The sequence below is a fragment of the Alloalcanivorax gelatiniphagus genome, from assembly GCF_005938655.1.
GTDB classification, from domain to species: Bacteria; Pseudomonadota; Gammaproteobacteria; order Pseudomonadales; family Alcanivoracaceae; genus Alloalcanivorax; species Alloalcanivorax gelatiniphagus.
This window is the reverse complement of sequence record NZ_VCQT01000040.1, coordinates 1-54,319: the sequence shown is the minus strand read 5'-3', so window position 1 is coordinate 54,319 and position 54,319 is coordinate 1. Positions and strand designations below refer to the sequence as shown.

Annotated in this window: 55 protein-coding genes (1 of these 55 cut by a window edge); 25 read left to right on the top strand and 30 right to left on the bottom strand. The window is 66.8% G+C overall.

Annotated features, from left to right (window positions below; genetic code table 11):
* On the top strand, positions 1 to 580 hold the 3' portion of the coding sequence (locus FGS76_RS13870) for an outer membrane beta-barrel protein (RefSeq protein WP_138773258.1). It extends 17 nt beyond the left edge of the window; only the last 580 of its 597 coding nucleotides appear in the window; the start codon falls outside the window, past its left edge; it ends in the stop codon at positions 578 to 580.
* A gap of 479 nt (positions 581 to 1,059) precedes the next feature.
* Here the strand turns inward: FGS76_RS13870 and FGS76_RS13865 are convergent, their stop codons facing one another.
* Positions 1,060 to 1,968, bottom strand: coding sequence for a LysR substrate-binding domain-containing protein (locus FGS76_RS13865; protein ID WP_138773257.1), 909 nt, complete (start codon positions 1,966 to 1,968; stop codon positions 1,060 to 1,062).
* A gap of 160 nt (positions 1,969 to 2,128) precedes the next feature.
* On the opposite strand from FGS76_RS13865, the gene FGS76_RS13860 reads away from it, so the two are divergent.
* Together FGS76_RS13860 and FGS76_RS13855 are read left to right on the top strand one after the other, a co-directional pair.
* The gene (locus tag FGS76_RS13860; protein WP_138773256.1) at positions 2,129 to 3,313 is read left to right on the top strand and encodes an acyl-CoA dehydrogenase; all 1,185 of its coding nucleotides are present in this window, start codon (positions 2,129 to 2,131) and stop codon (positions 3,311 to 3,313) included.
* The gene (locus tag FGS76_RS13855; protein WP_138773255.1) at positions 3,313 to 4,539 is read left to right on the top strand and encodes a CaiB/BaiF CoA transferase family protein; all 1,227 of its coding nucleotides are present in this window, start codon (positions 3,313 to 3,315) and stop codon (positions 4,537 to 4,539) included. The genes FGS76_RS13860 and FGS76_RS13855 overlap by 1 nt, the downstream gene beginning before the upstream one ends.
* Positions 4,540 to 4,683: 144 nt before the next feature.
* Here the strand turns inward: FGS76_RS13855 and FGS76_RS13850 are convergent, their stop codons facing one another.
* From FGS76_RS13850 to FGS76_RS13840, 3 genes are read right to left on the bottom strand one after another with little or no spacing between them, the layout of a single operon-like run.
* The gene (locus FGS76_RS13850; RefSeq protein ID WP_138773254.1) at positions 4,684 to 5,403 is read right to left on the bottom strand and encodes an ABC transporter ATP-binding protein; all 720 of its coding nucleotides are present in this window, start codon (positions 5,401 to 5,403) and stop codon (positions 4,684 to 4,686) included.
* A 2-nt stretch (positions 5,404 to 5,405) separates the two neighbouring features.
* A complete protein-coding gene (locus FGS76_RS13845) occupies positions 5,406 to 6,206 on the bottom strand; it encodes an ABC transporter ATP-binding protein (protein ID WP_138773253.1) in 801 nt (266 codons plus the stop codon).
* Positions 6,203 to 8,161: an ABC transporter permease gene (locus tag FGS76_RS13840; RefSeq protein WP_138773252.1), complete on the bottom strand. Its 1,959-nt coding sequence runs from the start codon at positions 8,159 to 8,161 to the stop codon at positions 6,203 to 6,205. Before FGS76_RS13840 ends, FGS76_RS13845 begins: the two co-directional genes overlap by 4 nt.
* Positions 8,162 to 8,636: 475 nt before the next feature.
* Here FGS76_RS13840 and FGS76_RS13835 point away from each other — a divergent pair, with 475 nt between their 5' ends.
* From FGS76_RS13835 to FGS76_RS13820, 4 genes are all read left to right on the top strand, one after another.
* Positions 8,637 to 9,620 carry an NAD(P)/FAD-dependent oxidoreductase gene (locus FGS76_RS13835; RefSeq protein ID WP_240692546.1) on the top strand — a complete coding sequence of 328 codons (984 nt, stop codon included), beginning with the start codon at positions 8,637 to 8,639 and terminating at the stop codon, positions 9,618 to 9,620.
* A 2-nt stretch (positions 9,621 to 9,622) separates the two neighbouring features.
* Positions 9,623 to 9,943, top strand: a complete 321-nt coding sequence (locus tag FGS76_RS13830) for a 2Fe-2S iron-sulfur cluster-binding protein (protein ID WP_138773250.1) — start codon at positions 9,623 to 9,625, stop codon at positions 9,941 to 9,943.
* A 15-nt stretch (positions 9,944 to 9,958) separates the two neighbouring features.
* The gene (locus tag FGS76_RS13825) at positions 9,959 to 10,978 is read left to right on the top strand and encodes an aromatic ring-hydroxylating dioxygenase subunit alpha (RefSeq protein WP_138773249.1); all 1,020 of its coding nucleotides are present in this window, start codon (positions 9,959 to 9,961) and stop codon (positions 10,976 to 10,978) included.
* A 61-nt stretch (positions 10,979 to 11,039) separates the two neighbouring features.
* A complete protein-coding gene (locus FGS76_RS13820; RefSeq protein WP_205717267.1) occupies positions 11,040 to 12,215 on the top strand; it encodes an ABC transporter substrate-binding protein in 1,176 nt (391 codons plus the stop codon).
* Positions 12,216 to 12,290: 75 nt separating this feature from the next.
* On the opposite strand, the gene FGS76_RS13815 is transcribed toward FGS76_RS13820, so the two are convergent.
* On the bottom strand, positions 12,291 to 12,983 hold the full coding sequence (locus FGS76_RS13815) for a TetR/AcrR family transcriptional regulator (protein ID WP_170214479.1): 693 nt from the start codon (positions 12,981 to 12,983) through the stop codon (positions 12,291 to 12,293).
* A gap of 429 nt (positions 12,984 to 13,412) precedes the next feature.
* Between FGS76_RS13815 and FGS76_RS13810 the strand changes: the two genes are divergently transcribed.
* Positions 13,413 to 14,462 carry an AraC family transcriptional regulator gene (locus tag FGS76_RS13810; protein WP_138773246.1) on the top strand — a complete coding sequence of 350 codons (1,050 nt, stop codon included), beginning with the start codon at positions 13,413 to 13,415 and terminating at the stop codon, positions 14,460 to 14,462.
* A 52-nt stretch (positions 14,463 to 14,514) separates the two neighbouring features.
* On the top strand, positions 14,515 to 15,096 hold the full coding sequence (locus FGS76_RS13805; protein ID WP_138773245.1) for a sterol desaturase family protein: 582 nt from the start codon (positions 14,515 to 14,517) through the stop codon (positions 15,094 to 15,096).
* On the opposite strand, the gene FGS76_RS13800 is transcribed toward FGS76_RS13805, so the two are convergent.
* Positions 15,093 to 16,175: an imelysin family protein gene (locus FGS76_RS13800; RefSeq protein WP_138773244.1), complete on the bottom strand. Its 1,083-nt coding sequence runs from the start codon at positions 16,173 to 16,175 to the stop codon at positions 15,093 to 15,095. The genes FGS76_RS13805 and FGS76_RS13800 overlap by 4 nt on opposite strands.
* Positions 16,172 to 16,852 (bottom strand): histidinol-phosphatase, encoded by a 681-nt coding sequence (locus FGS76_RS13795; RefSeq protein WP_138773243.1) that lies wholly within the window; start codon positions 16,850 to 16,852, stop codon positions 16,172 to 16,174. Before FGS76_RS13795 ends, FGS76_RS13800 begins: the two co-directional genes overlap by 4 nt.
* Before the next feature lie 196 nt (positions 16,853 to 17,048).
* On the opposite strand from FGS76_RS13795, the gene FGS76_RS13790 reads away from it, so the two are divergent.
* Together FGS76_RS13790 and ptsP are read left to right on the top strand one after the other, a co-directional pair.
* Positions 17,049 to 17,552 (top strand): RNA pyrophosphohydrolase, encoded by a 504-nt coding sequence (locus FGS76_RS13790; RefSeq protein ID WP_138773242.1) that lies wholly within the window; start codon positions 17,049 to 17,051, stop codon positions 17,550 to 17,552.
* 38 nt (positions 17,553 to 17,590) lie between these two features.
* Positions 17,591 to 19,858: a phosphoenolpyruvate--protein phosphotransferase gene (gene ptsP, locus FGS76_RS13785; protein ID WP_138773241.1), complete on the top strand. Its 2,268-nt coding sequence runs from the start codon at positions 17,591 to 17,593 to the stop codon at positions 19,856 to 19,858.
* Positions 19,859 to 19,949: 91 nt separating this feature from the next.
* Here ptsP and FGS76_RS13780 read toward each other — a convergent pair whose 3' ends face one another.
* Positions 19,950 to 20,705: an NRDE family protein gene (locus tag FGS76_RS13780; RefSeq protein ID WP_138773240.1), complete on the bottom strand. Its 756-nt coding sequence runs from the start codon at positions 20,703 to 20,705 to the stop codon at positions 19,950 to 19,952.
* A gap of 74 nt (positions 20,706 to 20,779) precedes the next feature.
* Here FGS76_RS13780 and FGS76_RS13775 point away from each other — a divergent pair, with 74 nt between their 5' ends.
* From FGS76_RS13775 to FGS76_RS13760, 4 genes are read left to right on the top strand one after another with little or no spacing between them, the layout of a single operon-like run.
* Positions 20,780 to 21,577, top strand: coding sequence for a sulfite exporter TauE/SafE family protein (locus FGS76_RS13775; RefSeq protein WP_138773239.1), 798 nt, complete (start codon positions 20,780 to 20,782; stop codon positions 21,575 to 21,577).
* A gap of 41 nt (positions 21,578 to 21,618) precedes the next feature.
* Positions 21,619 to 22,422: a prolipoprotein diacylglyceryl transferase gene (gene lgt, locus FGS76_RS13770; RefSeq protein ID WP_138773238.1), complete on the top strand. Its 804-nt coding sequence runs from the start codon at positions 21,619 to 21,621 to the stop codon at positions 22,420 to 22,422.
* Between the two features lie 4 nt (positions 22,423 to 22,426).
* Entirely contained in the window at positions 22,427 to 23,260 is an 834-nt protein-coding gene (locus FGS76_RS13765) for a thymidylate synthase (RefSeq protein ID WP_138773237.1), read from the top strand.
* A gap of 23 nt (positions 23,261 to 23,283) precedes the next feature.
* Positions 23,284 to 23,793: a dihydrofolate reductase gene (locus FGS76_RS13760; RefSeq protein WP_138773236.1), complete on the top strand. Its 510-nt coding sequence runs from the start codon at positions 23,284 to 23,286 to the stop codon at positions 23,791 to 23,793.
* A 36-nt stretch (positions 23,794 to 23,829) separates the two neighbouring features.
* On the opposite strand, the gene FGS76_RS13755 is transcribed toward FGS76_RS13760, so the two are convergent.
* Entirely contained in the window at positions 23,830 to 24,189 is a 360-nt protein-coding gene (locus FGS76_RS13755; protein WP_138773235.1) for a helix-turn-helix domain-containing protein, read from the bottom strand.
* Between the two features lie 115 nt (positions 24,190 to 24,304).
* Positions 24,305 to 24,652, bottom strand: coding sequence for a helix-turn-helix domain-containing protein (locus FGS76_RS13750; protein ID WP_240692545.1), 348 nt, complete (start codon positions 24,650 to 24,652; stop codon positions 24,305 to 24,307).
* Positions 24,653 to 24,829: 177 nt separating this feature from the next.
* On the opposite strand from FGS76_RS13750, the gene FGS76_RS13745 reads away from it, so the two are divergent.
* Entirely contained in the window at positions 24,830 to 26,455 is a 1,626-nt protein-coding gene (locus FGS76_RS13745; RefSeq protein WP_170214478.1) for a site-specific DNA-methyltransferase, read from the top strand.
* A gap of 113 nt (positions 26,456 to 26,568) precedes the next feature.
* Here FGS76_RS13745 and FGS76_RS13740 read toward each other — a convergent pair whose 3' ends face one another.
* Both FGS76_RS13740 and FGS76_RS13735 read right to left on the bottom strand, forming a co-directional pair.
* Complete coding sequence (locus FGS76_RS13740; RefSeq protein ID WP_138773233.1) at positions 26,569 to 27,252, bottom strand: hypothetical protein; 684 nt, start codon at positions 27,250 to 27,252, stop codon at positions 26,569 to 26,571.
* Positions 27,253 to 27,351: 99 nt separating this feature from the next.
* On the bottom strand, positions 27,352 to 27,870 hold the full coding sequence (locus FGS76_RS13735; RefSeq protein WP_138773232.1) for a DUF6231 family protein: 519 nt from the start codon (positions 27,868 to 27,870) through the stop codon (positions 27,352 to 27,354).
* Positions 27,871 to 28,077: 207 nt separating this feature from the next.
* Between FGS76_RS13735 and FGS76_RS13730 the strand changes: the two genes are divergently transcribed.
* On the top strand, positions 28,078 to 28,293 hold the full coding sequence (locus tag FGS76_RS13730) for a hemin uptake protein HemP (RefSeq protein WP_240692544.1): 216 nt from the start codon (positions 28,078 to 28,080) through the stop codon (positions 28,291 to 28,293).
* Between the two features lie 111 nt (positions 28,294 to 28,404).
* On the top strand, positions 28,405 to 29,403 hold the full coding sequence (locus FGS76_RS13725; RefSeq protein WP_240692543.1) for a ChuX/HutX family heme-like substrate-binding protein: 999 nt from the start codon (positions 28,405 to 28,407) through the stop codon (positions 29,401 to 29,403).
* A gap of 70 nt (positions 29,404 to 29,473) precedes the next feature.
* Here the strand turns inward: FGS76_RS13725 and FGS76_RS13720 are convergent, their stop codons facing one another.
* The 5 genes from FGS76_RS13720 to dapF form a co-directional block, all read right to left on the bottom strand.
* Positions 29,474 to 29,794, bottom strand: coding sequence for a YqcC family protein (locus tag FGS76_RS13720; RefSeq protein ID WP_138773231.1), 321 nt, complete (start codon positions 29,792 to 29,794; stop codon positions 29,474 to 29,476).
* Positions 29,794 to 30,501: an HAD family hydrolase gene (locus tag FGS76_RS13715; RefSeq protein ID WP_138773230.1), complete on the bottom strand. Its 708-nt coding sequence runs from the start codon at positions 30,499 to 30,501 to the stop codon at positions 29,794 to 29,796. Before FGS76_RS13715 ends, FGS76_RS13720 begins: the two co-directional genes overlap by 1 nt.
* Positions 30,502 to 30,585: 84 nt before the next feature.
* Positions 30,586 to 31,500, bottom strand: coding sequence for a tyrosine recombinase XerC (gene xerC / locus FGS76_RS13710; protein ID WP_138773229.1), 915 nt, complete (start codon positions 31,498 to 31,500; stop codon positions 30,586 to 30,588).
* Positions 31,501 to 31,507: 7 nt separating this feature from the next.
* Positions 31,508 to 32,236 (bottom strand): DUF484 family protein, encoded by a 729-nt coding sequence (locus FGS76_RS13705; protein WP_138773228.1) that lies wholly within the window; start codon positions 32,234 to 32,236, stop codon positions 31,508 to 31,510.
* Positions 32,233 to 33,084, bottom strand: coding sequence for a diaminopimelate epimerase (gene dapF / locus FGS76_RS13700; RefSeq protein WP_138773227.1), 852 nt, complete (start codon positions 33,082 to 33,084; stop codon positions 32,233 to 32,235). The genes FGS76_RS13705 and dapF overlap by 4 nt, the downstream gene beginning before the upstream one ends.
* A 308-nt stretch (positions 33,085 to 33,392) precedes the next feature.
* Between dapF and FGS76_RS13695 the strand changes: the two genes are divergently transcribed.
* Positions 33,393 to 34,223 (top strand): 23S rRNA (adenine(2030)-N(6))-methyltransferase RlmJ, encoded by an 831-nt coding sequence (locus FGS76_RS13695; protein ID WP_138773226.1) that lies wholly within the window; start codon positions 33,393 to 33,395, stop codon positions 34,221 to 34,223.
* Positions 34,224 to 34,786: 563 nt separating this feature from the next.
* Here FGS76_RS13695 and FGS76_RS13690 read toward each other — a convergent pair.
* The 6 genes from FGS76_RS13690 to argH all read right to left on the bottom strand — a co-directional run bounded on the left by FGS76_RS13690 (position 34,787) and on the right by argH (position 41,266).
* A complete protein-coding gene (locus tag FGS76_RS13690) occupies positions 34,787 to 36,004 on the bottom strand; it encodes a glycosyltransferase family protein (protein ID WP_138773225.1) in 1,218 nt (405 codons plus the stop codon).
* Positions 35,997 to 36,839, bottom strand: coding sequence for an HAD-IIB family hydrolase (locus tag FGS76_RS13685; protein WP_138773224.1), 843 nt, complete (start codon positions 36,837 to 36,839; stop codon positions 35,997 to 35,999). The genes FGS76_RS13690 and FGS76_RS13685 overlap by 8 nt, the downstream gene beginning before the upstream one ends.
* Before the next feature lie 20 nt (positions 36,840 to 36,859).
* A complete protein-coding gene (gene lysA, locus FGS76_RS13680; RefSeq protein WP_138773289.1) occupies positions 36,860 to 38,101 on the bottom strand; it encodes a diaminopimelate decarboxylase in 1,242 nt (413 codons plus the stop codon).
* Between the two features lie 2 nt (positions 38,102 to 38,103).
* Positions 38,104 to 38,283: an LPS translocon maturation chaperone LptM gene (gene lptM, locus FGS76_RS13675; RefSeq protein ID WP_138773223.1), complete on the bottom strand. Its 180-nt coding sequence runs from the start codon at positions 38,281 to 38,283 to the stop codon at positions 38,104 to 38,106.
* A gap of 85 nt (positions 38,284 to 38,368) precedes the next feature.
* Positions 38,369 to 39,658, bottom strand: a complete 1,290-nt coding sequence (locus FGS76_RS13670) for a glycerate kinase type-2 family protein (protein WP_138773222.1) — start codon at positions 39,656 to 39,658, stop codon at positions 38,369 to 38,371.
* Positions 39,659 to 39,874: 216 nt separating this feature from the next.
* The gene (gene argH, locus FGS76_RS13665) at positions 39,875 to 41,266 is read right to left on the bottom strand and encodes an argininosuccinate lyase (protein WP_138773221.1); all 1,392 of its coding nucleotides are present in this window, start codon (positions 41,264 to 41,266) and stop codon (positions 39,875 to 39,877) included.
* Between the two features lie 213 nt (positions 41,267 to 41,479).
* On the opposite strand from argH, the gene FGS76_RS13660 reads away from it, so the two are divergent.
* The 6 genes from FGS76_RS13660 to FGS76_RS13635 all read left to right on the top strand — a co-directional run bounded on the left by FGS76_RS13660 (position 41,480) and on the right by FGS76_RS13635 (position 47,330).
* A complete protein-coding gene (locus tag FGS76_RS13660; protein ID WP_138773220.1) occupies positions 41,480 to 42,508 on the top strand; it encodes a sensor histidine kinase in 1,029 nt (342 codons plus the stop codon).
* A 21-nt stretch (positions 42,509 to 42,529) separates the two neighbouring features.
* Positions 42,530 to 43,288, top strand: a complete 759-nt coding sequence (locus FGS76_RS13655) for a LytR/AlgR family response regulator transcription factor (protein WP_138773219.1) — start codon at positions 42,530 to 42,532, stop codon at positions 43,286 to 43,288.
* A 66-nt stretch (positions 43,289 to 43,354) separates the two neighbouring features.
* Entirely contained in the window at positions 43,355 to 44,290 is a 936-nt protein-coding gene (gene hemC / locus FGS76_RS13650) for a hydroxymethylbilane synthase (protein WP_138773218.1), read from the top strand.
* Positions 44,287 to 44,985, top strand: a complete 699-nt coding sequence (locus tag FGS76_RS13645) for a uroporphyrinogen-III synthase (protein ID WP_170214477.1) — start codon at positions 44,287 to 44,289, stop codon at positions 44,983 to 44,985. The genes hemC and FGS76_RS13645 overlap by 4 nt, the downstream gene beginning before the upstream one ends.
* 126 nt (positions 44,986 to 45,111) lie before the next feature.
* Positions 45,112 to 46,095 carry a uroporphyrinogen-III C-methyltransferase gene (locus FGS76_RS19800; RefSeq protein WP_138773217.1) on the top strand — a complete coding sequence of 328 codons (984 nt, stop codon included), beginning with the start codon at positions 45,112 to 45,114 and terminating at the stop codon, positions 46,093 to 46,095.
* On the top strand, positions 46,092 to 47,330 hold the full coding sequence (locus FGS76_RS13635) for a heme biosynthesis HemY N-terminal domain-containing protein (protein WP_138773216.1): 1,239 nt from the start codon (positions 46,092 to 46,094) through the stop codon (positions 47,328 to 47,330). Before FGS76_RS19800 ends, FGS76_RS13635 begins: the two co-directional genes overlap by 4 nt.
* A 69-nt stretch (positions 47,331 to 47,399) precedes the next feature.
* Here FGS76_RS13635 and FGS76_RS13630 read toward each other — a convergent pair whose 3' ends face one another.
* The 7 genes from FGS76_RS13630 to FGS76_RS13600 all read right to left on the bottom strand — a co-directional run.
* Positions 47,400 to 47,921, bottom strand: coding sequence for a PqiC family protein (locus tag FGS76_RS13630; protein WP_170214476.1), 522 nt, complete (start codon positions 47,919 to 47,921; stop codon positions 47,400 to 47,402).
* 114 nt (positions 47,922 to 48,035) lie between these two features.
* Positions 48,036 to 49,673, bottom strand: a complete 1,638-nt coding sequence (gene pqiB / locus FGS76_RS13625; RefSeq protein WP_138773214.1) for an intermembrane transport protein PqiB — start codon at positions 49,671 to 49,673, stop codon at positions 48,036 to 48,038.
* Positions 49,642 to 50,973 carry a paraquat-inducible protein A gene (locus tag FGS76_RS13620; protein WP_138773213.1) on the bottom strand — a complete coding sequence of 444 codons (1,332 nt, stop codon included), beginning with the start codon at positions 50,971 to 50,973 and terminating at the stop codon, positions 49,642 to 49,644. The genes pqiB and FGS76_RS13620 overlap by 32 nt, the downstream gene beginning before the upstream one ends.
* Before the next feature lie 121 nt (positions 50,974 to 51,094).
* A complete protein-coding gene (locus FGS76_RS13615) occupies positions 51,095 to 52,099 on the bottom strand; it encodes a 2Fe-2S iron-sulfur cluster-binding protein (RefSeq protein ID WP_138773212.1) in 1,005 nt (334 codons plus the stop codon).
* A gap of 7 nt (positions 52,100 to 52,106) precedes the next feature.
* Positions 52,107 to 52,811 carry a class I SAM-dependent methyltransferase gene (locus tag FGS76_RS13610; RefSeq protein WP_138773211.1) on the bottom strand — a complete coding sequence of 235 codons (705 nt, stop codon included), beginning with the start codon at positions 52,809 to 52,811 and terminating at the stop codon, positions 52,107 to 52,109.
* A 3-nt stretch (positions 52,812 to 52,814) separates the two neighbouring features.
* Positions 52,815 to 53,201 (bottom strand): MAPEG family protein, encoded by a 387-nt coding sequence (locus tag FGS76_RS13605; RefSeq protein ID WP_138773210.1) that lies wholly within the window; start codon positions 53,199 to 53,201, stop codon positions 52,815 to 52,817.
* Positions 53,202 to 53,363: 162 nt separating this feature from the next.
* Positions 53,364 to 54,319: 2-hydroxychromene-2-carboxylate isomerase (locus FGS76_RS13600; RefSeq protein WP_138773209.1), on the bottom strand; the 956-nt coding region annotated here is incomplete at its 5' end.

Here is a 54,319-nt window from a genome sequence, read left to right as displayed (position 1 = left end):
GATTGCTTCCGCGATTGCCGCCGGCACCCTGGCCAGCCTGGGCGCCCAGGCGCAGAGCACTTCCCCGGTACGGGACAATGGGTTCTCCTACACCTACGGTCAGTTCGGTTATGACCGCTGGGATTACGATCATGGGCCGGATGTGGATGTGATCACCGGCGAAGGTTCCTTCGCGCTGGACGAGCACCTGTTTCTGCGTGGTGGCCTGAGCTTCTACGACGGCGACTACGACAGCCCGGGCAGCGATGACGTGGACGGTAACCGCCTTTATGTCGGCGCCGGGTTCCACACCCCGCTGCAGCGCGGCCTGGACCTGGTGGGCACCGCGGACGTGATCCGCGACGACAACGACTTCAACGACGACGAGTGGGGCTTTGCCCTGCGCGGTGGCCTGCGCCACCAGACCACCGACAACCTGCAGCTTTCCGGTGGCGTGTTGTACGAAGATCTGTACGACGACAACTTCGGCCTCTATGGCCAGGGTCTGGTGCAACTGAACCGGGCCTGGGACGTGGGCGCCCGGGTCAGCTTCACCGACGACACCGACACCATTGGCCTGTTCGGTCGCTACAACTTCTAAGCTTCCACGCTCCAAACCCACGGATTTTCGAATCCCTCCCCCACCGGCGCGGCCCCAGGCCCGCCGGTTTTTTTATGCTTCATGGCGCTTTTGGCGGGAAATTTCGATCCAGTCGCGGCGCGGCTCAGGGCGCTATGCCTTCCCAGCCCCTTTTGTAGGAGCGACTTCAGTCGCGATCAGCCCCGGCGCCACCGCTATCGCGACTGAAGTCGCTCCTACATGTCGGGCACCCACACAGGCTCCGCTTCGAGGTGGCGGTTCCGTAGAGCCCGTGGCGCCGAAGACCACTGCTAAGCGGCGCAGGGCACGACGCCCTTCCGCCCCCCTTTGTAGGAGCGACTTCAGTCGCGATCAAGCCCGGCGGCGCCGCTATCGCGACTGAAGTCGCTCCTACATGTTGCTCCTACAATAACGGAGCGGCACAGCTTCGCAGGCGTGCTACTTCGATTTCCCGCCAAGGCTCGATGAACCTTCTTTTTTTATTGGCCGGCTTCGGCGGTCTGGAAGCGGCGGGCTTCTTCCACCAGCCACTCTTGGAAGCGCGCCACCGTCTCGTTGCCGCGCTGGCTGTCCGGCACCACGAATTGATAGGCGTCGGTGCTGCGGAAGCTGTGCCGGAACGGAATCACCAGCTGGCCGCTTTCCAGCTCCTTGGTAATCAGGAAGGGCGGAATCAGCGCCACGCCGATCTTCTGGATGGCCGCCTCGGCCAGCATGGTGAACAGCTCATAGCGGGGCCCGGCCATGTCCCGGTCCACCTTCAGCCCCAGGGAATCGAACCAGGCCCGCCACATATAAGGCCGGGTGGTCTGTTGCAGCAGCGGCAGGCGGGCGATGGCCTCGCCATCCAGCGGGCCATCGCCGGCCAGATCCGGGTGACACACCGGCACCGGTTCCTCGTGCATCAGCGGGGTGGCGGTGGTGCCCGGCCACTGGCCGTCGCCGAAGTAGATGGCGGCGTCGAAGCGGGTGTCGGCGAACAGAAACGGGCGGGTGCGGTTGGTCAGGTTCACGGTCACGTCCGGGTGCTGCTCGCGGAACGACGACAGCCGTGGCAGCAGCCAGCGGGTGCCGAAGGTGGGCACCAGCGCCAGTTCCAAAATGTTATTCGTGCCGTGTTTGCCCATGGCCGCCAGGGTGTCCCTTTCCAGTTCGTTGAGACGGGCGCTGACCTGGCGGCTGTAGTGCTGGCCGGCGGGCGTCAACTGCACCCCCTGGCGGCCCCGGCGAAACAGCTTAACGCCGAGAAATTCCTCCAGACCGCCGATTTGCCGGCAGATCGCGCTCTGCGTCAGCGACAACTCCTCGGCGGCCTTGGTGAAGCTTTGATGGCGGGCGGCGGCCTCGAAACCCACCAGGGCGGTGGTGCTGGGGATCTTGCGGCGCATGGATTCTCCGGGGTAGGGCGATGAAGTGATGAAAACGCACAATGGGATGAATAATAATCGCTTGCCGGGTGGGATAACAGGTCCATAGGATGGACGCCCTCAACGAGTTCACCCCGCCAGGGGTGTCTCTATATCAACAAATGCATAGGTGGTGAAAACCATGGCGAATCAGGCTTCGTTCAACTGGGAAAGCCCTCTGCTGCTGGACCAGCAGCTCACTGAAGACGAACGCATGGTGGCGGACGCCGCCCGCCAATACTGCCAGGACAAGCTGGCCCCCCGTGTGCTGGAAGCCTTCCGCCACGAGAAGACCGATCCGGCCATCTTCCGCGAAATGGGCGAGCTGGGCCTGCTCGGCGCCACCATTCCGGAAGCCTATGGCGGCGCCGGCATGAACTACGTTTGCTACGGCCTGATCGCCCGCGAAGTAGAGCGCGTGGACTCCGGCTACCGCTCCATGATGAGTGTTCAGTCCTCCCTGGTAATGGTGCCGATCAACGAATTCGGCAGCGAAGAGCAGAAACAGAAGTACCTGCCCAAGCTGGCCAGCGGCGAGTGGATCGGCTGCTTCGGCCTGACCGAGCCGGACCACGGTTCCGACCCGGGCAGCATGGCCACCCGCGCCAAGAAAGTGGACGGTGGCTACAGCCTCACCGGCGCCAAGATGTGGATCACCAACAGCCCGATCGCCGACGTATTCGTGGTATGGGGCAAAACCGAAGACGGCAAGATCCGTGGCTTTATCCTGGAGAAAGGCTGGGAAGGTCTGTCCGCGCCGGCGATCCACGGCAAGGTGGGCCTGCGCGCCTCCATCACCGGTGAAATCGTGATGGACAACGTGTTCGTGCCGGAAGAGAACATGCTGCCCAACGTGACCGGCCTGAAAGGCCCGTTCACCTGCCTGAACTCCGCCCGCTACGGCATCGCCTGGGGCGCCCTGGGCGCCGCCGAGTTCTGCTGGCACACCGCCCGCCAGTACACCCTGGACCGCAAGCAGTTTGGCCGCCCGCTGGCCGCCAACCAGCTGATCCAGAAGAAACTGGCCGACATGCAGACCGAAATCACCCTGGGCCTGCAAGGCTGCCTGCGTCTGGGCCGCATGAAGGACGAAGGCACCGCGGCGGTGGAAATCACCTCCATCATGAAGCGCAACTCCTGCGGCAAGTCCCTGGACATCGCCCGTCTGGCCCGCGACATGATGGGCGGCAACGGCATCTCCGATGAATTCGGCGTGGCCCGTCACCTGGTGAACCTGGAAGTGGTCAACACCTACGAAGGCACCCACGACGTGCACGCGCTGATCCTGGGCCGCGCCCAGACCGGTCTGCAAGCGTTCGCTAACTGATGTCCGGCGCACTGTCCCACCTGCGCGTCCTGGATCTTTCCCGGGTTCTGGCCGGCCCCTGGGCCGGTCAGATCCTGGGTGACCTGGGCGCCCGGGTGATCAAGGTGGAACGTCCGGGCCGCGGGGACGATACCCGTGGCTGGGGCCCGCCCTACCTGAAGGACGGTGACGGTCAGGACACCGACCAGGCCGCTTACTACCTGAGCGCCAACCGCAACAAGGAATCCGTGGCCATCGACATCACCCGCCCGGAAGGGCAGGCGTTGGTGCGCAAGCTGGCGGCGGAATGCGACGTGGTGCTGGAGAACTTCAAGGTCGGTGGCCTGAAACGCTACGGCCTGGATTACGACAGCCTGAAGGCGGTGAACCCGAAGCTGATTTACTGCTCGATCACCGGCTTCGGCCAGGACGGCCCCTACGCCCGTCGCGCCGGCTACGATTTCATGATCCAGGCGCTGGGCGGTTTGATGAGCCTCACCGGCCGCCCGGATGGCGAGGAGGGCGCCGGGCCGATGAAAGTGGGCGTGGCGCTCACCGATATCACCACCGGCCTGTACGCCACCATCGCGGTGCTGGCGGCCCTGGCCCACCGGGACCGCAGCGGCGAAGGTCAGCATCTGGACATGGCTCTGTTCGACGTGCAGGTGGCTTGTCTGGCCAACCAGGCGATGAACTTCCTGACCACCGGCCGCTCACCGCAGCGGGCCGGCAACGCGCACCCGAACATTGTGCCGTACCAGGATTTTCCCACCGCCGACGGCGACCTGATCCTGACCGTGGGCAACGACGACCAGTTCGCCCGCTTCTGTGAGGTGGCCGGTCATCCGGAATGGGCCGAGGACCCGCGCTTCGCCACCAACCGCTCGCGGGTGGAGCACCGCGAGGTGCTGGTGCCGCTGCTGCGCCAGACCACGGTGATGAAAACCACCCGGGAATGGCTGGACGACCTGGAAGCGGTGGGCGTGCCCTGCGGGCCGGTGAACACCCTGGAACAGGTGTTCGAGGACCCCCAGGCCCAGGCCCGTGGCCTGCGCCGGGAGATGGAACACCCCTCCGCCGGGGCCGTGCCCACCGTGGCCAGCCCGCTGCGGTTGTCCGCCACTCCGGCGCAATACCGCCGGCCGCCGCCGCTGCTCGGTGAACACACCCGTGAGGTACTGGGTGATTTGCTGGGCATCGACGAAGCCGGTTTGCAAACCCTGTTCGCCGAGGGCGTGGTCGCCTGAAGCAGAATCCGCGCGGCCCCGGATCTCGGGTCGCGCTGCGCTGATAGAGAGATCTGCCTTGACTGGCCGCTCCGTTCCCTCGGAGCGGCCTTTTTTTTGCGGCTGAAACCGCCGCTACGGCAATCCCAACCGCCAAGCCGGGTTTTATACCGACAGATATTTTTGCTGGGTGACTTCGTCGGCGGCCAGGTCTCTCATTGACCCCTGATAACGTACCTGCCCGTTTTCGAGAATGTAGGCGCGGTCCGATACCAGCTTGGCGAAATGGATGTTCTGCTCAGACAGCAGTACCGACAGGCCTTGCTTCTTGAGCTCCACGATCATTTCCGCCATCTGCTCGACGATCAAGGGCGCCACCCCTTCCGAAGGCTCATCGAGCAGTACCAGATAGGGGTTGCCCATCAGTGTGCGGGAGATGGTCAGCATCTGCTGCTCGCCGCCGCTCATCTGACCGCCCGGCCGATTGGGCATCTCGCCGAGATTGGGGAACAGCTTAAAAAGCTTGTTCTCATCCCAGTATGGGGCATCGAGTCGTTCGGAAAGCCGGCCGACCTCCAGATTTTCCATCACGGAGAGATCGGTGAAGATGCGCCGGTCTTCCGGCACGAAGCCCAGGCCCCGCTGGCATATGCGGAAGGGAGCCAGGCGTTCGATCGCTTCCTTGCGGAAGCGCACCGTGCCGGTCCGTCGCTCCACCAGTCCCATGATGGTCTTCATGGTGGTGGATTTGCCCGCGCCGTTGCGGCCCATCAGCGCCACCACCTCGCCGCGTCCGACTTTCAGGCTGACATCGAAAAGAATCTGCGCACGCCCGTAGAAGGCGTTCAGGTCATTCACCTCAAGCAAAGTCTGTATGGGTTTCATGTTCAATGCTCCGTGGATACCGGGGCGCCGGTGTTGGGTTCGCGGGCGTCCTCCTCGAAGGTCTTACCGCTACCGAAATAGACCTCCTTTACTTTGGGGTGATGGCGGATGTGATTGCCGTCACCGGCGGCGATCAATTTGCCGCGGGCCAGCACCAGCATCGAATCCGCGAATGAGAACACCACGTCCATGCTGTGCTCGGTGAACAGCACGGAAATACCCTGCTCGTCCACCAGGCGCCGGGTCAGTGCCATCAACCCGTTTCGTTCGTGGGGCGCCATCCCCGCGCAGGGCTCGTCCATCAACAGCAGGCGCGGGCCATGGGCCATGGCGATGGCCAGCTCCACGCGCTTCACATCGCCATAGGCGAGGGTACTGCAGGGTTTGTCGGCGTACTGCTCGATGCCAACAAGCCGCAACAGTTCCAGCGCCGGTTCACGGTCATAGCGATGCAGTGGCTTGAAAAAACGCAGCAACCGCCGCTGGTGCGAGAACAGGGCCATCTGTACGTTTTCCACCACCGACATGGAATTAAACACGGCGGCAATCTGGAAGGTCCGGCCAACCCCCAGCCGCCAGATGTCACGAGGGCGTTTGCCGATCAGCTCCTCACCTTCCATGCGGATGGAGCCGGAAGAAGGTACAAGCTGACCGTTGAGCATATTGAAGCAGGTCGACTTGCCGGCCCCATTGGGACCCAGCAACGCCATCATGTGGCCTTTGGGGAGTTCGAAGGAGACGTCGTCCACCGCGCGCACGCCACCGAAGGATTTATTGAGACTCTCTACCGTCAGCAGGCTCATCGCGGGTCGCCTCCGGATTGTTGTGCATTGCCGGCGCCGTTGAGTTGGCCGCCGCGTTGTCTGTTCAGAAGGTGGCTCTTGATCCGCTCGCCGATGGCCTGGGCCGAGCCGACGATGCCGGTGGGGAACAGAATCACCAGCGTCAGCACGGCGAGGCCCAGCACCGCGCGCCAATAGGTGGTCTCTCGCATCACCGTGTCGTGCAGCAATGTGAAAATCGAGGCGCCGGCGATGGGGCCGGACAAGGTGTTGATGCCGCCCAGCAGTACCATCACCAGACCATCCACCGAGCGCGACACGCTGATCACTTCCGGAGAGATGCTGCCCTTGGAGAACGCGAACAGGGTGCCCGCCACGCCACCGAACAGGCCGGCGATGGTGAACGCGTACCACTGAATGCGTTTCACATTGATGCCAATGGCCTCCGCTCGCAGGGCCGAGTCACGGCCGGCGCGCAGGGCGAAGCCAAACGGCGCGAACAAGCCGAACCGCAATAAAAGTACCGAGATGATCACCGAGGCCAGTGTCAGGTAGTAGAACGCGGTGGGGGAGGCCAGCCAGTCCGAAGGCCAGATGCCGATGAGGCCGTTGCTGCCGCCGGTGAAGCCGTTCCATTGATAAATAACGGACCAGACGATTTGCGCGAATGCCAGTGTCAGCATGGCCAGGTAAACGCCGGAAAGGCGCACCGAAAACCACCCGAAAACCAGCGCGCCCAAGGCGGCCACCAGCGGACCGAGGATCATCGCCAGCTCCATGGGCAGGCCCAGCATCAGCACCAGCAAACCGGCACCATAGGCGCCCAGGCCGAAGTAGGCCGCATGGCCGAAGGAGTGCAAGCCACCGGGGCCCATGATGAAGTGCAGGCTGGCGGCGAACAGCACGGCGATCAGCATGTCCACCGACAGCGTAATCAGATACGGAAAGCTCTCGGAGAAAGTCGGCACCATCATCAGCACCAGCGCGATCAGGGCGCCGAACCAGCGTACCCCCTTGCTCGCCGGCGTCAGCATCGGCTCGGATTGGGGCGCCTGTCGGGACGGCGGCAGGGCGCGCCCGAGCAGGCCCCAGGGTCGGACCACCAGCACAATCGCCATCACCAGGAACTCGATGACCAGGGTCATCTGGTTAAGAGGAATAACGACGTCAAAGAAAGTGAGTGTGCCGATGCCATAGCACAGGGCTTTGATCTGAGCGATCAGCAGGGAGGCCACGAAGGCGCCGGTGATCGACCCCATGCCACCAATCACCACGATCACGAAGGCGGTGCCGATGGCTTCGATATCGAGCAACAGGTTGGCGGGCACCCGTGGACCTTGCAGGGCACCGCCGAGGCCGGCGAGGAAGCAGCCCAGGGCGAACACCCCGGTGAACAGCCAGTGCTGATTGATGCCCAGGGCGCCGACCATCTCCCGGTCCTGAGTGGCGGCGCGGATCAAGGTTCCCCAGCGGGTGAGATTAAGCATCAGGTATAGCCCCACCAGTATCAGCGGGCCTATGGCCATAAGCACCAGATCGTATTGAGGAATGCGGTGCCCGAGCAAGGATATGGAACCACTGAGTCCGGGCGCCCTTGGCCCAAGCAGTTCCTCCGGCCCCCATAGATACAAGGTGGCGTCGGAGATCACCAGCACCAGGGCGAAGGTGGCGAGTAGCTGAAACAGCTCCGGCACATGGTAGATGCGACGCAGCACGGTCATCTCGATGAGCGCGCCGATCACCGCCACGGTCAATGCCGATAGCAACGTCGCCAACCAGAAGCCGGAAGCCGTGTCTCCAAACCGGGAGACCAGGGTGTAGGAAAGATAGATGCCCAGCATATAGAAGGAGCCGTGGGCGAAATTCACGATCCGCGTGACGCCGAAGATCAGCGAAAGCCCCACGGAAATCAAAAACAGGGTGGAGGCTTCCGACAGCCCGGAGATCATCTGAATCAGGAGGCTGGACAGGGACATAGGCTTGTCCTTTCTGGCTTTTTTGTCTTGTGAATGGCGTATGCCGCGCAATTGCCCAGGCTGTTATGCAGGTGGCGTGCCACCGAAGTCGCCGTTCGGGCCATGATTAAAGAAGTGACTACACTAATTAAGAATTCACTCCAATAAATGCAATGGTTTGGGATGTGAAGTCAAGGGTGGGTAGAACAAAAAATGGGTAGGCGCCGCGAGACCGAAAAATGAAAGAACTTTTATATAGTGAGTTTTTTCAGCTTTTTCCTGCTCTAAATGGGTGCGAATTCGAGTGATTTGCTCGAAAAAGGTGCGATTGATCAGCATAAAAAAGCACTTTACATTCCTGAATAGAAAAATGTAGTGTTTACTCCATTAATGGTTAAAACACTCCATAAATGTGATTCGGGACGTGGTGATGTCGCACACAGAATCTCAAACCTCCAGGCCGCCAGGCGAGGTTTCGGAAATCGAGACGGATGTATTGATTGTCGGCGCGGGCCCCTGTGGCCTGTTCGCCACGTTCGAGCTGGGCATGCTTGGTATGCGCTGCGATGTGGTCGATGTACTGGATCGGCCGGGCGGGCAATGCGCGGAGCTCTATCCGGAAAAGCCAATCTACGATATCCCCGCCTTGCCGGACTGTAGTGGCGAGCAGCTGATCGACAATCTGCTGCTGCAGGCCCGGCCGTTCGAGCCGCGTTTTCATTTCGGCCTGATGGTGGAAGCCTTGAACCGCATGGACGATGGGCGCTGGCGGGTTCGTACCAACGATGGTCAGTGCTTTATCGCCGGGGCCGTGGTGATCGCGGCGGGGTCCGGGTGTTTCTCGCCGAGAAAGCTGCCAGCGGCGGGAGCGGAAATGCACGAAGGCGAAGGGCTTCTTTATGCGGTGCGAGAGAGAGAACGTTTGCGCGGAAAGCACCTGGTGGTGGTCGGTGGCGGCGACTCCGCGCTGGACTGGGCTCTGAACTTACACGACATCGCTGAGCGCCTGACTCTGGTACACCGCCGGGACCGCTTCCGTGCCGCCCCGGACACGGTGAATAAGGTGCGCGCCTTGATCGATACCGGCGCCATGGATTTCCGCGCCGGCGCGGTGGCCGAGCTGGTCGACGACAGCGGGCAGCTCAGCGGCGTGCGGCTGCAGGGCGGTGATCAGGTGGTGTGTGATCACGTGCTGGCCTTCTTCGGCCTGTCCGCCCGGCTCGGGCCGCTGACGTCCTTCGGCCTGGACATGCATGGCGACCACATCCGCGTCGATACCGAACGCTTCGCCACCAGCCTGGACGGCGTCTACGCCATCGGTGATGTGTGCTGGTACCCGGGAAAACTGCGTTTGATCCTTTCCGGCTTTCACGAAGCGGCGCTCATGGCCCACGACGTCAAACGTCGTCTGCACCCGGATATCAGACATGTTTTTGAACACAGCACAACGGCAATGAAGGAGCATCTGGGCCCGAGATGAACATGCAAATAACCGTAATTGATCGGCAAAACCAATCCCATGAACTGGTGGTCGAGCCGGGCACGCGCAGCAATCTGATGATGATGATGGTCGACGCCGGCCTGCCGGTAAGGGCGGAGTGTGGCGGAAGTTGTGTCTGCGCGACCTGCCATGTCTATGTGCGGCAGGCGCCGGCGGGTGCCTTGTCGGAGCTGGGCGAGGACGAGGAAGACGCACTTGATCTGGCGTTTGAACCCGGCCCGGATTCCCGGCTCGCCTGCCAGATTCCGATTACCGACGCCTGCGACGGCCTCAAGGTCGAGCTGGCGCCTGAATGGCCCTGATGCCTGGAGGAAACAATGTCTGAATACGTTCGTAATACCTGGTACCCGTTGACATGGTCGCGCAACGTCGGCCACGAGCTGGCGCGCCATGTGGTTATCGAGGAACAGATCGTGGTGTTCCGTGACAGTGGCGGGCAGGTCGTGGCCATGGAGGATGCCTGCCCTCACCGGTTGGCGCCTTTGTCCATCGGTACCCTGGTGGACGACACCATCGAATGTGGCTATCACGGACTGCGCTTCGGTTGCGATGGCCGTTGCGTGCACATACCCGGTCAGGATCGGGTGCCTGACAGTGTCCGTGTCCGTGCCTATCCGGTAGTGGAGAACATGGGCATGGTCTGGATCTGGATGGGTGACGAGGATAAAGCCGACCAGAGCAAGGTGTTCGACCTGCCCGAGTACCACGATGAAAACTACAGCTCCTTCGAGGGCGATGCCCTGGTGCTTCACGCCAATTACCTGAATCTGGCGGAAAACCTTTGCGACCCCTCCCACGTCGCCTATGTCCATCAGAGCACGCTGTCGAACAAGCAGCACGGTGATGTGCCGGTTCACCATGAGCGCCTGGAAGATCGGGTGGTCACCTGGCGCTGGATCATCGACTCACCGCTGATCCCCATCTTCGAGGGGCTCAAGCCCTATCAGGGCAATGTGGATCGGTGGCACTACTATCACTATTACTGCCCGTCCATCGCCATTATCGACTTCGGTAGCGCGCCCACCGGCACCGGAGCCCCGGAAGGTGACCGGTCCGACTGCATCCAGATGTTTGCCTGCCACTTCATTACGCCGGTGGACAGCCGTACCTGCATCCAGCATTGGCTGCTGGTGAAGAATATGCCCGCCGACGAGGCCGTGGACCAGCGTCTCAAGGATGGCCTGAGAATTGCTTTTAACGAGGACAAGGTGGTGTTGGAAGCCATCCAGAATAACGAAGAAAAGTTCAAGGACGTCCGCCCGGTAAGGCTGGCGATCGACGCTTCGTCGATGAAGATGCGCAAGATGGTAAGCGAGATGATCTCCCAAGAACGATGAGCATCAACCCATTCCCAGGAGCATACGCATGCGAAGGAAAATCAGGAGAATCCCATTTTTCGTGGCGGCCGCGACCTTGTTGGTCAGTGTGCTATCCAGCGCCGATGACGATGTAATCCGCATCGGCGAAATCAATGCCTATAAGGCCCTGCCCGCTCTGACCGTGCCTTACCGTAAAGGGTGGGAGCTGGCGCAGGAGGAAATCAATGCCCAGGGCGGCGTGTTGGGCAAGCGTCTGGAAACGGTATTCCGCGACTCCAACGCCAATGCCGGCGAAGCGGTGCGCGCCGCCCAGGAACTGGTGACGCTGGAAAAGGTGGATATGTTGGCGGGGGTGACGTTCTCCCATGTGGGTCTGGCGGTGTCCGATTTCGCCCGTCACCGTAAGGTCTTTTTCCTCGCCTCCGGCCCGTTCAGCGATGCCATCATCTGGAGTAAACACAACCGCTACACCTACCGGTTGCGCGCCGGCACCTACGCCATGGTGGCCGCGGTGATCGACGATGCGGTGGCTCTGAACAAGAAGCGTTGGGCGCTGGTTTATCCCAATTACGAATACGGTCAGGTGGCGGCGGAGACCTTTAAACGCGAGATGAAAAAGCGCCAGCCGGATGTGGAGTTCGTGATCGAGCAGGCGCCCCCCTACGGTAAGGTGGACGCCGGCTTGATGGTGCAGGCTCTTGAGGACGCCAGGCCCGATGCCATCTTCAATGTGCTGTTCGGCGCCGATCTGACCCGGTTCCTGCGCGAGGGGCACAATAGGGGCCTGTTCGAAAACCGGGAGGTGGTGAGCCTGATGTCCGGCGAGCCCGAGTATTCCGACTCTTTGAAAGGTGATGCGCCAAAGAACTGGATCGTTACCGGCTATCCTTATTACAGCCTGGATATGCCCGAGCATCAGGATTTCATAGAGAAGTACCGCGCCAAATATGATGACTACCCACGCATGAATTCGGTGGTCGCCTACGCCACGGTGAAGGCACTGGCCGCGGGCATTGAGAAGGCGGGATCAACGGACGCCGAGGATCTGGTCGAGGCCTTCAAGGGGCTGGAGTTCTCCACGCCTTTCGGTGTCGAGCGATTCAGCCCGGTGGATAACCAGTCCTCCATGGGTGTGATCGTGGGGCGTTCCGATCTCAAGGACGGTCGTGGCTACATGAAGACCTGGAAGTATCTGAACGGCGATGCCATCAGTCCGCCGCTGGAGGAGCGCAAGGCGTTGGTGGCGGGCGACTGACGATGAAGGTTTTTGGTCGCCTTTTCTTCCCACCGGGTGACCGGCCGGCGCGTCCACTGTGACGCGCCTTTTTTTTCAGCGCACCATCAGGTGGTCGAAAATCACCGTTTTCATATGACCCAGCCAGGCATCGCTGCGCAGATTCGGCGTCAGTTCCTTGGAGAGCCAATAGGTGTAAGTGTATTGGTTGGACACGTAGAAAAACCCCATCGACATGATGGTCATCAGGATGAAGTTGGTGTCCGCGTCGGGGCGGAATATATTCTTCTTTTTGCCGCTCTTCAGGATCTCATCGATAATCCGCACCAGCGGGAATGAAACCTGTTTGATGTGCTCGGACTGCCGGATGTAGCGCCCATAAAGCAGGTTCTCGGACATCACCAGCCGGATGAATTCCGGATGGTTCATGTAGTGTTCCCACATATGGGTGATCAGCTCGTCCATGCCGTTGACCGGGTCGCCTTCCGGTGGGACGAATTGACGTTGTTCCTCGATGAGATTGCGGTAAACCTCTTCCAGTACCGCTTCGTAGAGCCGTTCCTTGTTGCCGAAATAGTAGTAGAGCATGCGGTCAACGGTATTGGCCCGCTTGCTGATGCGGTCAATACGAGCGCCGGAAAAACCGTGATTGGAGAACTCCTCGATCGCCGCATTGAGGATGGCGGCAATCAGCCTTTCCGGATTTCTGCGCACCCGTTTGGGGCGCTCCGGTGCTCCGGACTTCACTGGGGTTTTTTTTCGGGCCGGCGATTTCCGTGTCGGCTTCACTAAGGGCTCCTGGAACGAAAAGAAGCGGTTGGCGACCGCCCGCGCACCCTTTGTAATGGTGCGACACTGGCCGCAAAGACGGCAAGAAAAATGGGCACGTGATAGTACTATAGCGTGTTCCTTAGCGATAGTTATGCCGCTTTTTCCCTGGCTCCGGCGCTCTCGGAAGGCCTCCAGACAACTTCGCTTGGGGCTGGCGGCGCGAATGACGTGCGCGTTAGCAGCGGGCATCCGACCGCGATAAACCTTTTTTATCGCGGCTGAAGCCGCTCCTACCACGATTGGCCGGGGCACGATTGGCCGGGGTGGGTAGCAGCGGCTTCAGCCGCAAACATCATCAGGCTCCACGGTTTTCATAAGCAGCCCACCGGCGACATGGGCCGCCGGCCGGTCATTTCACCGCGCCGCCGGGGTGCCTATACTCCGGCCATGACCCGGATTCCCGCCAGCGACGATGGCACTTTCTTGTGGATGACCTACCGCGCCATGGCGGACGCGGGGCTGGACTGCGCCGCCATCTTCGCCAGCGTGGGGCTGCCGGACCAGGTGCCGGACCGGCGTCCGCGCCGGGTTAACGGCCCCCAGCGGCAGTTCTGGGACGCCGCCGTGCGGGTCAGCGGTGACCCGCACATCGGGCTGCACATCGGCGAACGCATGCCGCCCTGGCGCGGCCAGGTGCTGGAATACCTGCTGCTCAGCAGCCCCACCCTGGGCGAGGGGCTGGAGCGGGTGCTGGCCTACCAGCGCCTGATCACCGACGCCCTGCCGCTGCGCCTGGTGGTGGAAGGCGACCAGGCCCTTCTTACCGGCCTGAACCATCCGGTGCGCCATTATCTGGAGTGCGCCACCTGCATCGCCCTGGGCTTTCTGGAGCGGGTCACCGACGGCGAGTTCCGGGCCACCGAGGTGCGTTTCCCGCACACCGAGGGTGCCCCACCGGAGACCTACCGGCGGGTGCTGGGCTGCGCCGTGACCCTGGGCGCGGACCAGGGCGCCATCGTGTTTCCGGCGGCGCTGCTGGCGCGGCCGTCGCCGGCGGCGGAGCCGGCATTGCTGGTGGTGCACGAACGGCTGGCGGCGGAACGCATGGCGGCCCTGGGCCGGCGGGAATTGCTGGCCGATCTGGAGCGCCATCTGGGCGGCCTGCTGGAGCGCGGTGAGGCGTCCCTGGAGGCGCTGGCCGCCCGGGCCGGGTGCTCGCCCCGGGCGTTGCGCGGGCAACTGGCGGAGGCCGGCACCGGTTTCAAGGCGCTGCTGGCCGGCTACCGGGAACGACTCTCCCGGCGGCTGCTGGCGCGCACCGACGCGCCCATCGACCGGATTCTCTATCTCACCGGTTTCTCCGAGCCGGCGGCGTTTTCCCGGGCCTTCAAGCGCTGGACCGGCGAGACCCCCACCGCCTACCGCCGCCGCAAGCACGGGCAGCGGGCGCTTGATCCCGGTGACGGCGATCCGCGCGGTGGCGATCAAAGCGGCTGAGCCCGGCGCCGGCATCATGGGTGACGGACACAGTCATTCAGGAGAACCCGTCATGCTCGGCTTTCCCGTGGCGTTGCTCACCGTCAACGCCTTTGAGTGGTACGCCCACAAGACCTGGCTGCACGAATACCCGGCGCGCCATCGCAACAGCCCTTTCTTCACCCATATCCGCCATCACAAGCGGGCGCGGCTGAACGGCTTCGCCGACGCCGGCTACCGCGAATCCATGTGGCGCGACCAGGAAATGTTCAACGAGAAGGTGGCCCTGCTGGGGCTGTGCGTGGTGTTCACGCCGGCGGCGCCGGTGGCGCCGTTCTTTACCGTGGGCATTTACTACGGCGCCTGGCAATACTGGCGCAAGCACAGCCGCGCCCATCTGGATCCGGATTGGGCCCGTCGGCACCTGCCCTGGCACTACGATCACCATATGAACCGGGACCAGAACGCCAACTGGTGCGTGACCCGGCCCTGGTTTGATTACCTGATGGGCACCCGGGTGCCGGGGGCGGATTCGGTGACCGAGAGCAACCCGCTGGGGTTGCCGCTGCCGGCCTGGCTGGAAAAGCCGGTCAACCGGCTGGCCCGTCGCTGGCGGCCGGCGCGCGCCGAGGCGCCGCTGGTGGTGGCGGCCTAGCCGCGCACCGCGGCGGCGGGCTGGACCCCATGGCTGGCGGGGTGGAGCCAGCCGCGCAGGGGCGTCCAGTCGCCGCTTTCCCGGGCCTGCTCCAGGGCGTCCGTGAAGCCCGGCCAGCGCGCTTCCAGCGCCTCGCGCAGGGCAGCGTTGTCGTCGTCGGCCAGTTGCGAGAGGGCCGCTTCCGGCTGGCTGGCGTCGATCAGCTCGATGCTGCGCGGCGACAGATAAAGGCCCGCTTGCGGATCGGTGGCGCCGCGCTGCCGATCCAACTGGGTCAGCCGCCGGTCCAGGGTGCCCAGGGCGCAGCGCAGGCTGTCCGGGTCGCCGGCGGCGTCGTCGCCCAGGGCATCCAGATCCGCCTGCAATTGTTCATCGGCCAGCCGCAGGTAGGCGCGGCGGCGGGCCGGTGCGTCCACCTGCACGGCGGCGTCCTGTTCCACCGTGCTGGACGGCACCGCGGCCTCCTGGCGGCCAGCGCGGAAGTCCGCCGCCCGGCGCGGTGCCTCGGCCACCCCGGCCACCAGCAGCCGCAACGGCTGGAAGCCCAGGGCCACTTCACCCTCGCCGGTGGCGCCCTGCTGGCGGCGCAGGTTGGCGGCGGTCAGTTCCAGGGCCGGATCGTTGACGATGCCGGAGTCCGGCCAGGCCGGCAGGGCATCCACGTAGGCCGGATAGAACGGCCAGTCGTCCAGGCGCTCCAGCCGTTCCGGCACGCCGCGCTGGCAGGCCACCGCCGCCAGCGACAGATAATGATCGTTGAAGGCGGCGTACAGATCGGCCCAGGCGGTGCGCGCGCCGGCCAGGCTGTCCGGGTCCGGGGCGTCGAGCAGGGCGTCCAGGGCGTCCCGCCAGGCCTGGCGCTGGTTGCCCAGGGCGGTGGCGCCGGCCTGGTCATTAAGCGGGCGCAGGTCGGTGTTGCCGTCGCCGCCGGGGGCCGCGCCGGTGGGCCGGCCCGGTTGCGGCGAGCCGGCGTCCGGCTCCGCCGGGGTGGCCGTGTCGGTGGCGTCGCAGGCACTCAGCAGCAGGGCGGGCAGCAGCGCCAGCAGGGCCGGCCACCGGGGCCTGAGAGCGGCGCTCATGAGGAGGCTCCCACGGAGGTTTGGCGCAGGGAAATCACCGGCCAGCCCCGTTCCCGGGCGGCCTGCTCCAGGGTCTCGTCCGGGTCCACCGCCACCGGATGGTCCACCTTGCCCAGCAGCGGCAGATCATTGTGGGAGTCGCTGTAGAACCAGCTGCCGGCGAGGCTCTCCTGGTGCTGTTCCAGCCAGCTGTTGAGCCGTTCCACCTTGCCTTCCCGGTAGCTGGGCACGCCGGCCACCCGGCCGGTGTAGCCGCCCCGTGGGTCGCGCTCGGCGGTGGTGGCGATCAGATGGGGCACGCCCAGCCGCTCGGCGATGGGCGCGGTGATGAAATCGTTGGTGGCGGTGATGATCATCAGGGTGTCACCCTGTTGCCGGTGTTTGGCCACCAGCTGTTCCGCCGCCGGCAGCCACAGGGCGTCGATCACCTGGTCCATGAAGTCCCGGCGCAGGGCGTGCAGTTGTTCCAGGGGCCGGTCCTTGAGCACCGACAGCACGAACTCCTGGTAGGCGAAGATGTCCAGATCCCCGTCCAGGTAGTCCTGGTAGAAGCGGTCGTTGGCCGCCTTGTAGCCGGCCCCGTCCACCTCGCCGCGGCCGACCAGGAATTCCCCCCACTGATGGTCGGAATCGCCGGCGATCAGGGTATTGTCCAGGTCGAAAATGGCCAGTGTCATGCATGCTCCCGGGGCGCGCCCGCTGTCGTTGGAGGAAGGTGCGAAAAGTCAGCGGCAGCTTACCAAAAGCGCGTCCGTGACGGCAGCCGATTGATCGCCGCAGGGCCGACAAGGTTTAATGGGAATATTGCGCGCCTGTACGGCTGGGTTCCGCGCCTTCCCGCGAACCCCGTGCCGCGCCATGGGATTGAAGGCAATGACAGGCATCATCGACGACAAAGGATACCGGCTGAATGTCGGCATTGTGATCGCCGCCCCGGATGGGCGGGTTTTCTGGGGCCGCCGGGTGGGCAACCGCGACGCCTGGCAGTTTCCCCAGGGCGGCATGATGCCGGGAGAGAGCCCCGAGGACACCCTGTTCCGCGAGTTGGAAGAGGAGACCGGCCTGTTGGGCGAGCACGTCAGCGTGCTGGCCACCACCGACGGCTGGCTCACCTATCGCCTGCCGCGCCGCTTCCTGCGCCCGCCGCGCAACCGGCCGGTGTGCATCGGCCAGCGGCAGAAGTGGTTTCTGCTGCGCCTCAACGCCGAGGAGGAGGTCATTGATCTGGCCCGTTCGCCGGTGCCGGAGTTTCAGGACTGGCGCTGGGTGAACTACTGGTACCCGATCCGCAAGGTGGTGCACTTCAAGCGCGGCGTCTATGCCCGCGCCCTGCGTGAGCTGGCGCCGGCCCTGCGCGGCGAAAAGCGCCGCGGCTAGCGAGCCGTCCACGCCACACCGACCAGAGAGGAACACACATGCTCGATACCCTGCGCCGCATCGTGCAGGAAGTGAACAACGCGCCGGATATCCGATCCGCTCTGGATCTGATGGCCCAGCGCGTGCGCGATGCCATGGGCACCGAGGTGTGTTCCATCTATCTGCGGGACAACAACGAAGAACGCTACATGCTGATGGCCTCCGAGGGCCTCAAGCGCGAGGCGGTGGGCCGGGTCAGCCTGGGCACCTCCGAGGGGCTGGTGGGCCAGGTCGGGCAGCGCGAGGAACCGATCAACCTGGAGGACGCCTTCGCCCACCCCAAATTCCACTATCTGGCGGAAACCGGCGAGGACCCCTTCCATGCCTTCCTGGGCGTGCCGGTGATGCACCACGGCGAGGTGCTCGGCGTGCTGGTGGTGCAGCAGCGCGACGCCCGCCGCTTCGACCAGAGCGAGGAAGCCTTCCTGGTCACCATCTCCGCCCAGCTGTCGGCGGTGATCGCCCACGCCCACGCCTCCGGCGTGCTGTTCGACCAGCTCGACACCCAGGACCTGCCCAGCATCCACGACGGCCAGCCCGGCTCCACCGGGGCCGCCATCGGCATCGGCGTGCTGCTGTTCCCGGAGACCGACCTGTCCTCGGTGCCGGACCGGGACGCCACCGACATCAGCGGTGAAATCGCCCTGCTCGACGAGGCCCTGGTGCGGGTGCGCCAGGAAATCCGCGATCTGGCCGAGCGCGCCAAGAAAAGCCTGGGCCCGGAGGAGCAGGCCCTGTTCGATGTGTACCTGCGCATGCTCGACCGCCACGCCCTGCCCGCCGAGGTGGTGGCGCGCATCCGCGACGGTCAGTGGGCCCAGGGCGCCCTGCGCATGGTGGTGGACGCCCACGTGCACAATTTCGAGATGATGGATGACCCCTACCTGCGCGAACGGGCCGCCGATGTGCGCGACCTGGGGCGCCGGGTGCTGGGGCAATTGCAGAGCCGTAACCGGCGCCGCATCGAGTTTCCCAAGGCCTGCATCCTGATGGGCGAGGACATCTCCGCGCCCATGCTGATGGAGATGCCGGAGGAGAACATCGTCGGCATCGTCACCACCCGGGGCTCGCGCAACTCGCACATGGCGATCGTGGCCCGGGCCATGGGCATCCCCACGGTGGTCGGCGCCCAGAACCTGCCGCTCAAGAAACTGGACGGCAAGGAACTGATCGTCGACGGCTTCCGGGGCCGGGTGATCGCCAACGCCTCCGCCGAGCTGAAGTCCCAGTTCGAGGACATCATCGCCGAGGAAAAACACCTGCTGGCGGGGCTGGAAAAACTCCGCGACGAGCCCGCCGAAACCGAGGACGGTCAGCGCATCGCGCTGCAGGTGAACACCGGCCTGATGACCGACATCGTGCGCTCCATCGAGCGCGGCGCCGAGGGCGTGGGCCTGTACCGCACGGAAATCCCGTTCATGGTGCGCGACCGCTTCCCCTCCGAGGAGGAACAGCGGCTGATCTACCGGGAGCAGCTGTCCGCCTTCGCCCCGCACTGGGTGACCATGCGCACCCTGGACGTGGGCGGCGACAAGCCGCTCAGCTATTTTCCCATCGAGGAAGACAACCCCTTCCTGGGCTGGCGCGGCATCCGCGTGACCCTGGACCACCCGGAAATTTTCATCGTCCAGGTGCGCGCCATGCTCAAGGCCGCCGAGGGCCTCAACAACCTGCGCATCATGCTGCCGATGATCACCACCGTGATCGAGGCGGAGGAAGCCCAGCATCTGATCCACCGGGCCTGGCTGGAAGTGCGCGAGGAAGGCGTGGACGTGGAGATGCCGCCGGTGGGGGTGATGATCGAGGTGCCCGCCACGGTGTACCAGGCCCGCGCCCTGGCCCAGCGGGTGGAATTCCTGTCCGTGGGCACCAATGACCTGACCCAGTACATGCTGGCGGTGGACCGCAACAACCGGCAGGTCTCGGACCTCTACAATTCCTGCCACCCGGCGGTGCTGCACGCGCTGCTGCATGTGGTGGAGCAGGCCCACCAAGAGGGCAAGCCGGTGTCGGTGTGCGGCGAAATGGCCGGCGACCCCAGCACCGCGCTGATCCTGATGGCGATGGGCTTCGATTCCCTGTCCATGAACGCCTCCAACCTGCTACGGGTGAAAGCGGCGGTGCGCCAGGTCAACATGACCTTCCTGCGCCGGCTGCTCAACGAGGTGCTGGCCATGGACAACGGCGAGGTGATCACCTCCTACCTGGACCTGCAGCTCACCAAGGTGGGCCTGGGCGACCTGGTACGCCACCGCAAGCCCGCCTGATCGCGGCTAAAGCCGCTCCTACAAGAGGCTTCCGTAGCGCCGTGTAGGAGCGGCTTCAGCCGCGATAACGCCGAACGCCGGTTGCGCGCGGTTACCTGGATTGGGCGCTGTAGCGCGGTGGGCCGTCGGGTTCGCCGTCCGGGCGCCAGCTTTGCTCGGCCATTTCCGGTTCGCCGCGGGCGTGCAGTGTTACCGCCGAGCTGGCCCGGGTGCCGTACTGTTCCGACTGAATGAACACCGGCGCCACCAGACGCTCCAGGGCCCGGTCCACGCCGGTGTCCGGCAGCGCCGACTCCGGCGGCTGGTGGCGGTCGTTGACCACCTGGAGCAGGGCCTCCAGGCCGGCGCCTTCGGCGATGGCCGCCGTCAGCCGTGCCTTGCCCCGTTCCACCTTGGGCCAGGGGTCGTCCAGCAGGCCGTTGGACAGCCCATGCACGCCCGGCGTCACCGCCCGGGGCGGCGCGCCCCGGTTGCTCAGGTACCAGAGCGCATCGCGGTCGCCCACCAGCAGGTTGAAGCCGGTGTAGCGGTGCTGCTGGTCGGCCAACGACTGGCAGAACGCCTCGGGCGTATCCTGGCTTTCCAGGAAGGCGCTGGGCAGCAGGCCCCGGGACAGCTCGCCGTCGCCGCGTTCGGCCAGCGGTTCCCGGAAGTTGGTGATCACCGCGAAGCGCCCGTCCCGGTGGATGCCCAGCCAGGTGCCGCCGGCGCGGCGGTCCAGGCCACAGAATACGTCGCCGCGCCAGCGCGCCGGCTCCGTGGGGCGGGCATGGAATTCATCCCGGTTGGCGGCCACGGTGAGGGGCGTGTCGGCGCCGGGGCGCCACTGGAACAGCACGATGCACATAGGGAATCTTCGCCGGGTAGGACAGGATCAAAACGGCCTGCTAGCATAACCGCCATTTCCAGCAGGGGACATCCATGACGCTTGTGCTGATTTGCGCCCTGATCGGGGTGGTCGCCGGCCTGATGGGCGGCACCCTGGGGCTCGGCGGCGGCGTGGTGATCGTGCCGCCGCTGATCTACCTGTTTCATGGCATGGGCGTGGACGACGCGGTGGTGGCGCAGATGGCGGTGGGGACTTCCCTGGCCACCATCATCGTCACCTCCGCCAGCTCGGTGGCCGCCCACCATCGCGCCGGCTACGTGCTGTGGCCGGTGGCCGGGCGGTTGACGGTGGGCATCGTGGTGGGCGCGCTGCTCGGCGCGGTGATCGCCGACCGGCTGTCCGGCCTGGCGCTGACCCGCCTGTTCGGTATCTTCGCTATCATCATCGCCCTGCAGATGCTGCTGCGGCGCCCCGGCCGGGCGGTGGAGGACGCGCCCCGGCGGCTGCCGGGCAGCGGCGGCCTGGCCGCCGCCGGCGGGGTGATCGGCACCTTCTCCAGCCTGTTCGGCATCGGCGGCGGGTCGCTGACGGTGCCGTTTTTGTCCTGGTGTCGCCTGCCGATGCAGAATGCGGTGGCGATTTCCGCCGCCTGCGGGCTGCCCATCGCCCTGGCCGGCAGCCTGGGGTTCGTGGTCACCGGCTGGGGGCGCCCGGAATTGCCGGCCTGGACCCTGGGTTATGTGTATCTGCCCGCCGCCCTGGCCATCGTGGTGACCAGCTATCCCATGGCCAAGGTGGGGGCACGCCTGAGCCACCGGGTGCCGTCGGCGGTGCTGCGGCGGATTTTTGCGATCTTCCTGATCGGCATCGGTCTGGAACTGATTCTGTGAGCGGCCCGCCCACCGGGTGGCCGCGCTGACGGAGTAGAAGCATGGATTTTCCCCGTATCGACCCGGTGGCCATCGCCATCGGGCCTTTGCAGATTCACTGGTACGGCCTGATGTACCTGGTCGGCTTCGTGGGCGGCTGGCTGCTGTTGCGCTACCGGGCCGACCGGCCGGGTAGCGGCTGGAACCGCGACCAGGTCAGCGACCTGGTGTTCTACGTGGCCCTGGGGGTGATCCTGGGCGGCCGGGTCGGCTATGTGCTGTTCTACAACTTCGGCAAGTTTCTCGACGACCCGTTGTGGCTGTTCGAGATCTGGACCGGCGGCATGAGCTTCCACGGTGGCGCCCTGGGCGTGCTGCTGGCGTTCTGGCTGCTGGCCCGCAAATTCGGCAAGCGCTATTTTTCGGTGGCGGATTACGCGGTGCCGGTGGTGCCCATCGGCCTGGGTGCCGGCCGGCTCGGCAACTTCATCAACGGTGAACTGTGGGGCCACCCGGCCAACGTGCCCTGGGCGATGATCTTTCCCGGCGACCCCATGGGGGTACCCCGGCACCCGTCCCAGCTTTACGAATTCCTGCTCGAAGGCGTGGTGCTGTTCCTGGTGCTGTGGTTCTATTCCGCCCGGCCGCGTCCGGCCGGCGCGGTCACCGGCCTGTTCGGGCTGGGTTATGGCCTGGCGCGCACCTTCGTGGAGTTTTTCCGCGAGCCGGACGCGCACATCGGCTACCTGACCGGCGGCTGGCTGACCATGGGCATGCTGCTCAGCATTCCCATGATCGTTCTCGGCGCCGCCATGATGTTCTGGGCCTACCGGTACGATGACCGGCCGGCCCCGGCGAGGAAGTAACGCCATGAATCAATATCTGGACCTGCTGCGCCTGGCGCGCACCGAAGGCATCCGCAAGGAAGACCGCACCGGCACCGGCACCCGCTCCCTGTTCGGTTATCAGATGCGCTTTAACCTGGCCCACGGCTTTCCGCTGGTGACCACCAAGAAAGTGCACCTGAAGTCGATCATCCACGAACTGCTGTGGTTTCTGTCCGGCGACACCAACATCCGTTACCTGAAGGAAAACGGCGTCAGCATCTGGGACGAGTGGGCCACCGAGGACGGCGACCTGGGGCCGGTGTACGGCGAGCAATGGCGCTGCTGGCCCACCGCCGACGGCGCGGTGATCGACCAGATCGACGAGGTGCTGGCGGAGATTCGCCGCAATCCGGACTCCCGGCGGCTGGTGGTGAGCGCCTGGAACCCGGCGGTGCTGCCGGACCCGCGCCTGTCGCCCCGGGAGAACGCCGCCATGGGCCGCCAGGCGCTGCCGCCCTGCCATTGTCTGTTCCAGTTCTACGTGGCCGACGGCAAGCTGAGCTGCCAGCTCTACCAGCGCAGCGGCGACATCTTCCTGGGCGTGCCCTTCAACATCGCCTCCTACGCCCTGCTGACGCTGATGATGGCCCAGGTCTGCGACCTGCAGCCCGGCGACTTCGTGCACACCCTGGGCGACGCCCACCTGTACAGCAACCACCTGGAGCAGGCCGACCAGCAGCTGGCCCGCCCGCCCCGGCCGTTGCCGGTGATGAAGCTGAACCCGGCGGTGAAGGACCTGTACGCGTTCCGCTTTGACGATTTCACCCTGGAAGGCTACGACCCGCACCCGCACATCAAGGCGCCGGTGGCGATCTGACCACCGGCCGCCAAGGAGACCCCATGAGCATTCGTCTGGCGATGATGGCCGCCAAGGCCAGCAACGACGTGATCGGCCGTGACAACAAGCTGCCCTGGTACCTGCCCAACGACCTGAAGTATTTCAAGCAGGCGACCCTGGGCAAACCGATCATCATGGGGCGCAACACCTGGGAATCCCTGAAGCGGCCCCTGCCCGGGCGCACCAATATCGTGATCACCCGCCAGGGGGATTACCACGCCGAGGGCGCCAAGGTGGTGGCGACCCTGGACCAGGCCCTGGAACTGGCGGAACACGTGGCGCTGATCGATGGCCAGGACGAAGTGGTGGTGATCGGTGGCGCGCAGATCTACGCCCTGGCGTTGCCCCGGGCGGACCGGCTCTACCTGACCGAGGTGCACGCGGAGGTGCCGGGGGATACTTACTTTCCGGCGGTGGACGCGGCGCAATGGCGGGAAATCGGCCGGGACGATTTCCAGGCCGAGGGACCGAATCCCTACGATTATTCGTTCGTGGTGTACGAGCGCGCCTGACCGGGGGCGGCCGGGAGCGCTTACGACAGTCCCGGGCTAGGAGAGCCCCTTGCTGTCGCGCACGTCCTCGGCGATCTTCATCAGCAGCCGCCGGCGCGACGGCGTCAGCGCTGAAACGATACTGATCAGTTCGCGGGTTTCCTTGTCGAAAGCGGCCGCCGGATCGCGCAGATGGGGCGTCTTGGTGTGCCCTTCCAGTTCCTCGAACAGCTCCGTCAGCGACATTTCCAGGGCCGCGCACAGGCGCCCGAGCCGTTGCACGGACACGTCCTGCCGGTTGCGCTCGATGCGCGACAGGTTGCCCGCGTCCGTACCGGCCCGGTATGCCACCTCTTCGAGGGTTTCTTCGCGGCGTTGCCGCCGCTGCTTGAGAATGCCACCAATATCCATGCCCATAAGTTTCTGTAGCTGCTCTGAAGCACTCAATGTGTTACTTGCAACGGTGCAAAAGATATTTTTAGCTTATGGGCAAATAACGCTTATCCGGCCTTGAATAGGCGCAAGGCCGGCGTCAGTCGTAAGGCTCTTCGTCCGGGGTCAGCCGGGCGGTGAACGACAGCCGCAGGCGCTCACCGGGGGCGAAGCGCTCGCCCCGGCTTTCGCTGGAATAGCCCCCCGGGGCTTCGTTCACGCGCCGGCCGCGACGGGCGGTCAGGTTGCGCACGAAATCCTCGGCGGGCCAGCCCAGGGCATCGCACAGGGCCAGCATGCGCTGCACGCTGAGCTGCTGCTCGTTGCGTTCGATGCGGGACAGGTTGCCCGGGTCGGTGTGCGCCCGGGAGGCCACCTGTTTGAGGGTCAGGCCAAGGCGGGCCCGGCGTTCGCGCAGCAGGCCACCGATATTCAGATCCTTCGTCATGGTTTTTTCCTTCCCTTAGTGGTTCATGGTGCTGGTCGTCAGGGCGAAGCCGGAAACGCGGTCTTCGCTCTGGGTTTTTTTAATCTTCTTCCTGCAAAATAGCAAGAATCCGCCATTGCTATTGTACCAAACCATATGGTTTTATTTTTTGCAATGGAAATGGAAGTCGAAAACGACATGAATCACAGGGTGATGTTCAGCGACGCGGACGCGGATCGGGTGGGCCAGGAGGCCTATGGGTTGAGCTGGCCGGGCAAGGCGCGGGCGGCGGATCAGGCTGGCGAACCGGCAACCGGAAGCCTCGCCCCGCGGGAGGACAAGTCACTGGATTTTCAGGGCGCCCGGCACGGGCTGATCGAGGGCGACAATCTGGCGGTGCTGCGCCACCTGCGGGCGGGCTATGGCGGCCGGGTGAAGATGATCTACATCGACCCGCCCTACAACACCGGCGGCGCCTTCCAGTACCCGGACAACTTCCGCGACAGCGCCGCCGAGCACCGGCTGCGGGCCGGCGACGGCGCCGACCCGGAAGGCCGCTACCATGCCCGCTGGCTGAGCATGATGTACCCCCGTCTGCTGCTGGCCCGGGAGTTGCTGCGCGAGGATGGCGTGCTGTTCGTCAGCATCGACGACCACGAGGTGCACGGGCTGCGAATGATGCTCGACGAGATTTTCGGCTCGCGGAATTTCTTCGCCATGTTCCCCTGGCAGTCACGCACCTCGCGGCAGAACGACACCGACCTGTGCGTGCAGCACGAGTACGTGCTGGGCTATGCCCGCCGGCGGCGGGACGGGCCGCGCCGCCTCAAGCGCGACAATGAAGCGCGCTGGCGCCAGGCGCCGGGTTTCGCCGCCTTCCCGGAGCCCGTCGACAGCGGCCGCTACAGCAACCCGGACAACGACCCCCGTGGCCCCTGGAAGGCGGACCCGTTCGATGCCCCCAATGTGCGCCCGAAACTGACCTATGCGATCCGTAACCCGGCCACCGGCGAGGAATTCTGGCCGCCGCCGGGGCGTTGCTGGCGCACCGGCGAGGCGCGCTTCGCGGCGTTGCGCGATGACGGCCGCATTCTGTTCGGCCGCAGCGGCCGGGCGCGGCCCCAGCTCAAGGTGTTTCTCAATGAAAAGCGGGCGTTCGGGGAGGTGGCCGCCACCTGGCTGGACGGCGCCACCTACGGCACCGCCAGCGCGGGCACCCGGGAACTGCAGGCGCTGTTCGACGGCGAAAGCCCGTTCCAGTACCCCAAGCCCACCGCGCTGCTGCGATTCCTGCTGCGGCTGGCCACCGGCCCGGACGATCTGGTGCTGGATTTCTTCGCCGGCAGCGGCAGCACCGGCCACGCGGTGATGGCGCAGAACCAGGCCGATGGTGGCCGCCGGCGCTGCCTGCTGGTGCAACTGCCGGAACCCACCGGCGACCCGCGCTGGCCGACCCTGGTGGATCTCACCGCCGAACGGCTCCGCCGGGCCGCCGGCGCCCTGGGCAGTGACGAGGGTTTCCGCTTCTGGCGGCACACCAGGGAACCGCCGGACGCCGCCGACCCCTGGAGCTGGCTGGCACCCTTGGGGCTGCCCCTGGATGCGCGCCTGCAACCGGTCACCGTGAACGGGGCGCTGGCGCACCGGGTGCGCCATGGGGAGCAGACGTGGCTGTTGTACGCCGGGGCGGAGCTGGACGAGGCGATGCTGAACGGGTTACTGAGCGCGGGCGCGGATGTGCTGGTGTTGCACCGTGCCTTGCTGGACCGCCGGCCGCTGGCCGCCTGGGGGGCAGCCGGGCCAACGGTGAGAATCGTGGAGTGATCCGGCGCTTTCGTGAATCGCGGCTGAAGCCGCTGAAAATCGTGGGGTGACCCGGATTCCCTTGGATCGCGGCTGAAGCCGCTCCTACGGGGATGGCATCTGTAGGAGCGGCTTCAGCCGCGATCGGGCTCCGGCTCCGCCAAGACCCAGAACCGGAACGCCACCACATTGACCAGGGTGGCCAGCAGGCCGCTGATCAGGCCGGTAAGCACCAGGGTGCCGCCGTTGTCCCCCAGCAGGCTCATCACCACGCTGTTGATCACCAGGGAAAACACCATCACCAGCATGAACGACAGCATCAAGGCGGCCAGCAATGGCCACTGACTGGCGGAGGAGCGCTGGAAACCGTTCTGCAGGGCGGTGATCGGGCCGTCGCCGCGCAGCATCAGTTGGAAGGGCGCGAAACACAGCCGGGCATACAGCCACAGGGCCGGGAAGATCAGCAGGAACCAGCCCAGGGACACCGCCAGGGCGAGCATGAAATAGGTGGCCAGCAGGAACGGATAGCGGGCCAGGGCGGGCAGGGTGCAGGCCAGCAGGCCCCGGGCGCGCCCTTGCTGGATGCTGGCCATCTGCACGATCAGCGCGCCTTCCGCCAGCGGGCGGATCAGCATCAGCCCGAACATGCTGATGGCGTTGAAACCGATCAGGGTGCCGTCGTCGCCGGTGACCAGCACCGGGCCGATCAGCTGCTGCAGGATTTCACCGAACAGGGTGAAAGGGGCACTGATCAGGAACAGCGCCGCCAGATGGCGGCGCCAGAAGAATAAGGCTTCCTTGAGACGTTGCAGAATCATGCCGGGCTACCCTCCGCGAACCGGCGACACCATACGTCAGCCGTCGGAACTTGACCAGCGCCCGGTAGCCCGGCGGCGATCACCGCGCCGCCGGTGCCCTTACCACCAGTACTTGCCCCAGTTCTCCGGGTTGGCCCAGAAGCGCGGGTTGTTCCAGTGGCGGCGGAAGTTGTAGTCGTCCAGGTCGTAACTGTAGATATCCAGCTCGCGGCCGTCCTGGGCGAAATGGCCCTCTTCCCGGCAGCCCAGGGCGAGAAAGCCATGCTGCGGCCAGCGCAGTTTCTCCGGTGCCAGCCGTGGCTGGTACACCGCCACCAGGGAGTCCGTGTGCAGGTTGCGCAGCAGCCCGAGCAGGGACTCGCCGTCCCGCTGGCTCATGTACTCCAGCTGGTCGGCGATCACCGCCATATCCACCCGTTGCACCTGTTCCAGCGCCTGGAACGGATTCTGTTCCTGGATATGGATCAGCTCGCAATCGTGATCCTTGCACCAGTGGTCGGCCACCGGCACCGGGTTGAGGCTGACGGTCAGCAGACTCTTGGGCTGGTGGCTGTCGAGGATGGCCGCCAGTTTTTCCTGCGGCGTTTCAATGGCTTTTGAAGCAATGGCAGTAGTCATGGGTTTGAGTCTAGGCGGTTCCCGGCACGACCTCCAGGGCCGGGCGGGGCCGGCGGCTGTTAAAAATTGTTTGCCCGGTCACGTTCGCGGGCGTTGACGGGGTGGGGGCATCTAATGATAATGATTCTCAAATACATTTACGGAGGCGCTTCGCCCCCGCAACCGCATGGCCCTGGACCCGGGCCCGACACTTCAAGGAGAGACGTCATGTCCCAAGGCACCCTGACCCTTCCGCGCAAGGTTTCCAGCCCCCGCCGGGTGACCCCCGCCGGCAACCGGGCCCGCCGCATCGCCATCGAAGCGGACAGCAGCGTGGCCAGCCGCGCCCTGCTCAACCAGGACGGCAAGCTCTGGATCGAGCACGGCGGCGAACGCTACCTGCTGCGCCGCACCGCCAACGACCGCCTGATCCTCACCAAGTAAGGACCGGGCGGCACCCTGTTCTCCCTGACCGTGGAAAGCCAGCCCGGGCCCGGCTCATCGCCGTGCCCCCCCCGCCAGCTGCCCACACCCTGATTCGCAAGGAGGCTCACTGTGACCCTGACCGCGACGGTGGCTACGCTGGCGCCCGCCCCCCGGGCGTCCACCACCTTTCATCATTGCCGTGCCGCCCTGGGCGACCAGGTGTTGCGGCTGCAGGACGAGCCGCTGGCCATTCTCAAAGGGCTCTACCGGCTGGGCGTGCTGGTGGTCACCACCTTCGCCGACGGCGGCCGGGTGTCCCAGTCCATGCGCTACCCGACCCTGGAAGACGTGGACGAGGGCCTGGAATACCAGGGCCGGCAATGCCGGCTTCGCCATCAGCTCAACCTGCCCCTGTGGCGCTCGGTGATGGCGGTGCTGGGCCCGGTGGCGGACCTGCCGCCGCGCAGCCTGCTGTTCTTCGACCGCTTCGGCGAACCGGTGCAGCAAATGGCGGTGGCCCCGGAAACCGGCGGCCTGGCGTTCGAGGAGCTGGTATGCGCCATGCTGCACCCGGACCAGCGCCAGCTGGGCGCGCCGCCGCCGCGCCTGCCCGCGTCGCCCACGGAGGTGCCTTCGGTGGCGGAGCTGGAGCGGCAATGGTCCCACGGCGACGACGATGGCTTCCGCGCCCTGCTGGCGGGCATCGGCGACCGGCGCCAGGTGCTCTATCAGGCGGTGCGCGACAAATTCGCCTGCCCGGTGCGGGCGGAGACGATACCGTCACTGCTGGCCCTGGCCAGCCGCCGGCAAAGCGCCTACACGGTTTGCACCGGCAACAGCGGCGTCAGCCTGTGCCTGACCGCGCCCTGGTCGGCGCCGCGCTGGCAAAAAGGCCAGTGCCACCTGGCCCATAACGGCACCCTGCTGTCCCTGGACATGAGCCGGGTGGCCAGCGTCTGGCGCCTGCGCCGCCCCGCCCCCGGCCGGGTGGTCACCGCCCTGGAAGCGCTGGACGCCCAGGGCCGTTGGTTATGGACCCTGTCCGGCGCCGACGACGAGGATGCATGGCTGAGCCTGCTGGGGGACAGTTTGATCGCGGACGGGGCGCCGGGGCGGCGGATGGCTTAGGGTTGATCGCGACTGAAGTCGCTCCTACGGCCCCGCTCTTGTAGGAGCGACTTCAGTCGCGATAAAGCGTTCAGAAGTGGCCGTCGAAATCCCGGATCAGGGCCACCAGCTGGTCGGTATTCTCGGGCAGGTCGCGCAGGGTTTCCTCGGCCAGCGGCGCCACGTCGCACTGGGCGGGCAGAGGATGATCCTCGGCCAGGATCGCCCGGAAGCGGGCGATGAACACCCATTGCAGCCATTGGCTGAATTTCATGGTGTCGGCGAAGAACGGGGTGGCGCTTTCAAAGGCCTCCGGTTCCGGGGGCAGGGTTTCCCAGAGGTTCAGGGATTCCATCTCGCTCTGCATGTCGTTGAGCAGGCCGGTGAGGGCCTGGCGGGTATCGGTGGTCATCAATTATCCAGTAGCGGCAGCAGGTCGGGCAGTTCCCGCAGATGATGAATGTGATGGTCCGGCCGGTCCAGGTCGCCGGGCCAGTCCAGGTCGATCAGGTTGGCCCACACCGCCTGAAAACCGTGGCGCCGGGCGGCGTCCACGTCCTCCACCGGGTGATCGCCCACGTGCAGCGCCTGGCCCGCTTCCACCCCGGCGCTTTGCAGCGCCGCCCGGAACATGTCCGGCTCCGGCTTGCGCCGGCCGATGCTCTCCGCGGAATGATGAAACTGGAACAGGTCGGCGATGCCGATGCGTTTCAGGTCCGAGTTGCCGTTGCTGAGGGCGCCCAGCGTGTAGGTGTCGGCCAGGGTTTCCAGCACTTCCAGGGCGCCGGGGAAGAAGCTCACCCGGTTGCGCGCCTCGTGAAACACCTGGAAGGCGTCGGCGGCGATATGGCGGGCTTCCTGTTCGCCGAAGCCGGCGGCCAGGAAGGTCTCGGCCATGGCGTCCCGGCGCAGCCGGGTCAGGCTGTTGAGGTAGTCCGGCTGTTCGCGCACCAGCCGGTCGCGCACCGCGCGGATGCGCTCGGAGGTGAGCGCCCGGGCGGCGTCCGGGTGCCGGTCCGCGATCCAGTCACTGGTGACGCGTTCCGCCTGGCGTATCACCTCGTCCACCGGCCACAGGGTGTTGTCCAGGTCGAAGGTGATCAGTTTGAGTCCGGTCATGGGGAGAGATGATAAGCGGCACGGCGGCGTCGATAAACGGTGGTGTTGTGAAATCGTGAGGCAGTGGTCTCGGGCGGTGCGGTTTCAGTCCGCAGGATCGTCGTCGCCGCGCCGCCGCTGGGCCCGGGGATGGGCGTTGTCGTAGATCTTCGCCAGGTGCTGGAAGTCCAGATGGGTGTAGACCTGGGTGGTGGCCAGGTTGGCGTGGCCCAGCAGCTCCTGCACCGCGCGCAGGTCACCGGAGGACTCCAGCACATGGGTGGCGAACGAATGGCGCAGCTTGTGCGGGTGCAGATGGTCGTCCAGGCCCCGGGTCTGGGCGGCCCGGCGCAGCCGCTGCTGCACCGCCGAGGGCGACAGGCGCCGGCCCCGCTGGCTGACGAACAAGGCGCGCTGGTCCGGGTCATGCACCAGGCCGGGCCGCGCCTGGAGCCAGGCCCGCAACGCCGTCAGCGCCGGTTTGCCCACCGGCAGCACCCGGGTTTTGTTGCCCTTGCCGGTGACCACCAGTTCCGCGGAGCCGGCGGACACGCTGTCCAGGTCCAGACTGAGCAACTCCGCCAGCCGCAGGCCGCAGCCGTAGAGCAGCTCCAGCATGGCCTGGTCGCGGCGGGCCAGGGGGCCGTCGCCGTCCGGATTGTCGAGCAGGTGGCGGGTCTGGTCCGCGTCCAGGGCCTTGGGCAGGCGCTTGCCGCTTTTCGGCGCGCGCACGTCCAAGGCCGGGTTGTCCTTGGCCTGGCCCTCGCGGATCAAAAAGCCATAAAAGGTGCGCAACGAGGACAGCAGCCGCTGGATGCTGCGCCCGCCCAGGCCACGCCGGTGCAGGGTGGCCACCAGGGCGCGCACGTCGTGGGCGGTCACCGCCGGCCAGTCCGGGCGCAGTACCTCGGCGGCGGTGCGCAGATCGCGGCGGTAGTGTTTGACGGTGTGCGGCGACAGCCGCCGCTCGCTGGCCAGATGGCGGGCGAAGGCGTCGATGGCGGCCTGCCGGTCCGTCACGGGGGGCTCAGGCGCGCTGCGCCTGGCGGTTGGCCGCCGGGCCGCTCACCTCCACCAGCCGGCGGCTGAGCACCTGGCCAATATGGCTGATGAACAGGGTGCCCATGGAACTGCGGAAGTGCATGGCGTCGCCGCTGCCGATGGCCAGCACGCCGAGCCGGCCGTTGTGCTCCAGCGGCACCACGGCGGCGGATTTCACCGCCTCGGCCCGGTCCTGGAACAGCGCCGCCAGTTCTTCCTGGCGCAGCACGCCGCACACCGCCTTGCCGGTGCGCAGCAGCGGGCCCAGGGCGGCGGGCAGGTCTTCCGGGTCGACGAAGCGCACCTGCTTGCGCACCTCGCCGAGCAGCTTGGCCTCCCGGTCGTGCAGCAGCAGCGCCACGGTGTCACAGCGGAATTCCTGCTCCAGGCCCTGCAACAGCTGGCGCAGCAGCTTGTCGGTGTTGCGCGCCTCCAGCAGCGCCAGGGTCAGGCGGCGGGTGTGCTCGAAAAGCTGGTCGTTTTCCCGGGCCACGTCGATCAGCCCGTTCAGCCGCTCGCGCAGTTCCTGATTGCGGTCGCGCAGGATCGAGGCCTGGCGCTCCAGCAACGACACCGCCGGGCCCCTCGGGTCCGGCAGGCGCATCAGTTCCAGCAGCTCCGGGCGATCCTGAAAGAATTCCGGGTGACGGCGCAGAAAGGCGGCCACCTGATCGGCGCCGGGCAGGGTGGCGCCGGGCTGAGTGTCGTCGGTCATAGGGGCTCCACGTCGATTTCGCCATCATAGACACGGCTGGCCGGGCCTGTCATCAGGATGCCACCGTGGCCGTCGTGGCGGACCTGCAGGGTGCCGCCGGGCAGATGCACGGTGACCGCCTCGTCGAGCAGACCCCGGCGCTGGCCGCACACCACCGCCGCGCAGGCGCCGGAGCCGCAGGCCAGGGTCTCGCCGGCGCCGCGCTCGAACACCCGCAGGCGGATCTCGTCGCGGCGCACGATCTGCATGAAGCCGGCGTTGACCCGCTCCGGGAAGCGCTCGTGGCGCTCCAGCAGCGGCCCCAGGGTTTCCACCGGGGCGGTGTCCACGTTTTCCACCAGCAGCACCACATGGGGATTGCCCAGGCCCACGGCGGACACCTCATAGGCGTTCTGGCCGGCCACCAGAATATAGGTGTCGGCCTCCGCCTCGGCCTGGAACGGCACCGCCGCCGGCGCCCAGCGCGGCGCGCCCATGTCCACGGTGACCAGGCCGTCGTCGGTGACCCGCAGGGTCATCAGGCCCTCGGCGGTTTCCACCCGGATTTCATGCTTGCTGGTGTGGCCCTGGTCGCGCACGAAACGGGCGAAACAGCGGGCGCCGTTGCCGCACTGGCTGACCTCGGAACCGTCGCTGTTGAAGATCCGGTAGCGGAAATCCACGCCCTCGTGCCGGGCCGGCTGCACCACCAGCATCTGGTCGAAACCGACACCGAAATGGCGGTCGCCAAGCCGGCGCAGCTCCGCCTCCGGCAACGGCGGACCGTCCTCCGGCAGCGGCTGGGTGAGCCCGTCCACGACCATGAAGTCGTTGCCAAGGCCGTGCATTTTGGTGAAACGGAGGCGCATGAGAGACCCGCGGTCAATTTGTTGAGACGGTCCATTGTACGGCCCGCTTGGGCGGGGGAACAGGGCGGGGAGGGTGAGTTACAAGTTGAAAGTTAAAAGTTGAAACGCGCCCGAGGCACGTTGGGGCGGCAAGGCCGTGCCCGCGCTCAAGGGTAACCCGCGCTCCGGCCGGCCACCCGGCCGCGGGAAAGCCGTGCGGCGCCCCGCCCTTTCAACTTTTAACTTTCAACGGCCTCTTCTGAAAAGCCTGTCGCGGCTGAAGCCGCTCCTACCTACAATGGTCGGTTCCCAACGCTGCGGATGCGCCCATGCTTTCCTATCGCCATTCCTACCACGCCGGCAATTTCGCCGATGTTCTCAAGCATCTGGTGCAGGTGGCGGTGCTCGATCACCTGCGGCTCAAGGACAAGCCGTTCCTGGTGCACGACACCCATGGCGGTGCCGGGCTGTTCGCGGTGGACGACGCGCATATGCAGAAGACCGGGGAATACCGGGACGGCATCGGGCGGTTGTGGGAGCGGCGTTTCGAGGCGTCGTTGATCAACCGCTACCTGAACGTGGTGGCCGGCTTCAGCCGTCCCGGCGCACTCAGCCACTACCCGGGCTCGCCGGCGATCAGCGCCGCCCTGCTGCGCGACCAGGACCGGCTGCAGATTACCGAGCTGCACAGCACCGATTTCGAATTGCTGGAGGCCCGTTTCGGAGCGGATCGTCGTATCCGGGTGGCGAAGCAGGATGCCCTGGCCGGCATCAAGGCGTTATTGCCGCCGGCGCACAAACGGGGCCTGGTGCTGATCGACCCGTCCTACGAACTGGGCGGCGATGAAGCCGCCACCCTGGAGGCGGTGGAGGAGGGGCTGCGGCGCTTCAACACCGGCTGCTTCGCGATCTGGTACCCGGTGCTGGAACGGCGCCGGGCGGACCGCTTCGCCCAGCGCCTGATGGCCCTGGCCCCCAAGCACCTGCGCGCCGAACTGTGCGTGCTCCGCGACGGCGGCGCCCGGGGCATGACCGGCTCCGGCATGGTGGTGCTGAACCCGCCCTGGACCCTGGGCGAACAACTGCAAGCGGCCCTGCCCATCCTGCACCGCACCCTGGACCAGGGCGGCGGTGGCCAGCGGTTGGTTGTTTCCTCGTGATGGGGTAGGGGTTGATCGCGACTGAAGTCGGATGCCGTTGATCGCGACTAAAGCGGAATGCCGCCCAGTCGCTCCTACAACACCCCGCCCTATTCGACGGAGCCGTGGGTGACGCTGCCTCGAAGCGTCTCGGCGTGGGCCCCCTTCCGGTCCGGGCCCCTGTCAAACGGGACGCCCGGCAAGGGGCCTGTTGCCGAGACCGGCGATTGTAGGAGCGGCTTTAGCCGCGATGCGGTTGGGCACCGCCGTTGATCGCGGCTGAAGTCGGATGCCGTTGATCGCGACTAAAGCGGAATGCCGCCCAGTCGCTCCTACAACACCCCGACCTATTCGACGGAGCCGTGGGTGACGCTACCTCGGGGCGTCTCGGCGTGGGCCCCCTTCCGGTCCGGGCCCCTGTCAAACGGGGCGCCGACAAGGTGCCCGTTGCCGAGGCCGGCGATTGTAGGAGCGGCTTTAGCCGCGATGCGGTTGGCACCGCCGTTTATCGCGACTAAAGTCGCTCCTACAACACCCCGGCCTATTCGGCCGAGACGCGGCCCCGCTGGAGAAACCGCGCCGACTCAAACCTCCCCCGCGTTATCCAATTCCACCGCCTCGTGCATCCGCTCCAGCAGATCCGGGAAGGCCGCCAGCACCCGGTTCCAGCTGGGAATAAACGGCTTGTCCCGGGGATGCTCCAGAAACGCCTTGCCCGCTTCCATCAGATTGTCGGCGAACAACTCCACCGCCTGTTCCTCGCTGTGCCGGTCCAGCTTCAGGCCGTTCATCAGCGCATCGTTGTAATAAGCCTCGATCAGGTCCAGGGCGATGCGGTAGTAGGTGGCCTTGATGGTGCGGAAGTCCTCCACATTGATCTGCACGCCCAGGGTGGCGAGCTTGCGGTAGAGGGCCTTGGCGATATCCAGGCTCATGCGGTTAAGGCCGCCGGCCGGGTCCTCCTCGGACATGGGCTGGTGCTTGTGGTCGTAGGCGTCGGCGATGTCCACCTGGCACAGCCGCTTGGTGGAGTAGTTGCGGTGCACCTCCGAGAGCACGCCGATCTCCAGGCCCCAGTCGCTGGGAATGCGGATGCTCTCCAGCACGTCGGTGCGCATGGAAAATTCCCCGGACAGCGGGTAGCGGTAGCTGTCCAGGTACTCCAGATAGGGCAGGTTGCCGTAGATCTTCTTCAGGGCGCGCAGCAGCGGGGTGACCATCAGACGCGCCACCCGGCCATTGAGTTTGCCGTCGGCGATGCGCGGGTAGTAACCCTTGCAGAATTCGTAGTTGAACTGGGGGTTGGCCACCGGGTAGATCAGCCGCGCCAGCAGCCCCCGGTCGTAGGTGACGATGTCGCAGTCGTGCAGGGCCACCGCCTCGGTGCGGGTGGTTTGCACATAGCCGGCGCAGTACCACACATTGCGGCCCTTGCCCGGTTCGGCCGGGGCCAGGTCCTCGCCGCGCAGTTCCTGGTCCAGGGCCTGCAGGCGCGGGCCGTCGTTCCACAGGATGCGGTGCTTCTGCGGCAACCGGGAAAAAAACTCCCGGGCATACAGAAACTGGTCCCGGTCGGCCCGGTCCAGGCCGATGACGATCTCGCTCAGGTAGGGCACCCGCGCCAGTTCATCGACGATGTGGCCCAGCGCCGGGCCTTCCAGTTCCGAGTACAGGGACGGCAGGATCAGCCCCATGGGGCGCCGTTTGGCGAAGCGGGTCAGGTCCCGTTCCAGGTCCTCCACCGAGCGCTGGTGCAGGTTGTGGAAGTTGGTGATCAGACCGTTCTGGTAGAAATCACTCATGGCCGTTCTCCTTGCCGTCCTCTGAAAGCCAGTGCTCCAGACCTTCCACCCAGCCCCTGGGGCCGGCCTGGCGGGTGCGGTACAGGGCGGGTTGGCGCACCGTCACCGGCAGCCGGTGGGCGCCGTGGATCAGTACCGCCCGCTCTACCGCCTCCAGCATCGGCACATCGTTGGGGCCGTCGCCCAGGGCCAGGGTGCGGGCCGGCGGGCGGTGCAGGTCCTGGTCACGGCGCGCCAGCCAGCGCACCGCCCGGCCCTTGTCCACGCGGCCCATTACATGGCGGAAGCGGCCTCCCCGGGTGACGGTGAGGCCGTCCTCTTCAAGCACCTTGCAAAAGCGTTGCCAACCGTCCTCGTCGCCGTCCCACAGCAGTGGCTGGCTGCCCTCCCGGCGCCGGGCCAGGGTCGCGTCCGCCGGCGCCAGGCCGGTGAGCGCGGCGGCCTCGGCGTCGCTCAGTTCGGAGAACAGCCGCACCGGCGCGAGCCGTTCGGCGATCAGGGCGTGCAGGCGCCGGGCCAGGGCGTCGGCGGATTCGCCGGGGGTGAACAGGGTCAGGCCGTCGTCGCCGGGGGGCGGATCGTCGGGCAGGCGCCAGGCCGGGGGCAGGCCGATCACGGCGCCGTTTTCGGTGACGAAGGGGGTGTGTTGCAGGTCCAGCTGGCGGCGCAGCACCGCCAGTTCGGCGCGGGTCTTGCTGGTCACCGGGATCACCGCGTCGCCGCGCTTCGCCAGCCGGCGCAGCCAGGGCGCCGCCGGCGACCAGTCGTAGTCGTGGTGGTCCAGCAGCGAGCCGTCCAGGTCGGTGAAGACCAGCAGGCGGGGAGCCTTCGCCATGGCGCCGCCGGCTCCCCGGCTCAGGGGAGCAGGCTCTCCAACCGCAGTTGGTCTTCCAGGCTCTCCCGGGCGCGCACCAGGAAGGCCTGGTCGCCGTCCACCATCACCTCGGCGGGCCGGTTGCGGCTGTTGTAGTTGCTGGCCATGGCGAAGCCGTAGGCGCCGGCGGAGCGCACCGCCAGCAGGTCGCCGGGCTCCAGGGCCAGGGCCCGGTCCTTGCCCAGGAAGTCGCCGGTTTCGCACACCGGGCCGACGATGTCCCAGTCGCGGCAGTCCGCCTCATGGGGGGTGACCGGCACGATGTCCTGCCAGGCCGCGTACAGGCTGGGCCGGATCAGGTCGTTCATGGCCCCGTCGACGATGGCGAAGTTGCGGTGCTCGGTGGGCTTGAGGAACAGCACCTGGGTGAGGAACAGGCCGGCGTTGGCGGCGATGGAGCGGCCCGGTTCGATGTGCACCGGCAGTTCACCGGGTATGTGCTTGAGCAGGGCGGCCACGTAGTCCGCCGGCGGCGGCGGTGTTTCGTCCCGGTAGGTCACGCCCAGGCCGCCGCCCAGATCCAGATGGTGGATCTCGATGCCCAGGTTCTGCAGCTCGCCAAGCAGCTTCAGCACCCGCTCCAGGGCGTCCTCGAACGGGTCCAGCCGGGTCAGCTGGCTGCCGATGTGGCAGTCGATGCCGCGCACCGCGATGTGCGGCAGCTCGGCGGCGCGCTGATACAGGGCCGGCGCCTTCTGAATGTCGACGCCGAACTTGTTTTCCTTGAGCCCGGTGGAGATGTACGGGTGGGTCTGGGCGTCCACGTCCGGGTTCACCCGGATCGAGATCGGCGCCACGCAATCCAGCTCGCCGGCCACCAGATTCAGCAGCTCCAGCTCGGCGGCGGATTCCACGTTGAAGCAATGGATGCCGGCTCTCAGGGCACTGGCCATTTCCTCGGCGGTCTTGCCGACCCCGGAAAACACGATCTTGTCCGGATCGCCGCCGGCGCGCAGCACCCGCTCCAGCTCGCCGCCGGAGACGATATCGAAGCCCGCGCCACAGCGCGCCAGCACGTTCAGCACGGCCAGATTACTGTTCGCCTTGACCGCGTAGCAGATCCGGTGGGGGTGCTCGCCGAAGGCCTCGTCAAAGGCGTTGTAATGGGCTTCCAGAGCGCCCCGGGAATACACATACAGCGGGGTGCCGAAGCGCTCCGCCAGTTGCGCGACCGATTGTTCCTCGGCGTACAGGGTGCCGTCGCGGTAGCAGAAGGGATCCATGGTCATTGCGACTCATCCTGGTTGTCGTTGTCGTCCTCGTCGGTCTGTTCGGACGCGGCCGGCAAGGGGGTGGCCTGCGCGGGCGGCGCCGCCTGCGCCGGCTCCCGGGGCGCCATATACAACGGCCCCTTCTGGCCGCAGCCGGCGAGCATCAACATCGCCAGCAGGCAAAGTACACGCATGGATCACTCCGCAGGTGTGAAAAGTCCGCGCAGTATAGCGGTTTCACCCTCCCGAAACGACGCACGGTGACCGATTGCCGGGCAATCAGCCGGTAATCAGCACCGCCCGGAAATCGTTGACGTTGGTGCCGGTGGGGCCGCTGATCAGACTGTCGTCCAGCGCCTGGAAAAAGGAATGGGCGTCGTTGCCGTCCAGGGCGGCGCGGGCGTCCAGGCCCAGGGTGGCGGCGCGGCTCAGGCTGTCCGGCGTCCACAGGGCGCCGGCGATCTCGGCGCCGCCGTCCACGCCATCGGTATCGGCGAACAGGGCGTGCACGCCGTCCAGCGGCCCCAGGGCCAGACCGAAGCCGAGCAGGCCCTCCACATTGCGGCCGCCGACCCCGTCGCCGCGCACCGTCACCGTGGTTTCGCCGCCGCTGAGCAGCACGCAGGGCGGCGCCAGGGGCTGGCCGTGGCGCCGCACCTGGGCGGCGATGCCGGCCAGCACCCGGCCCAGTTCCCGGGCCTCCCCTTCCAGGCCGTCGCCCAGAATCATCGGCGTGACACCGGCGGCCCGGGCCACCTCGGCGGCGGCCTCCAGGGCGGTCTGGCCGCTGGCCACCAGCCGTACTTCATTGCCGTCGGGCAGGGTAATGCCGGGGGCGTCGCTTTGTTTTTCCAGATGGGCGATGACCCGGGCGGGGGCGTCGATGGCATAGCGCCGCAGTATCGCCAGGGCGTCGGCGGCGCTGGTGGGGTCGGCCACGGTGGGCCCGGAGGCGATGTCGTGGGGCGCGTCCCCGGGCACATCGGACAGCAGCAGCGTGCGGACCGGCGCCGGCGCGCAGGCGGCGGCCAGCCGGCCGCCCTTGATCGCCGACAGGTGCCGGCGCACGGTATTGATCTCACCGATGGTGGCGCCGCTGCGCAGCAGCGCCCGACCCAGGGTTTGCTTGTCATCCAGACTCAGTCCCGGGGCCGGCAACGGCAGCAGCGATGAGCCGCCGCCGGAGATCAGCGCGATCACCCGGTCGTCGGCGGTGAGGCCCTCGGCCAGGGCCAGCAGGCGCCGGGCGGCCTGTTCCCCGGCGGCGTCCGGCACCGGGTGGGCCGCTTCCAGCACCTCGATGCGCCGGGTCGGTAGCGCCTGCCCGTGGCGGGTCACCACCAGACCTTCCAGCCGCGCCAACGCCTCCGCGCCGTGCTTTTCCAACCAATGCTGTTCCAGCACCGTGGCCATGCGCGCCGCCGCCTTGCCCGCCCCAAGCACCACGGTACGCCCCGGCCCGGGCTCGGGCAGATGCGGCGGCAGGCACTGTTCCGGCAGCGCCGCTTCCACGGCGGCGTGGAACAGGGATTCGAGGAACAGGCGCGGGGAAGGGGTCGGGGAGGTCATGGGGGAAGCTTCGGGTTTTGCACGGGAAGCTGCAAGCGGACAGTTGGCATCCCCGGGCAGTTGAAAGTTAAAAGTTGAAAGTTGAAACGCGGGCCTGCCCCCCGAAGGCGGCGAGGCCGTGCCCGCGTGCCCGCCGGCCACAGGCCGCAAGCTACAAGCTTGGCCGTGGCGAGGCGGTTTTCAGCTTGTAGCTTGTAGCTTGAGGCTTTTGCAGCGTCAGCCGCTGATCGCGTCCCGGCCACGGGCGACGGCGGCGCGGACCTGGTCGGGGGCGGTGCCGCCGATGTGGTTGCGGGCGCTCACCGAGCCTTCCAGGGTCAGTACCTCGAACACGTCCTCGTCGATCTGGTCGCTGAACTGGCGCAGCTCGGACAGGGACATGTCGCTGAGGTCCTTTTTCTGGTCCACGCCGTGGGCCACGGCCTTGCCGACGATTTCATGGGAGTCGCGGAAGGCGATGCCCTTGCGCACCAGGTAGTCGGCCAGGTCGGTGGCGGTGGCGAAGCCGCGGCGGGCCGCTTCGCGCATCACTTCCCGGTTCGGTTCCAGGGCCGGGATCATGTCGGCGAAGGCGCGCAGGCAGCCGGCCAGGGTGTCCACCGCGTCGTAGAGCGGTTCCTTGTCTTCCTGGTTGTCCTTGTTGTAGGCCAGCGGTTGGCTCTTCATCAGGGTCAGCAGGGCGATCAGGTGGCCGTTGACCCGGCCGGTCTTACCGCGCACCAGCTCCGGCACGTCCGGGTTCTTTTTCTGCGGCATGATCGAGCTGCCGGTGCAGAAGCGGTCCGGCAGGTCGATAAAGTTGAACTGGGCGCTGGTCCACAGCACCAGTTCCTCGCTGATCCGCGACAGGTGGGTCACGCACAGGGCGGTGAGGGCGCAGAATTCGATGGCGAAGTCCCGGTCGCTGACCGCGTCCAGGGAGTTCTCACAGACGCCGTCGAAGCCCAGCAGTTCGCAGGTGCGTTCGCGGATGATCGGGTAGGTGGTGCCGGCCAGGGCGGCGGCGCCCAGGGGCATGCGGTTAACCCGCTTGCGGCAATCGCGCAGGCGCTCGCGGTCGCGCTTGAGCATTTCGAACCAGGCCAGCAGGTGGTGGCCGAAGGTCACCGGCTGGGCGGTCTGCAGGTGGGTGAAACCGGGCATGATGGTGGCCGCCTCGCGCTCCGCCAGGTCCAGCAGGCCGGTCATCAGACGGGTCATTTCGCCGTCGATCAGTTCGATTTCGTCACGCAGCCACAGGCGGATATCGGTGGCCACCTGGTCGTTGCGGGAGCGGCCGGTGTGCAGCTTTTTGCCAGTGATGCCGATCTTGTCGGTGAGCCGTGCCTCGATGTTCATGTGCACGTCTTCCAGGGCCACCGACCACTGGAATTCCCCGGCCTCGATCTCGGCGCGGATCTCGTCCAGCCCCTGGATGATGGCGTCGCGCTCGTCGTTGGTGAGCACCCCGGCCTCGGCGAGCATGGTAGCGTGGGCCTGGGAACCCTGGATATCCTGCCGGTACATGCGCCGGTCGAAACCGACGCTGGCGGTGAATTCCTGTACGAAGGCATCGGTGGATTCACTGAAGCGGCCGCCCCAGAGTTTGTTTTGCTGCTGGTCACTCATGTCGTTGCTCGCGTCCGGCGCTGAATTGACGGGGCGCGCAGTATAGCACCGCCGGGCGGTGGTATCGTAGGCAAACCCAGGAGCAAGTTAAAAGTTGAAAGTGACAAGCGCGGGCACGGCCATGCCGGCGGCCGGGTCTGCCGCCGCGTTTCAACTTTCAACTTTCAACTGCCATCGAGGCCGGGACCTGGCTCGTAAACACAAGAAGAACTTATGACCGAACCCCGCCCCAACGTCTTCCTGCCCGACCTGTGCACCACCCGCGCGGTGCTGGTGGTGGTGGTGGTGATCGAACTGATGGCCATTGTCATCACCCTGGTGGCCGGGTACTTCGAGCCGTTCAGCCTGGAGCGGCTGGCGCTGACGTCGCTGTTCATTCAGTGGATCGGGCTGACCTCGGCGGCGTTGTTGTGCCGGCTGCGGGACCGGTTGAACGGCCTGCCGGCGGCGCGGGCGGCGCTGGCGGTGGTGGGGCTGGTGGTGCTGGATACCCTGGTGTTCAGCCTGCTGGCGCGGTGGCTGTTGGCCTGGGCCGCCGACAGCATGAACGAGCCGCTCTGGCATTGGGATATCCTCGCCAATGTGCTGATCGCCGCCATCATCGGCGGCCTGATGATGCGCTATTTCTATGTGCAGGAGCAGCTGCACAACAAGGACCGGGCGGAACTGCGCGCCCGCATCCAGGCGCTGCAGTCCCGTATCCGCCCCCACTTTCTGTTCAATTCCATGAACATCATCGCCACCCTGGTGCGCATCGACGCCGCCGCCGCCGAGCAGGCGGTGGAAGACCTGTCGCGGCTGTTCCGGGCCAGCCTGCGGGAATCCGGGGAGCAGGTCAGCCTGGCGGAGGAACTGGCCCTGTGCGAGCGCTATGTGCGCATCGAGCAATTGCGTCTGGGCGACCGGCTGCGCATGGAGTGGCAAGTTGAACTGGATCCCGAAACCGTGCGGTTGCCGCTTTTGACGTTGCAGCCGCTGGTGGAAAATGCCATCTATCATGGTATCCAGCCACGGGCCGAGGGCGGGGTGGTGACGCTGGGCGCCGCCATGGAGCAGGGGCGGGCGGTGCTGCGGGTGCGCAATCCCATGCCGGAACGGGCCGGCGATCACCAGGGTAACCGCATGGCGCTGGACAATATCCGCCACCGTCTGGAGGCGCTGCTTGGCCCCACGGTGCGGGTGGAAGCACGGGAATCAGAACAATACTACGAGGTGCGTATCCTCTATCCGGTGCAGGGATAGGGGGTAACGGAGGGGGGAACAATGAAGGACGACCTGGCCAAGACACGGGTGCTGGTGTGCGACGACGAGGCCCTGGCGCGCCTGCGTCTGCGGCGCCTGGTGGAAAGCGCTCATATGGAGGTCACCGGGGAGGCCGCCAGTGGCCGGGAGGCGGTGGAATTCGCCGGGCGCACGCGGCCGGACGTGGTGCTGATGGACATCCGCATGCCGGACATGGACGGCCTGGAAGCCGCCGCCCATCTGCAGAAAATGGACAACCCGCCGGCGGTGATTTTCTGCACCGCCTACGAAGAACACGCGCTGCAGGCGTTCCGGGTGCACGCCGTGGACTACCTGCTCAAGCCGGTCAACGGCGACGACCTGCGCCGGGCGCTCAACCGCACCCGCCGGCTCAACCGCGTGCAGGTGGCCGAGGTCACCCACCGCATCGCCATCAACCACACCGGCCGCCGCCGCCACCTGAGCGCCCGCACCCACCGGGGCCTGGAACTGGTGCCGGTGGAGGAGGTGCGCTACTTCCAGGCGGACCATAAATACGTGGCGGTGCATTTCGACGGTGGCCACGTGCTGATCGACGAGCCGCTGAAAAGCCTGGAGAAGGAATTCGGCGACCTGTTCGTGCGCATTCATCGCAGCACCCTGGTGTCGCTGCATTTTATCGAGAGCATGGAAAACAGCGCCCAGGGCTATTTCGAGGTGCACCTGCGCGGGGTGCGCCGGGCCTTGCCGGTGAGCCGCCGGCACATGGCCGGCCTGCGCCGCGCCCTGACCGGCAAGTAAAAGCGGTTAATCGGCGGCGCTTAACAGGTACAATCCCGGGCCTGTAATTTTTTTCCGGGAGTTTTCATGTCCGCCGAGATTGTTCGCATCGCCACCCGCTCCAGCCCGCTTGCCGTGTGGCAGGCCGAGTATGTACAGAGGCGCCTGGAAGCGCTGCATCAGGGATTGCGGGTGGAGCTGGTGCGGATCAAAACCCAGGGCGACAAGATCCTCGACACGCCGCTGGCCAAAATCGGTGGCAAGGGCCTGTTCGTCAAGGAACTGGAAGAGGCGATGATGGACGGCCGCGCCGACATCGCCGTGCACTCGATGAAGGACGTGCCCATGGAGTTGCCGCCGGGCATGGCCCTGCCGGTGATCTGTGAGCGCGAGGACCCCCGCGACGCCTTCGTATCCAACCACCACGATTCCCTGATGGGCCTGCCCGAGGGCGCCCGCCTGGGCACCTCCAGCCTGCGCCGTCAGGCCCAGGTGCTGGCCCACCGGCCGGACCTGAAGGTCTCCAGCCTGCGCGGCAACGTGCAGACCCGGCTGGGCAAACTGGACGCCGGTGAGTTCGACGCCATCATCCTGGCCGCCGCCGGCCTCAAGCGCCTGGAGATGCACCAGCGCATCCGCTATGAAATGCCGCCGGAAGAATCCCTGCCCGCCGTGGGCCAGGGCGCGGTGGGCATCGAGTGCCGCGCCGACGCGGAGCGCACCCGCGAACTGCTGGCGCCGCTCAGCGACCCGCTGACCTGGGACCGGGTCAGCGCCGAGCGCGCCATGAACCGACGCTTGGAAGGCGGCTGCCAGGTGCCCATCGCCGGCTTTGCCCTGCTTGAGGACGACGGCCGCCTGTGGCTGCGGGGCCTGGTGGCCAGCGAGGACGGCCGCACCGTACTCACCGCCGAGGACCGGGCGCCCCGGGAGCAGGCCCAGGAACTGGGCGTGGCCATCGCCGAGTCGCTGCTGGCCCAGGGCGCCGACCGTATTCTCCGGGAACTGTACGACCGCCAATGAGCCGCGTGGTGATCACCCGGCCGGCGGGCCAGGGCGAGGCCCTGGCGGCGCGGCTCCGCGAAGCCGGCCATGAGCCGCTGTGCGTGCCGGCCCTGCGCATCGAGCCGCTGCCCCTGGCGGACGATCATCGCCGCCGGCTGATGGACCTGGATCTCTACCACGCGGTGTTTTTCGTCAGCGCCAACGCCGCCCACCAGGCCCTGGAGCGGATCGCCGACCTGTGGCCGCAGTGGCCGGTGGGGCTGCACTGGCTGGCGGTGGGGGAGTCCACGGCGGCGGTGATCCGCGCCGCCGGCCTGACGCCGGAATACCCCACCAGCGGCTTCAACTCCGAGGCCGTGCTGGCATTACCCTGCCTGGCCCGGGTGGCCGACCGGCGGATTCTGATTTGCCGGGGCGACGGCGGACGGGACTGGCTGGCCGCGCGCCTGCGTGAGCGGGGTGCCATGGTGGACGTGCTGCCGTTCTACCGGCGCCTGCCGGACCCGCACCGGCACTGGCCGGAGGGCGCGGATACGGTGATGATCACCAGCGTGGAAGGCTGGCGGGCGCTGGCCGACCGGGTGCCCGCCGGGGCCACCGTGATCGCCGCCGGCGAACGGGTGGCGGCGGCGGTGGCGGAGGACCATGGGGGGCCCCTGCGCATCGCCGCCAGCGCCCATGATGCCGACATGCTGGCGGCGCTGGCATCTTAGATATTGGACTCGTCGGATGGCTGTCATTATCTTGAGGCCATTACCGAGGGAACGCACCTTACCGAATCGCCGCGCCGCCCGGTCCGCCTGTCAGGCGACCGGCACGCCCAAAAAAAGGGAGACTCCATGACGCACCGCGCCGTCCGTCGTCAGCAGGGCCTGAGCCTGTGGCCGCTGCTTGTTTTGATCGTGATCCTGGCCGCCCTGGGGGCCGCCGGCTGGTGGGGCTGGCAGCAATGGCAGCTGCTGGAGAAGGATCGCCAGGGGCTGGGGCAGCGGGTCGAGACCCTGCGCGGCGAACTGGAGCGCCGGGACCAGGAACGGCGCCAGGCCGAGGATCAGCTGCGCCAGCAGCAACAGCAACTGGAAGCGCGCATGGCCCGGGACCGGGAAGCGCTGGCCGATGTGCGCCAGGGCGGCCAGACCCTGTGGCTGATCAACGAGGCCGAGGCCCTGGCCAGCCTGGCCGGCCAGCGGCTGATGCTCACCGGTGACGCCGCCGCCGCCCGCCGCCTGCTGAAGGCCGCCGACGACACCCTGGCGCGGCTGGACGACCCGGACGCGCTGCCGGCCCGGCAGGCCCTGGCCAACGATATGGAAAAACTCAACGGTGCCCTGCAGGTGGACATCCAGGCCATGGTATTGCGCCTGGGCGCGCTGCAGTCGCTGGTGCCGGACCTGGCGCTGCCGGAGCGCCAGGCGCCGCCCCGGCAATCGCCGGAGCCCGGTCAGGGCAGCTGGTGGTCGCGGCTGCTCGACCAAATGCCGGTGACGGTGAGCCGCCACGACGGCGAGGTGCCGGTGCCGCTCACCGAGACCCAGGCGGCCACCGTGCGGCTGACCCTGGACGCCAGCCTGCAACAGGCGCGGCTGGCGCTGATGCAGGGCCGGGCCCAGGCCTACCAGCAGGCGCTGGACAGCGCCAACGCCACCCTCGACCAGTGGTTCCGTGACGACCAGGGCCGGGTCAAGCAGATGCGCGCCGCCCTGGAGGAACTGGGCGGCCAACAGGTGAACCAGGCGCTGCCGGAAATCGGCGCCGGCCTGGATGCCATCCGCCAGCTCAAGCGCGACGTGCTCAAGCGTGACGGCGGGGAGGGCGGCCGATGAAAAAAGCGCTGCTGCTGATCGTGGCGGCCCTGGTGGCCGCCACCCTGCTGGGGCGCTGGATGGCCGCGGACTCCGGCTATGTGCTGGTGATCCGTGACCAATGGCGCCTGGAAAGCACCCTGGGCTTCGCGGTGCTGGCGGCGATTCTGGCCGCCGTGGCCCTGGTGGTGCTGACCCTGTTTTTGAACCTGCTGTGGAACGCCGCCGAGCCGGTGCGCGCCACCCGCCGTTTCCGCCTCAAGGTGGCCCGTCGGCGTCTGAAAAGCGGTTTCATCCTGTTGATGGACGGCGAGCTGGATAAAGCCGAACGGTTGCTGGTGTCCGCCGGGCGCGACGGCGACTGGCCGCTGGTGGCCTGGCTGCTGGCCGCCGAGTGCGCCCGCCAGCGCGGCGATGAGGAAGCCCTGGAGCGCTATCTGCGGGAAGCCGCCGCATGCCGCCGGGGCGACGCGGTGGCCGGCCTGATGCGGGCGCGCTTTTCCCTGGATCAGGGCCGGCCGGACCAGGCCCGCCGGGAGCTCCAGGAGCTGGCGGAGCGGGCGCCGGGCAACCAGCGGGTGCAGGCCCTGTACGCCGACGTGCTGGAGCGGGAGCGGGACTGGGAAGCGCTGTGCGCGCTGATGCCGCGCCTGCGCCGTGCCCTCGGCGAACAGGCGGCGGCCCGGCGGGAGCGCCGGGCCTGGCTGGCGCGCTTGCAGCACCTGGGCCAGAAGCCCGGCTTCAACGATGCCGAGAGCCGGGCCCGGGAACTGCGCGAGCTGTGGAAGAAGGTGCCCACCGCGCTGCGGCAGGACCCGGCCATGGTGGCCCGCTACGCCGGCTTCCTGGCGCAGCTGGGCGACGGCCGCCGGGCCTTGCAACTGGTGCGCGAGCAACTGCAGCGGGACTGGGACGACCGGCTGCCGCCGGTGCTGGAAGCCATCGATGACCTGTCGCCGGACGAATTGCTGCAGGTGCTGGAAAAGTGGCTGCTGGAACGCCCGGGCAACGCGGCGGTGCTGATCACCGCCGGCCGGGTGGCGCTCAAAGCGCGGCTGTGGGGCAAGGCCCAGAATTTCTTCGAAGCGGCTGCCAACTCCAGCCAGAGCGCCACCGCCCTGGCGGAACTGTCCCGGCTCTATCTGGCCCTGGGCGACCGCACCAAGGCGGCCACGGTGCTGGAACGGCGGGTGGCGGAACTGGACGGCGCCCTGCCGGCTTTGCCGCTGCCGGAGAACGCTACGCAGTCTTCGTGAGTCGGGGTTAATCGCGACTGAAGTCGCTCCTACAAGGACTTTGTAGAAGCGACTTCAGTCGCGATGGGTTTATTGCCCCCCGCGCTCCCGCAAATCGGCCGCGATCTCCGCCGCCACCGCCGTCCAGGCGGCATTCAACCGCAATACCAACTCCTCGTACCCATCCCGTTCCAGCGCCTGTCGCTTGTCGAAGACACCGCCGACCGGGTCGCCGTCGGTCCCTTGGAAGTGCCAGTCGCCACTGACCCGGGCGTCGCCGTCGGCGGTGCCCTGGAAGCGGGTCACCCGCACCGTCAGGGTGCCGGCGGTGTTGGCCGGCAAGGCATGGGCCAGGGCCCGCTGCAACTGGTCGCCCAGCGGTTCCGCCCAGCGATGGGTGCGGGCGGTGCTCAGGGTGGTGGCGCCGGTTTCCACCACCAGCCCGCCCTGATCCAGGTAGCCGGCCAGGCGCACCCGCACCAACAGGTTGGCCGCCGCCACCGGCTGGCTGGCGGAGGGCAGCAGGTACTGGCGCTCGCCGGTGGCGGGGGTGCCGGCACAGCCGGCCACGGCCAGCAGCATCAGTAGCAGGAGAGAGAATCTGGTTGCCATCGTCGGCTCCGGGCGGTTGTCGGGTTCGGGCATCGTTCAGTAGGAGCGGCTTCAGCCGCGATAAGGGAGAGGCTATTCATCCCGCGCTCTGGGCTATTCATCCCGCGCTCTGGGCTATTCATCTCGCGCTCTGGGCAGTGGGTCCGCCGGCGGTTCACGGGAGAAGATCAGGGCGTTGGGCTTTTCGCGCAGGGTACGCAGCAGCGGCTCGGCGTCGCGCAGCACCCGCTCCAGCCGTTCCAGGGTGGCGGACAGTTGCTGGCCGTCGGCGCCGGCCAGGCTGTCCAGGGCGCCTTCCAGGGAACGCAGGGTGTCGTTGAGGCGGGTGGGCAGCTGGGCGGTTTGCGGGTCGCCAAGCAGGGCCTCCAGCCGGTCGGCGGTGGCGGTGACCTGTTCCAGGGTTTTCTGGGACGCCGACAGATTGCGGTCCAGCCCCTCGGCGATCTTCTGCAGCGGCAGGTTGTTGAGCGTTTCCAGCAGCCCGGCCACCTGATTCTCGATCTGCGCCAGGCCGTTGGCGGTGGTCGGGAACACCGCCACGCCTTCGAAGCGGGTGGGCTTGTAGGCGGCCACGTCCTGACGGAAATTCAGGTCCACGAACAGGGCGCCGGTGAGCAGGTTGCCGGACTTCAGGGTGGCGCGCAGGCCGTTCTTGAACATCTTGTCCAGCCGCTCGCGCCAATCGTCCAGCAGCACTTCGCTGCCCTCGGTGATGCGCTGCGGTTCGACCCGGATCAGCACCGGAATCGAGAAGCGGTTCAGCGAATCCGGCTGCTCGCCGGTGAACTTCCAGGGCACCTGTTCCACGGTGCCCACCCGCACGCCACGGTATTCCACCGGGGCGCCGGCGCTCAGCCCGCGCACCGTGTCCTCCACCAGCAGCACGTATTCCAGATACTGATCGAACAGACCCCGGCGGGCCGCTTCCTGGTCCGCGTACAGGGTGTACTCAGCGTTCTCCGAGGCCGGCTCGCCGGCGGGCATGGTGGAGTCGGGCACGCCGAAGGCGATGCCGCCGCCGAGCAGGGTTTCCAGGGATTGCAGATTGACCCGGAACCCCTGGGAGTCGAGCTGGAAGCCGATGCCGGACACGCTCCAGAACCGGGTGGTGTCGGTGACCAGCACATCGTAGGGTTTCTCGATAAAGACGCGGTGCCTGATGCTGCGGTCCTTGGCGATGAACTTGGTGTCCACCACCCGGCCCACGGTGAGGTTGCGGAAGGTCACCGGGTCGCCGGTGGTGACGCTGTTGCCCGGGTCGCTGTGCAGGGTCAGGTACAGGCCCTGGGCGCCGGCCTCGGTGACCGGCGGTTGCTCCTCGACCACGAATTCCCGCTTTTTCTTGTCGCTGTCGCCGGGCAGCAGCTCGATGTAGGCGCCGGACAATACCGTGCTCAGGCCGCTGATGCCTTCCCGGCCAATGCGTGGTTTGACCACCCAGAAGCGGGTGTCCTTGTTGAGCATGCGGTCGGCGCCGTCCTGCATGCGGGCGGTGACGATGGTGTGGCGCAGATCGTCGGAGAGGGTCACGGTCTCCACCGTGCCGACCTGCACGCTGCGGGTTTTGATCGGCGTCTTGTTGGCCTCGATGCCTTCCGCGTTCTCCAGCTTGAGGGTGATCATCGGGCCCTGGCTGGACAGGTGGTCGAACGCCAGCCACAGGCCGATCAGCAGGGCCGCCAGCGGAATCAGCCACACCGGGGACAGGCGGGGCAGGCGCTCATGAATGGCGCGGGAGGGTGTCTGGCTCATCGTCGTTCCGTTGCGTGGCCGGGCCCGGGTCGGCGCTCTGCCGGTCCCAGATCAGGCGTGGGTCAAAGCTGAAGGCGGCCAGCATGGTCAGTACCACCACCGCGGCGAAGGCGCCACCGCCGGGGCCCGGGGCGATCGACAGCAGATTGCCGAGCCGCACCAGCGCCACCACGATGGCCACCACGAACACATCGATCATCGACCAGCGGCCGACCCATTCGGTAATCCGATAGAGCCGCATCTGTGCGGTCATATCCAGCGGCCGGTCGCCGCGCGCCGCCAGACTCAGCCAGGCGAGGGCCATGATCTTGCCAAAGGGTACCAGAACACTGGCGGTAAAGATGATCAGGGCGATTGGCCAGTCGCCATGCTGAACAAATTGCAGTACCCCGGAAATGATGGTGGCCGGCTGGGTGTGCCCCAGGCTGGTGGTGATCATGATCGGGTAAAGATGGGCGGGAAAGCAGCACAGGGTGGCGGCGATCAGCAGCGCCCAGGTGCGCTGCAGGCTGGCCGGGTTGCGCCGGTGCAGGCGGGCGCCGCAGCGCTGGCAGCGGTGCGGCCCGGCCAGCGGTTGCAGATGGCCGCATTGCTCGCAGCCCACCAGCCCCTGGGCCAGGGCGGTGCGCCCGGGGCGGGCGTCCGGCGGCGCCACCGGTGGGCCGGCCAGGCGCGCCCACAGGGCCAGCGGGTGCAGCCGCTGCACGGTGATCAGCAGCGCCAGGGCGAAGCCGGTGAAGGCCCAGAAACCGGGTTTGAGCGTCACTTCCGCCATGCCAGCGATCTTGATCAGGCTGACCAGGGCGGCGATGGCGAACACATCCGCCATCATCCAGGGCTGCCAGCGGGGCAGGGCGCGCACCAGGGCGGCGGTGCCGGGCAGGGCGGCGCCGCCGGGCCGGCCGACGCGGCTCAGGCTGGCATGCACCCACAGCAGCGCCAGCAGAAAGCAGACCGGCATCACCACGATGGTGGCGAACACCACCACCGCCAGGGCCGGGTGGTGGAAGGCGGCCAGCTCGGTGGCCGCGTCCAGCAGGCCCATCTGTTCGCCGATGCCGTTCTTTTCGAAGCGGATATAGGGAAAGGACAGTGAAACCGCCAGCAGGATCAGGGCGGTGACGGCCAGCGCCGGGCTGGTCTGGTCCTGCACCGCATGTCGCGCCAGCGGATGCAGACAGCGCGGGCAGCGCACCCATTCCCCGGGCGCCGGATCGACCACGGACAGCACCAGATCGCACTGCGGGCAGGGCAACAAGGTGGCATGGGGGTCGCTGTCCGGGGCGCGGGGGTCGTCCATGGGGCGATCTTTGGCTGGTGGTGGTTCATTGTGCCGGTGGGCGGCGCCCGGCGCCAGGAGGGTGATCGCGGCTGAAGCCGCTCCTACGACCGACGGTAGGAGCGGCTTCAGCCGCGATCAGTCATTCCCGGGGCGCGTAATCGAACACGTCGGAGTGAATGTTCTCCGCCGGTACCCCTTCTTCCACCAGGGCGTCGAACACCGCCCAGGCCATGGCCGGGGAGCCGCCCACGTAGAACAGGGGTTCGCGGGGCTCGGCCAGGGCTTCCAGGGCCGCTTCATGGACCAGCCCCTCGGCGTGGCCGGGTTTGCTGATGTCGGACAGGGCGGTGACCGCGTGGAAGTCCGGCAGCTGTTCCCGCCAGCGGGCGGGCAGCTCGGGCAGGTACAGGTCGCGCTCGGTGCGCGCGCCCCAGAACAGCCGCACCGGCAACGGATAATCAAGCTGGATCAGCCGTTCAATCATCGCCTTCACCGGGGCGAAGCCGGTGGAGCCGCAGATGAACCACAACGGCCGGTCCGGGGCGCCATCGATAAAGCGTTTGCCCTCGGGCAGGGTCACCGCCACCGTGGCCTGCTCGTCCAGGTCCGCCATGATGGCGTGGGCGGCGCTGTTGTCATTGCCGTGGCGCACGTGCAGTTCCAGTTCCCGGCCGCCGGGGGCGTTGGCGATGGAGAACGGATAGGCGCCGTGTTCCAGCTCCAGGATCAGATACTGGCCGGCGAACCAGCGCACGGACTTGCCGGCGGGCAGGCGCAGGGCGACCCGGGTGACGTCATGGCTAAGCGGCTCTCGCCGAACAATCTGGCACTGCAATCGTTGCACGGGCAGTTCGCCCGGCGCGGTAATCTCTGGCACTTCGATCTCGCAATCGCTGATCGGGATGGCCACGCAGTATAGCACCCGGTCGGCTCGGGCATCGCCGGCGTGGATGAGAGTGTCCGGAGAGGTGCCGCGCCGCTGGCGCACGGCGCCGGCGGTCAAACGGCCCTGGCAACGTTCGCAAACGCCGTTGCGGCAGGCATGGGGGAAACCGAACCCCGCCTCCCGGGCGGCGGTCAGGATGGGGATACCGGGCGGGCAAATCAAGTCATGGCGACCGTTGATGCGAACGCTGTGGGCCACGGCGGGGTCAGCCGACCTTGCGGCCGGTGATGATGCTCTTGACGTGTTCCAGGTCCGCCCAGGCGCCTTCACTGAAAATCCGCTTCACGTCCTGGACCACCGCCTGGTAGCCATAGCGGGGGTGGGCGTCGTGCACCGCCACCCGGGCGCCGGGATTGAGGTGGGGCTGGAAGTCCTTGAAGTCCCGCCAAGCCTGCTCATGGTTGCCGTCGATCCAGAGAAAATCGATCTTCACCGCCGGGTCCCACTGGGCGGCGGCTTCCTGGGAGTACCCTTCGATCAGCTCGAAGCGGCCCTCGAAACCGTTGCGGCGCAGGCGCTCGGCCACCAGGGCCCGGGTCGGTTTGTTGTCCAGCGGCACCAGGTTGTCGGTGAGCTGCGCCTGCTTGTCCAGGTCGGAGTTGAACGGGTCGATGGCGTAGACCCGGCCGTTGCGCTTTTTCAGGCCGCGCAGCAGGTAGCTGGTGGAGAGGCCGCCGTAGCAACCGATCTCCACCACCACGCCGCCCTCGGGCACCTGGCCGGCCCATTGGGTGAGCATGGCCGCCTCGGTGTGACGGATCATGCCGCCGTAGGCCCGCTTGTCGTAGCGGCGGCCCCGCAGCAGGCCCATCAGATTGTGATAGACCGGCCGGGAAAAACCGCTGATCAGTTTCGGCCCCTTATCACTCCAGGCCTTTTCCAGAAAGGTGTTGGTCGAGTCTTCCGCCATTGTTCAACCTGCTGTCCCCACGAAGAGGGCAATGATGCAGCCCATGCCAAAAAACCACACCAGCGAGCGCGCGCTGGCCCAGTCGGCGATGTAACACACGCCATAGAGCACCCGGCTCAGCACGAACGCCACGGCGATACCGTCGATGGTGTTCTGCGGCGCGGTCTGCGCCAGCTGCGCGATGATCACCGCCGCCGCGAACGCGGGGGTCACCTCGAAGCTGTTTTGCTGGGCCCAGTGGGCGCGCTTGCGGGCACCGTCCAGGGTGTTCAGAAAATCCCGCGGGTTGTGGTTTTCCCGTAAACCGAATCCGCCTTGAAACTTGGCGAAGCCGGTGAAGGCGTAGGGCAACAAGATGGCGATCAAAACGCACCAGAAAGCCAGGGTCATGGCGGTGTCCTCGTTATCGTTATCAGGGAGCCCCGCGCCGCCAACATCCGGTTCGCGCCACGGGGCTCCCAAGGTGATTCAGACAGCGCCAATGATCAATGGCCGTTTGGTAACGGGGTTGCCCCGGCCGTTCACGGACAGTCTGTTGGCGCCAGCTTAACCTTAGCTTAACGGGGCGCTCAGGGCGTTTTCCACCAGGGCGAGGCGGTCCTGGCCCCAGAACAGGGTGTCGCCCACCTGAAAGGCGGGCACCCCCCAACTGCCGGCGTCCATCATCGCCTGGCGGTTGGCATCGGCCCGTTGGCGCCATTGGTCGTCGCCCAGCCAGCGGCGCGCCCGGTTCCAGTCCAGGCCGGCCTCCCGGGCCAGCCGTGACAGGCCGGCGTCCCCGGCCACGTCCACGCCCTGGCTCCAGATGCCACGGGCGGCGGTGAGCAGCCATTCGCGCAGGCGGCCCTCTTTTTCCGCGAACGGCCACAGCGCCATGCAGCGTTCCACGCCCACCCCCACCGGGTCGCAGATGGTGCCGAACGGCACGCCGTGCAGACGGGCCTCGCGGGCCGCATCGGTGACGATATAGAGCCGCTTGGCACGGGGCACCGTCAGGCCGCGCATCACCATGGGCAGCACCGGACGCATCTCCAGCGCCACGCCATAGTGGTCCGCCAGGGCGAAGGCCCGCTCCAGGGCCAGATAGGAATAGGGGCTGCGGAACGAGAAGTAGAACGCCAGCCGGGTTTCCGGCGCCGCCGCCGGGCGGTCCAGGCGGGCCCGCTTGGCGGCGCCGTAGTCCAGCGGCCAGGGCCCGCCGCCCAGGCCGAGCCCTTCCAGTCGGCGGGCCAGATGGTCGAGCCGTTCCACGCTCCAGTACCACTCGCCCTGGTAGTGCAGGGTGCCGGTCAGGTAGTGGCCGTCCACCAGGAACTGGTCACGGCGGGCTTCCAGGGCCAGTTGGGCCTGATCCTCCGGCTGCTGACCGTGCTCGCCGGGGAGTTCCGCCCGCCGGGGTTGGTCGTCGGCCCCGAGCGCCCGGCCCCGGGCATGGGCCAGGCCCCCGAAGCGCGGGGCGCCCTCGGGTTTGGGCAGGCAGCGGGGGGCCGCCCGGGGCAGGGGCGGGG

What these genes read in the sequence shown, in the direction of transcription:
- FGS76_RS13865 (WP_138773257.1), bottom strand. Translation starts at nt 1,968, where the DNA reads ATGCGCCGCAAGATCCCCAGCACCACCGCCCTGGTGGGTTTCGAGGCC.
- FGS76_RS13860 (WP_138773256.1), top strand. Translation starts at nt 2,129, where the DNA reads ATGGCGAATCAGGCTTCGTTCAACTGGGAAAGCCCTCTGCTGCTGGAC.
- FGS76_RS13855 (WP_138773255.1), top strand. Translation starts at nt 3,313, where the DNA reads ATGTCCGGCGCACTGTCCCACCTGCGCGTCCTGGATCTTTCCCGGGTT.
- FGS76_RS13850 (WP_138773254.1), bottom strand. Translation starts at nt 5,403, where the DNA reads ATGAAACCCATACAGACTTTGCTTGAGGTGAATGACCTGAACGCCTTC.
- FGS76_RS13845 (WP_138773253.1), bottom strand. Translation starts at nt 6,206, where the DNA reads ATGAGCCTGCTGACGGTAGAGAGTCTCAATAAATCCTTCGGTGGCGTG.
- FGS76_RS13840 (WP_138773252.1), bottom strand. Translation starts at nt 8,161, where the DNA reads ATGTCCCTGTCCAGCCTCCTGATTCAGATGATCTCCGGGCTGTCGGAA.
- FGS76_RS13830 (WP_138773250.1), top strand. Translation starts at nt 9,623, where the DNA reads ATGCAAATAACCGTAATTGATCGGCAAAACCAATCCCATGAACTGGTG.
- FGS76_RS13825 (WP_138773249.1), top strand. Translation starts at nt 9,959, where the DNA reads ATGTCTGAATACGTTCGTAATACCTGGTACCCGTTGACATGGTCGCGC.
- FGS76_RS13810 (WP_138773246.1), top strand. Translation starts at nt 13,413, where the DNA reads ATGACCCGGATTCCCGCCAGCGACGATGGCACTTTCTTGTGGATGACC.
- FGS76_RS13805 (WP_138773245.1), top strand. Translation starts at nt 14,515, where the DNA reads ATGCTCGGCTTTCCCGTGGCGTTGCTCACCGTCAACGCCTTTGAGTGG.
- FGS76_RS13800 (WP_138773244.1), bottom strand. Translation starts at nt 16,175, where the DNA reads ATGAGCGCCGCTCTCAGGCCCCGGTGGCCGGCCCTGCTGGCGCTGCTG.
- FGS76_RS13795 (WP_138773243.1), bottom strand. Translation starts at nt 16,852, where the DNA reads ATGACACTGGCCATTTTCGACCTGGACAATACCCTGATCGCCGGCGAT.
- FGS76_RS13790 (WP_138773242.1), top strand. Translation starts at nt 17,049, where the DNA reads ATGACAGGCATCATCGACGACAAAGGATACCGGCTGAATGTCGGCATT.
- ptsP (WP_138773241.1), top strand. Translation starts at nt 17,591, where the DNA reads ATGCTCGATACCCTGCGCCGCATCGTGCAGGAAGTGAACAACGCGCCG.
- FGS76_RS13780 (WP_138773240.1), bottom strand. Translation starts at nt 20,705, where the DNA reads ATGTGCATCGTGCTGTTCCAGTGGCGCCCCGGCGCCGACACGCCCCTC.
- FGS76_RS13775 (WP_138773239.1), top strand. Translation starts at nt 20,780, where the DNA reads ATGACGCTTGTGCTGATTTGCGCCCTGATCGGGGTGGTCGCCGGCCTG.
- lgt (WP_138773238.1), top strand. Translation starts at nt 21,619, where the DNA reads ATGGATTTTCCCCGTATCGACCCGGTGGCCATCGCCATCGGGCCTTTG.
- FGS76_RS13765 (WP_138773237.1), top strand. Translation starts at nt 22,427, where the DNA reads ATGAATCAATATCTGGACCTGCTGCGCCTGGCGCGCACCGAAGGCATC.
- FGS76_RS13760 (WP_138773236.1), top strand. Translation starts at nt 23,284, where the DNA reads ATGAGCATTCGTCTGGCGATGATGGCCGCCAAGGCCAGCAACGACGTG.
- FGS76_RS13755 (WP_138773235.1), bottom strand. Translation starts at nt 24,189, where the DNA reads ATGGGCATGGATATTGGTGGCATTCTCAAGCAGCGGCGGCAACGCCGC.
- FGS76_RS13750 (WP_240692545.1), bottom strand. Translation starts at nt 24,652, where the DNA reads ATGACGAAGGATCTGAATATCGGTGGCCTGCTGCGCGAACGCCGGGCC.
- FGS76_RS13745 (WP_170214478.1), top strand. Translation starts at nt 24,830, where the DNA reads ATGAATCACAGGGTGATGTTCAGCGACGCGGACGCGGATCGGGTGGGC.
- FGS76_RS13740 (WP_138773233.1), bottom strand. Translation starts at nt 27,252, where the DNA reads ATGATTCTGCAACGTCTCAAGGAAGCCTTATTCTTCTGGCGCCGCCAT.
- FGS76_RS13735 (WP_138773232.1), bottom strand. Translation starts at nt 27,870, where the DNA reads ATGACTACTGCCATTGCTTCAAAAGCCATTGAAACGCCGCAGGAAAAA.
- FGS76_RS13730 (WP_240692544.1), top strand. Translation starts at nt 28,078, where the DNA reads ATGTCCCAAGGCACCCTGACCCTTCCGCGCAAGGTTTCCAGCCCCCGC.
- FGS76_RS13720 (WP_138773231.1), bottom strand. Translation starts at nt 29,794, where the DNA reads ATGACCACCGATACCCGCCAGGCCCTCACCGGCCTGCTCAACGACATG.
- FGS76_RS13715 (WP_138773230.1), bottom strand. Translation starts at nt 30,501, where the DNA reads ATGACCGGACTCAAACTGATCACCTTCGACCTGGACAACACCCTGTGG.
- FGS76_RS13705 (WP_138773228.1), bottom strand. Translation starts at nt 32,236, where the DNA reads ATGACCGACGACACTCAGCCCGGCGCCACCCTGCCCGGCGCCGATCAG.
- dapF (WP_138773227.1), bottom strand. Translation starts at nt 33,084, where the DNA reads ATGCGCCTCCGTTTCACCAAAATGCACGGCCTTGGCAACGACTTCATG.
- FGS76_RS13695 (WP_138773226.1), top strand. Translation starts at nt 33,393, where the DNA reads ATGCTTTCCTATCGCCATTCCTACCACGCCGGCAATTTCGCCGATGTT.
- FGS76_RS13690 (WP_138773225.1), bottom strand. Translation starts at nt 36,004, where the DNA reads ATGAGTGATTTCTACCAGAACGGTCTGATCACCAACTTCCACAACCTG.
- FGS76_RS13685 (WP_138773224.1), bottom strand. Translation starts at nt 36,839, where the DNA reads ATGGCGAAGGCTCCCCGCCTGCTGGTCTTCACCGACCTGGACGGCTCG.
- lysA (WP_138773289.1), bottom strand. Translation starts at nt 38,101, where the DNA reads ATGGATCCCTTCTGCTACCGCGACGGCACCCTGTACGCCGAGGAACAA.
- lptM (WP_138773223.1), bottom strand. Translation starts at nt 38,283, where the DNA reads ATGCGTGTACTTTGCCTGCTGGCGATGTTGATGCTCGCCGGCTGCGGC.
- FGS76_RS13670 (WP_138773222.1), bottom strand. Translation starts at nt 39,658, where the DNA reads ATGACCTCCCCGACCCCTTCCCCGCGCCTGTTCCTCGAATCCCTGTTC.
- argH (WP_138773221.1), bottom strand. Translation starts at nt 41,266, where the DNA reads ATGAGTGACCAGCAGCAAAACAAACTCTGGGGCGGCCGCTTCAGTGAA.
- FGS76_RS13660 (WP_138773220.1), top strand. Translation starts at nt 41,480, where the DNA reads ATGACCGAACCCCGCCCCAACGTCTTCCTGCCCGACCTGTGCACCACC.
- FGS76_RS13655 (WP_138773219.1), top strand. Translation starts at nt 42,530, where the DNA reads ATGAAGGACGACCTGGCCAAGACACGGGTGCTGGTGTGCGACGACGAG.
- hemC (WP_138773218.1), top strand. Translation starts at nt 43,355, where the DNA reads ATGTCCGCCGAGATTGTTCGCATCGCCACCCGCTCCAGCCCGCTTGCC.
- FGS76_RS13645 (WP_170214477.1), top strand. Translation starts at nt 44,287, where the DNA reads ATGAGCCGCGTGGTGATCACCCGGCCGGCGGGCCAGGGCGAGGCCCTG.
- FGS76_RS19800 (WP_138773217.1), top strand. Translation starts at nt 45,112, where the DNA reads ATGACGCACCGCGCCGTCCGTCGTCAGCAGGGCCTGAGCCTGTGGCCG.
- FGS76_RS13635 (WP_138773216.1), top strand. Translation starts at nt 46,092, where the DNA reads ATGAAAAAAGCGCTGCTGCTGATCGTGGCGGCCCTGGTGGCCGCCACC.
- FGS76_RS13630 (WP_170214476.1), bottom strand. Translation starts at nt 47,921, where the DNA reads ATGGCAACCAGATTCTCTCTCCTGCTACTGATGCTGCTGGCCGTGGCC.
- pqiB (WP_138773214.1), bottom strand. Translation starts at nt 49,673, where the DNA reads ATGAGCCAGACACCCTCCCGCGCCATTCATGAGCGCCTGCCCCGCCTG.
- FGS76_RS13620 (WP_138773213.1), bottom strand. Translation starts at nt 50,973, where the DNA reads ATGGACGACCCCCGCGCCCCGGACAGCGACCCCCATGCCACCTTGTTG.
- FGS76_RS13610 (WP_138773211.1), bottom strand. Translation starts at nt 52,811, where the DNA reads ATGGCGGAAGACTCGACCAACACCTTTCTGGAAAAGGCCTGGAGTGAT.
- FGS76_RS13605 (WP_138773210.1), bottom strand. Translation starts at nt 53,201, where the DNA reads ATGACCCTGGCTTTCTGGTGCGTTTTGATCGCCATCTTGTTGCCCTAC.